Genomic DNA, 52,471 nt, shown 5'->3' with positions numbered 1-52,471 from the left:
GTAAGCCGTAAGCCGTAAGCCGTAAGCCGTAAGCCGTAAGCCGTAAGCCGTAAGCCGTAAGCCGTAAGCCGTAAGCCAGGATAATACCGCCGACCGCTCAAGTGACGATGGTTTTTCTTACAGCTTACAGCTCTTAACTTACAGCTCCGGGCGCAGCCCGGCCGGTTTTTCTTAAAGCTTGCAGCTTATAGCTTACGGCTACCGGCGAAGCCGGGTAAGGCGAAGCCCGGGCGAGGGTTTAAAGCCGCCCCACAATTGTCGATAATATGCGACCAATTGCCCAAAGACGGGCGAGCGCCAGAATGGCACTGCCTGCAACGCCTACCACGGGCGATGCATTCCGTGCCCCGCTGACTGCCCGCGCCACAGGACATCGAAGACTTTCCATGAAAGACACCATCATTTCGCTTCTGGAGCGCGCCCTGGAAGACCTCCAGCGCCAGGCGGTACTGCCCGCCGAGCTCGCCCCGACCATCAAGGTCGACCCCGCCAAGGACAAGGCCCACGGCGACTACGCCACCAACCTGGCGTTGATGCTGGCCAAGCCGACCGGCTTGAAGCCCCGCGAACTGGCCGAGAAGCTGGTGGCGGCGCTGCCCGCCAGCGAGGCCGTCAGCAAGGTCGAGATCGCCGGCCCCGGCTTCATCAATTTCTTCGCCGCTACCGATGCCGCCGCCCAGGTGGTGCGGGAGGTCCTCGATGGCGGCGATGCCTTCGGGCGTAGCCTGGTGGGCCAGGGGCAGAAGGTCCAGGTGGAATTCGTCTCCGCCAACCCCACGGGACCGCTGCACGTCGGTCACGGTCGCGGCGCCGCGATCGGCGACTGCCTGAGCCGGCTGCTGGAAGCCTCGGGCTTCGATGTGACTCGCGAGTTCTACTACAACGACGCCGGCGCTCAGATAAGCAACCTGGCCCTCTCCGTTCAGGCCCGGGCCAAGGGCGTCACGCCCGAGGACGATGCCTGGCCTGCCGACGGCTACCGGGGCGGCTACATCACCGACGTGGCCAATGCCTACCTGGCCGGCGAAACCGTTCATGCCGATGACCGCCACGTCACCGCCGAGGGCGACCTGGACGATCTGGACGCCATCCGCGACTTCGCCGTGGCCTACCTGCGCCGCGAGCAGGACCTGGACCTGCGCGCCTTCGGCGTCGAGTTCGATGTCTACTTCCTCGAATCCTCGCTGTACCGCGATGGCAAGGTCGCGGCCGCTGCCGAGCGCCTGGCCGAAAAGGGTCACACCTACGAGCACGAAGGCGCCACCTGGCTGCGCACCACCGATTTCGGTGATGACAAGGACCGGGTGATGCGCAAGCGTGACGGCGACTACACCTATTTCCTGCCCGACGTCGCCTACCACCTGGACAAGTGGCAACGTGGTTTCACCACCGTGATCAACGAGCAGGGCGCCGATCATCACTCCACGGTGACCCGGGTGCGTGCCGGCCTGCAGGCGCTGGAGGCCGACATCCCCGAAGGCTGGCCCGACTATGTGCTGCACCAGATGGTGCTGGTCACCCGTTCCGGCGTCGAGGTGAAGCTCTCCAAGCGTGCTGGCAGCTACGTCACCCTGCGTGACCTGATCGATGAAGTGGGGCGCGATGCCACGCGTTTCTTCCTGGCCGCACGCCGTGCCGACTCTCAGTTGACCTTCGACATCGACCTGGCACGCTCCCAGTCCAACGACAACCCCGTCTATTACGTCCAGTACGCTCACGCACGCGTCTGCAGCATGCTGCGTAAGGCCCGGGCCGATGAACGCCCCTTCGACCACGACCTGGCCCTGGACAACCTGGCCCTGCTCGATGCCGAACAGGAAAAGACCCTGCTCAACCGCCTGGCACGCTATCCCGAGGTCGTCGAACGTGCCGCCCTCGCCCGCGAACCCCAGCAGATCGCCCAGTACCTGCAGGATCTCGCCGCCGAGTTCCACACCTGCTATAACGCCGTGAAGGTGATGGTCGAGGACGACGCTCAACGCAATGCCCGCCTGGCGCTGGGCCTGGCGGCCCGGCAGGTGCTGCGCAACGGCCTCGACTTGCTGGGTGTCGGTGCCCCGGAGGAGATGTAACGCATGGCGACCCGCAAGAAGGCCCCACCCCGCAAGCGCGGCGCCACCAGTCAGCGTCGCTCCTCCAGGAGCCAGACGCCACGCCGTGGCCTGCCGGGGTGGCTATGGGGGCTGGCCGGCCTGGTGGCCGGCTTCCTGATTTCTCAGCATCAGCATGGTACCGCGCCCTGGCAGGAGGCACCGGAGGCGCCCCTGGCCACGGTAGAGTCTCCGTCGTCCGACGCGCCGTCGCAGAATGACGCGTCCGCCGAACAGGAAACGGAGCCGGACGCGTCACCCATGCCGACCTTCGAGTTCTATACTCTGCTGCCGGAATCCGAGGTCGTCGCTCCCGGCGGCCAGATGCCCGACTCGACGGCCTCGCCGCCGTCACGCCCGGAACGGGAAGCCTCGGCGTCGCAGGACGATGAGACCTCCGATTCCCAGGCACCGGTGGATGACCCCATTGCCCAGGTCATCGCCGCCAACACCACCCAGGCCTCGGAGGCATCGGCCGACGAGCCGGAGGTCGAGGCGGATGGACGTTACATGCTGCAGGCCGCCTCCTTCCGTTCGACCGCCGACGCAGAACAACTCGCCGGGCGTCTCGAGGACTTCGGCCTGCTGGCCAATATCACCGAGGTCAAGACCGGGGACGGCGCGACCTGGCATCGCGTCCAGGCCGGCCCCTATACGGACCGCAACGAACTATCCAGGGCCCAGGACCTGATGGTCACCCAGGGTATCGAGCCCTTGCTGATCCAGTTGCAGAACTGAGTGGCGGCGGCCTCGCCGCCCATCCCAGGCGGTTGAATTTCCTCCCCCCCGCCCGCACCTAACCGAACAACGCATTCTCACGGCGCCAGCTAGGCGGCGCCGCAAAAGGGATCGCTGCACGAGCCGGCGAGCGGAAGGGACGGCGGCCATTGCGTTACGACGCCCCCCGCGCAGCATTCGTGGAGCCTTTCCAAAGTCATCGGGAGCCCCGCTCCCTCAAGGAGTCCCCTCCATGACCACGATCGTTTCCGTGCGTCGCGGCGACCAGGTGGCCCTGGCCGGCGATGGCCAGGTATCTCTGGGCAATACCGTGATGAAGGGCAACGCCAGCAAGGTGCGTCGCCTCTACCGTGGCCAGGTCCTGGCCGGCTTCGCCGGTGGTACCGCCGATGCCTTTACGCTGTTCGAACGCTTCGAGGCTCAACTCGAGAAGTATCAGGGCAACCTGGTCAAGTCCGCCGTCGAGCTGGCCAAGGACTGGCGAACCGACCGCGCCCTGCGCCGCCTCGAGGCACTGCTGGCGGTGGCCGACCAGCACGCCTCGTTGATCATTACCGGCAATGGCGATGTGGTCGAGCCCGAACGCGGCATCATCGCCATCGGTTCGGGCGGCAACTACGCTCTCGCCTCGGCTCGCGCCTTGCTCGACAACACCGATCTCCCGGCCCGCGAGATCACCGAGAAGTCGCTGGAGATCGCCGGCGACATCTGCGTGTTCACCAATCACCACGTCACGCTGGAAGAGCTCTGATCATGACCCGGATGACACCCCGCGAAATCGTCCACGCCCTGGACCAGTACATCATCGGCCAGCAGGACGCCAAGCGTGCCGTGGCCAGTGCCCTGCGCAACCGCTGGCGTCGCATGCAGCTCGATGAAGAGCTCCGTCAGGAGGTCACGCCCAAGAACATCCTGATGATCGGCCCCACCGGGGTGGGCAAGACCGAGATCGCCCGCCGACTGGCCAAGCTCTCCGGAGCGCCCTTCATCAAGATCGAGGCGACCAAGTTTACCGAGGTGGGTTATGTGGGTCGCGACGTTGAATCGATCATTCGCGACCTCACCGAAGCCGCCATCAAGCTGGTCCGCGAGCAGGCCAAGGACGAAGTGCGCCACCGGGCCGAGGATGCCGCCGAAGATCGCATCCTCGATGCTCTGCTGCCGCCACCGCGCGGCCAGGAAGATCAGCCGCGCACCGACAACGCGACCCGTCAGACCTTCCGCAAGAAACTCCGCGAAGGCCAGCTCGACGACAAGGAAATCGATATCGAGGTCACGCCCCAGGGCCAGGGGGTCGATATCATGACGCCGCCGGGCATGGAAGAGATGACCAGCCAGCTGCAGAGCCTGTTCTCCAACATGGGCAAGCAGAAGACAGAGACCCGCCGGGTAGCGGTCAAGGATGCCTTCTCGCTGCTGCGTGACGAAGAGGCCGCCAAGCTGGTCAACGAAGACGACATCAAGCAACGCGCCATCGACGCAGTGGAACAGCACGGCATCGTCTTCCTCGACGAGCTCGACAAGGTTGCCAAGGGCAGCGGCCAGTCCAGCGGCGGCGAGGTCTCCCGCGAGGGCGTGCAGCGCGACCTGCTGCCGCTGATCGAAGGCTCCAGCGTGTCCACCAAGCACGGCATGGTGAAGACCGACCATATCCTGTTCATCGCCTCCGGCGCCTTCCACCTCTCGCGCCCCTCGGACCTGATTCCCGAACTCCAGGGCCGGCTGCCGATCCGCGTCGAGCTCAACGCCCTGACGCCGAACGACTTCAAGCGCATCCTGACCGAGCCCTCGGCGGCCCTGACCCGCCAGTACGAAGCCCTGCTCGCCACCGAGGATCTCAAGGTGGAATTCACCGACGACGGCATCGAGCGCATCGCCGAGATCGCCTGGAAGGTCAACGAAGGCACCGAGAACATCGGCGCCCGCCGCCTTCACACGGTGATGGAGCGACTCCTCGAGGACGCCTCTTTCAAGGGCTCCGACCTCGGTGAGACACTGACCATCGACGCCGCCTACGTCGACTCCCAGCTCGGCGAACTCGCCGTCGACGAAGACCTGTCGCGTTACATCCTGTAAACGAGCTATAAGCTGTAAGCTTGAAGCTGGAAGAACACCGCTTCGCGGCGAAAGTTGGAAGACTCGGACTCACTTTGGGGTTCACTTCCAGCTTATAGCTTCAGGCTTACAGCTCACCGAAGGTGCCCCCATGTCCGCTCCGATTCCCACCAAGGTGCACTACCACAAGCAGGCCCGCGAGCTGGAGCTGACCTATGAAGATGACGTCAGTTTCCGGTTGTCGGTGGAGTACCTGCGAGTCTTCTCGCCTTCCGCCGAGGTGCGAGGCCATGGCGGCCCCGAGTCCGCCACCCTGCAGGTCGGCAAGAAGGACGTCGGTCTGGCCAACATCTCGCCGGTCGGGCGCTACGCGATCAAGCTGCACTTCGACGACGGCCACGACAGCGGGCTCTACAGCTGGGACTACCTGTACGAGCTGATACAGCACCGCGAGGCCAACTGGGCCGATTACCTGAAGCGCCTGGAGGAGGCCGGTGCGTCGCGGGAAGCGTTGAGCATCGAGATCAAGCAACTCTAGGAAAGCCGATGATTTCCTGTTGCGCTCGGCAGGCCGGTCGTCGGCGGTACTCGGCATCCTCATTTACTGGCGTGTAAACTCCGGTCCCTACGTTCCGGCGACGACCGACCCGCCTTCGCTCACGACGAAAATCATCGGCTTACCCTGCGGAACAAGCATAGCTGCCGTCAAGACAAGCGCCCCCGGGGGGCGCTACAATGCGCCCCATCGAGCGAGGCCCGGCCTCGCCTCCTTTGGTGCAGCTGACTCGGGAGCCCCTCGCATGACCAGCGACAAGCACACCACGCATTTCGGCTACCAGGAAGTTCCGGTCACGGAGAAGGCCTCCCGCGTGGCGGATGTCTTTCACTCGGTGGCCTCCCGCTACGATGTCATGAACGATCTGATGTCCTTCGGCATCCATCGAGTCTGGAAGCGCCTGACCATCGAACGTGCCGGCGTACGCCCAGGCCACAGCGTGCTCGACATCGCCGGCGGCACCGGTGATCTGACCTTCAAGTTCTCGCGACTGGTCGGCCCACGCGGCCGCGTGGTACTGGCCGACATCAACGAATCCATGCTGCGGGTCGGTCGCGACAAGCTGCTCGATCGTGGCGTGGGCGGCAATATCGAGTACGTTCAGGCCAACGCCGAGACCCTGCCTTTTCCCGACAACAGCTTCGATTGCATCACCATCGCCTTCGGCCTGCGCAACGTCACCGACCAGGACGCCGCCTTGCGTTCCATGGCACGCGTGCTCAAACCCGGCGGCCGCCTGCTGGTCCTCGAGTTTTCCAAGCCTCGCAGCGCCCTGCTCAACCGCGCCTACGACGAGTACTCTTTCCGACTGCTGCCCCGCATGGGCGAATGCGTCGCCGGCGACGCCGACAGTTACCGCTATCTGGCCGAATCGATTCGCATGCATCCCGATCAGGAAACCCTCAAGGGCATGATGGAAACCGCCGGCCTGGAGCGCGTCGAGTACACCAACCTCACCGGCGGCATCGTCGCCCTGCATCGCGGCATCAAACTGTGAGGCCGAGATGACATCGACCCTGTTGCTGGCCGGCCTCGAACGCACCCTCAATGCCTTGCTCGCCCGCGATCCCGCCGCACCGTCACGCCTCTCGCGCCTGGCCGGGAAGCGCATCCTGCTGCGCCTGGAACACCCCTCCCTGGCACTGAGCGCCCACTTCCATCCCGGCGGCATCGATCTGCTGCGCCCGGACGATCTCGATGAAGCGTCCTTCGACGCCACTGTCGAGCTCGATACCGAGACCCTCGGCGAATTGCTGGGCGGCGCCGCCATCGAGCGCCTGATGTTCCAGGGCAGGCTGGCCGTCAGGGGGCGCGTCCATCTGCTGGAGGACGTCCGCGACCTGCTGCTGGACCTCGACCTGGACTGGGAAGGCGAACTGGCACGCTGGCTCGGCGACGTGCCCGCCCATAGCCTGGCCGAGGGCATGCGCAGCGTCGGTCGCTGGGGCCTTCGCACCCAACGCGAGCTACGCGCCGACGTGGCCGAGTATGTCTTCGAGGAAGCCCGACTGCTGCCGGGGCAACATCAATTCGAGATGATGCGCGACCACCTCACCGACCTCGAGCTCGCCACCGATCGCCTGGAGGCGCGTCTCGAACGGTTGCGTCGACGGCTGACCGCGCCGGAGGCTTCGGCATGATCCCGCGCCTGCTGCGCATCACCTGGGTCATCAGCCGCTATCGGCTGGATACCCTGTTGCCGTTGACGCGCATGCCCTGGTGGCTCAGGGCGCTCTTCCTGCTGTCACCGCTACGCCTGATTCCCACCGGCCCGCGCTGCCGCGGCGAGCGGTTGCGCCTGGCTCTGGAGACTCTCGGGCCGATCTTCGTCAAGTTCGGCCAGGTACTGTCGACGCGACGCGATCTCTTGCCACCGGATATCGCCGATGAGCTTCGGCGTCTTCAGGACCAGGTCCCTCCCTTCCCCGGCGAACAAGCTCGCTCGCTGGTGGAAGAGGAACTCGACATGTCGATCGACGAGGCCTTTGCCCGCTTCGCCGCAGAGCCGCTGGCATCGGCCTCCATCGCCCAGGTTCACGCCGCTACCCTGCACGGTGGCGAGGACGTGGTCGTCAAGATCATCCGCCCCGGCATCGAACGGGTCATGCGGCAGGACATGGCGCTGCTTTACCGACTCGCCGCGATCCTGGCGCGGGTTCCCGAGGCTCGCCGCCTGCGGCCGGTGGAAGTGGTACGCGACTACGAATCGACGCTGTTCGACGAGCTCGACCTGACCAAGGAAGCCGCCAACACCTCCCAGCTCAAGCGCAACTTCCATCTCTCGCCGCTGCTGTACGTGCCGTCAACCTACTGGGACCTGACTCGCCACCGGGTCATGGTCCAGGAGCGCATCCACGGCGTCCCGGTGGCCGATACCGCCGCCCTCGAGGCCCAGGGCACCGATCTGAAGAAACTCGCCGAGCGCGGGGTGGAAATCTTCTTCACCCAGGTCTTCCGCGACAACTTCTTTCATGCCGACATGCACCCGGGCAACATCTTCGTGGCTCGCGAGACGCCCGCTGACCCGCAATACATCGCCATCGACTGCGGCATCGTCGGCAGCCTGACCCGCGAGGATCAGGACTACCTGGCCCGCAACCTGCTGGCCTTCTTCCACCAGGACTACTACGAGGTCGCCGCCCTGCACATCGAATCCGGCTGGGTCGGCGAGGATACTCGCGCCAACGAATTCGCCGCCGCGGTCCGCACGGTCTGCGAGCCGATCCTCGAAAAGCCTCTCAAGGACATCTCCTTCGGTCAGGTATTGCTGGGCCTGTTCCAGACCGCACGTCGCTTCAACATGGAAGTTCAACCGCAACTGGTGCTGTTGCAGAAGACGCTGCTCAATATCGAGGGCCTCGGACGCCAGCTCTATCCGGACCTGGATCTGTGGGCCACGGCCAAACCCTTCCTGGAACAGTGGATGCGCGAACGCGCCGGCGCCCGCGGACTCTGGGAATCCCTCAAGCGCCAAGCCCCGGAGCTCTCCCGCCAGTTGCCGGAACTTCCCGTGCTGGCTCATCAAGCGCTGTCGAGAGCCGAACACGGTCACCAGTATCAACGTCGCCAGGCCCGGGCAGTGGATGATATCCGGCGCCGCCTCGACCGCCAGACTCGACGCCATCGGCGGTTACGCCTGGGCGTGCTGCTGGTGGCCGTGGCCCTGGCCTGGCAGCCGCTGGCCGAGTGGGCCGACGGACAACCCTGGCCGGTGCTCGGTGCCGCCCTGGTGGGTGCCCTGCTATTGGCGTGGAACTGACAACTCTGCAATGGAACCTTAACCCATGAGCGATATCCTCGAACGCCTTCACGACGTGCTCGAACAGCGTCGTCACGCGGATCCGGAAGACTCCTACGTGGCTGCCTTGCATCACAAGGGCTTGAACAAGATACTCGAGAAAGTCGGCGAGGAAGCTACCGAGACCCTGCTGGCGGCCAAGGACGCCGAAGGCGGCGGGGACGACCAGCGCCAGGCGCTGGTCGCCGAGACCGCCGACCTGTGGTTTCATAGTCTGGTGATGCTGTCGCACCTGGATCTGGATCACCGCCAGGTGCTCGACGAGCTGGCCCGACGCCTCGGCGTCTCCGGACACGACGAGAAGGCCGCACGATAGCGCCAGCGGGTGCCATCGTGCTCGATTCGCACCTTCGCTTCGGCTCACCCCGAAGCCAAAACCTGAGGAAGTCTCCATGTTAGGTGGTATCAGTATCTGGCAACTGCTGATCGTGCTCGGCATCATCATCCTGATCTTCGGCACCAAGAAGCTGCGCAATGTCGGCGGCGACCTGGGCGGAGCCGTGAAGGGTTTCAAGAAGGCCATGGACGAGGACGAGAAAGGCGACGACAAGGCCAAGGACGATCCTCAGGCGCAAGTCCGCCATGACGACGAGGGCACGACCTACGACGTCAAGGCCGAGCGCAAGGCCGAGGAACCGGATGAGCGCAAGTAAGCCGCCATGTTCGACATCGGCTTTCTCGAACTCCTGATCCTCGGCGTCGTCGGCCTGCTGGTGCTGGGGCCCGAGCGCCTGCCCAGGGCAGCTCGCACCGCCGGACTATGGATCGGGCGCGTCAAGCGCACCGTGTCCGACATGCAGCGGGAGATCAACAGCCAGCTCGAGGCGGAGGAGCTTCGCCGCAAGCTCGACGAGCAACAGAAAAGGCTCGATGAGGGCGTCGATCGCGTCAAACGCGATGTCGAGGGTCTCGCCGAGACAGAGACTCGTGCCAGCGATGATGCCTCGACCGCCCACCGCGAGCCTTCGACCGGCGCGCCATCATCGGAACGCGCCGATACCCAGCCCCACCCCGTCGAGTCACCCCCTCAAGACGCCGACAAGGACGCCACTTCCCGATGAACCAACAGGAGCCCAAGCAAGCCCCGCTGATCGAACATCTGATCGAGCTGCGCTCGCGGCTGATGCGCGCCGTGGTCGTCATCCTGGTGATCTTCCTCGGGCTTTATGCCTTCGCCAACGACATCTACACCTTCGTTGCCGATCCCCTGATGGCTCTGCTGCCGGAAGGCTCGCAGATGATCGCCACCGAAGTGGCGTCTCCCTTCCTGGCCCCCTTCAAGCTGACCCTGATGGTGTCAGTGTTCATTGCCGTCCCTTTCGTGCTCCACCAGGCCTGGGCCTTCATCGCGCCCGGCCTGTACGACAACGAAAAGAAACTGGCATTTCCCCTGCTGGCCTCGAGCATCGCGCTTTTCTATGCCGGCGCCGCCTTTGCCTACTACGTGGTCTTCCCGCTGCTGTTCCAGTTCTTCACCCAGGCCGGGCCCGAGAACGTGGCAGTGATGACCGACATCCAGCAGTACCTCAACTTCGTTCTCAAGCTGTTCTTCGCCTTCGGCGTGGCCTTCGAGATTCCCATCGCCACCTTCCTGCTGATCCTCTCCGGCGCCACCACCGTGGAAAGCCTGTCCCGCAAGCGACCCTACGTCGTGCTCGGCTGCTTCGTCATCGGCATGCTGCTGACCCCGCCCGACGTCGTCTCCCAGAGCCTGCTGGCGGTACCCATGTACCTGCTCTACGAAGTCGGGCTGCTGTTCGGACGGCTGGTCAAGCGGAAGCGCGACGCGGATGCGGCCGACGAGCCGTAGGCTCGAAGCTCGAAGCTCGAAGCTCGAAGCTCGAAGCTCGAAGCTCGAAGCTCGAAGCTCGAAGCTCGAAGGCAACATGCCCCCCGATGGCATGGGGTCAAGGTTTATTCTTCCAACTTCAAGCTGCCAGGCGCGAAGCGCCGCTCTTCCAGCTTAAAGATCCATCAGCTCGTCGACACGATCGACCAGCTTGAAGATGCCGGTGGCGGCTTCGCCGATGCGCGTCGCCAGCATGTAGGCCGGTGTGGTGACGACGCGGTTCTCGAAGTCCACGACGATATCCTCGACACCGCAGCTGCGATGCAGACCGCCCATGGCACTGATCGCGCCGGCGACGCTCGGGTCATGACCGATGGTCACGGCGATGCCCGGCCCCAGGAGTCGCGGCACCATCACCGGCGCGATGCACATCAGGCCGATCGGCTTGCGGTCCTCGTAGAAGTCCGCCAGCGCTTCCTGCAGTCCGGCCTGGATGACCAGGTCGGCACCATCCTCGGCAAAGGTGGAGAGGTTCTTGGCCACTCCGAAGCCCCCCGGCAGGATCACGGCATCGAACTCGTCGGCCTCGAGCTCCTCGAGGGGCAGGCCATCCCCCCGGGCCAGACGCGCCGACTCGACGAGCACGTTGCGACGCTCCTCGCCCCGTGCCTCTCCATTGCGATGGTCGATCACATCATGCTGATCGATGTCCGGGGCGAAGCAGCGATAGCCGATGCCCAGTTGGTCCAGGCGCAACAGGGTCAGGGTGGTCTCGTAGATTTCCGAACCGTCCTGTACCCCGCACCCCGACAGAATCACCGCTACCTGCTTGCTCATGCTCGTCTCCTTGAACGCGTGCTCCCACCGGCCTCGCCGGACGGGGTCGGTCAATATGAACCCTTCACTGTAGAGAGTCGCCAGGGGTGCGACAAGGCGCATCTTTCGACACCGTGCCACGCTGATATACTCGAGGCACTGTCATCACAATGTCATCTCGGACCGCCAGACTTTGTCCTGGCGGCCAAGGTCACCAGTCGGAGAAGAAACCTTGAGTCTCATGACCTCACGCCAGTTTCCCGCCACGCGCATGCGACGCATGCGCCGTGACGATTTCTCGCGCCGCATGATGCGCGAGAACACCCTGACACCGGCCGACCTGATCTGGCCGGTGTTCGTGCTCGACGGCGAAGGCCAGCGTGAGGCGGTGCCTTCCATGCCAGACGTGGAGCGACTTTCCCTGGATCTGCTGATCGAGGAGGCGCGGGAGGCTCGCGACCTGGGGATCCCCGTACTGGCACTCTTCCCGGTGGTGGAGCCATCGCTGAAGAGCGAGCTGGCCGAGGAATCGTACAGCGCCGGTGGGCTGATCCAGCGTAGCGTACGCGAACTCAAGCGAGCCGTCCCGGAACTCGGCATCATGACCGACGTGGCCCTGGATCCCTACACCAGTCACGGACAGGACGGCATCCTCGACGCCGACGGCTACGTGCTCAACGACCGTACCGTGGAGACCCTGCTCAAGCAGGCCTTGTCCCACGCCGAGGCGGGCGCCGACATCATCGCCCCATCCGACATGATGGACGGACGTATCGGCACCATCCGCCAGGTGCTGGAGAAGGAGCGACTGCACAACACCCGGATCATGGCCTACAGCGCCAAATATGCATCGAGTTACTACGGTCCCTTCCGCGACGCCGTGGGTTCGGCAAGCAACCTGGGGCGCGCCGACAAGGCCACCTACCAGATGGACTCCGCCAACGGCGACGAGGCCCTCCACGAGGTGGCTCTGGACCTCGCCGAGGGCGCCGACATGGTGATGGTCAAGCCCGGCATGCCCTACCTGGACGTGGTCCGCCGCGTGAAGGACGAATTCCGGGTGCCGACCTTCGCTTATCAGGTCAGCGGCGAGTACGCCATGCACATGGCCGCCTTCGACAATGGCTGGCTGGACGTCGACGCGGTCATGCTGGAATCGCTGATGTGTTTCAAGCGTGCCGGTGCCGACGGCGTCCTGACGTATTTCGCCAAGCGAGCGGCTCGCCTGCTCGCCGGCGGGTCCGACGAAACCTGAGCGCCGGATGGGAGCCCCTCCCGACGGCCGACGACAGCAGGGAACTCCCATGGAAGAATCGCACAGCCCCAATGCCAAGCCCGATCTGGACATCACCTCGAGCGGCGAGGCACCGGTGCCTCGACTCAACCAGACACGCACCGGCATCAAGCCCAAGGCGATGCCCGATCCGGAGGCGGATCTCACCGACCCGGGCCTGTACTTCAACCGTGAGCTGTCCCATCTGCAGTTCAACGTGCGAGTCCTCGAGCAGGCGCTGGACGAAGCGCATCCGCTCCTCAATCGGCTGATGTTCCTGCTGATCTTCTCGTCCAACATGGACGAGTTCTTCGAGATCCGGGTGGCGGGACTCAAGAACCAGGTGGCACTGGGCGACGAGACGACCGGCGCCGATGGTCGCTCGCCACGTTCGGTGCTGACCGAGATCGCCCAGATCGCCCACGAGCAGGTCGAGCGCCAGTACCGAATCCTCAACGAGCGGCTGATTCCGGCCCTGGAACAGCAGGGCCTGCGATTCCGGCGCCGTGGCGACTGGAGCGACGCACAACGCGGCTGGGTGCGTGACTACTTCGAATCCGAAATCATGCCGGTGATCAGTCCCATCGGGCTGGATCCCTCGCATCCCTTCCCTCGACTGGTCAACAAGAGCCTGAACTTCATCGTCGAACTGGAGGGCAAGGATGCCTTCGGTCGCGAGGGAGGCATGGCGATCCTCCCGGCGCCGCGTTCACTGCCCCGGGTGATCGCCTTGCCGAACGAGCTTTGCGAGGATGGTTTCACCGAATATGTCTTCTTGTCGTCGATGATTCACGCCCATGCCGAAGAGGTCTTCCCCGGCATGTCGGTGCGCGGCTGTTACCAGTTCCGGCTGACCCGCAATGCCGATCTCTCGGTAGATCCGGAGGATGTCTCCGACCTGGCCTCGGCGCTGCGCGGCGAGTTGCTTTCACGTCGTTACGGCAGCGGCGTGCGACTCGAGGTGGCCGACAACTGCCCCGACGAGCTCGTCGACTTCCTCCTCAAACAGTTCGAACTGGACGAGGCGGACCTCTACCGGGTCAACGGCCCGGTGAACCTGACCCGCATGATGTCGGTGCTCGGCGATGTGGATCGCCCCGAGCTGCTCTATCGCACCTTCATTCCCGGGCAGACCAAGGCGCTCAACAAGCGCGACAGCGTGCTCCATGCCATGGCCGAGGGCGATATCCTGTTGCACCACCCCTTCCAGTCCTTCGCTCCCGTCGAGGAGTTGCTGCGCGAGGCGGCACGGGACCAGGATGTGCTGGCCATCAAGCAGACCCTCTACCGCACCGGCGCCGACTCGCCGATCGTCAACGCCCTGGTGGAGGCCGCCGGCAACGGCAAGGAAGTGACCGTGGTGATCGAGCTGAGGGCGCGCTTCGACGAGGCCGACAACCTGGCCCTCGCCTCGCGGCTGCAGGAAGCCGGGGCCATCGTCATCTACGGCGTGATGGCCTACAAGACCCACGCCAAGATGATGCACATCGTGCGCCGCGAACGGGGCCAGCTACGACACTATGCGCATCTCGGCACCGGTAACTACCACTCCAAGACCGCCAAGCTGTACACCGATTACAGTCTGCTCACCGCCAATCCCGTGTTGTGCGCCGATGTTCACAAGGTCTTCCAGCAACTCTCCGGCATGGGCCGGGCGCGCAAGATCGAGAAGCTCCTGCATGCGCCCTTCACTCTGCACGAACGACTCGTGGAGATGATCGACCGTGAAGCCGCACACGCCCGCAAGGGCAAGCGTGCCCACCTGATCATCAAGTGCAATTCACTCACCGAACCCAAGCTGATCCAGGCCCTCTACCGCGCCTCCCAGGCCGGTGTGGAGTGCGACCTGATCATCCGCGGCATGTGCTGCCTGCGCCCCGGCCTGCCCGGCATCTCCGAATCCATCCGGGTACGCTCGATCATCGGCCGTTTCCTGGAACACACCCGGGTCTTTCATTTCCACAACGACGGCAAGCCGGAAACCTGGGGCTCGAGCGCCGACTTCATGGCACGCAACATGTTTCACCGCGTGGAAACCTGCTTCCCGCTGCTCGACAAGAAACTGGCGGCACGGGTTCGCAAGGATCTCGAGACCTACCTCGTGGACAACTGCCAGAGCTGGCTGCTGCAGGGTGACGGCACCTACGTCAAGCAGACGCCCGGCGACGCCGCCCCGATCAGCGCACAGGAAACGCTGCTCTACGCCTACGCCGCCCGGGCCTAGGCTCGAAGCTCGAAGCTCGAAGCTCGAAGCTCGAAGCTCGAAGCTCGAAGCTCGAAGCTCGAAGGCAGTATCCTGCCCCACTGCTCTAAAACGTCAAACCCTCCGAGGCATCACCTCGGAGGGTTTTTCTTACCACTTGAAGCTTACAGCTTATAGCTCCCGGCGCAGGCGCTCCGCCGCTGTCAGCAGCAGGTGCTCGGTCGTCTCCCAGCCGATACAGGCGTCGGTCACCGAAACGCCGTAGCGCAGTGGACCCGGCTCGAGAGACTGCTTGCCTTCGTGGATGTGGCTTTCGAGCATCAGGCCGATCAAGGCATCGTCGCCTGCCAGTCGCTGCCCCAGTACATCGAGCATCACTTCGCTCTGGCGCCGATGGTCCTTGCGGGCATTGGCGTGGCTGCAATCCACCATCAGACGCGGCAGGAACCCCGCATCCGCCAGGGCCCGGCGACTCGCCGCCACCCGGGGCGCCCGGTAATTGGGCTCGCCGTGTCCACCGCGCAATACCACATGGGTATGGGAGTTGCCGGCCGTCTCGCGCACCACCGGACTCCCGTCCGGCGCCATGGCGAAATGTTGATGGGGATGCCGCGCGGCGTGCATGGCATCCAGGGCAACCCCGAGATCCCCATTGGTGGCGTTCTTGAAGCCGACCACCGCCTCCAGACCACTGGCCAGTTCACGATGCAGCTGGGATTCCGTGGTCCGGGCCCCGATGGCGACCCAGGACAGCAGGTCGTCCAGGTAGGCGGCCAGCATCGGCTGCAGCAGTTCGGTGGCCACCGGCAGTCCCAGTTCGGCGATGTCGCGCATCAGCCGACGCGACATGGCCAGGCCCCTGGCCATGTCGCCGCGACCATCCAGGTCGGGGTCATAGGCCAATCCCTTCCAGCCCACGGTAGTGCGGGGCTTCTCCACATAGACGCGCATCACCGGCAGGATACGGTCGTCGATGCGCGGCGCCAGTTCCGCCAGGCGACGGGCATAGTCGAGGGCCGCGTCGGGATCATGAATCGAGCAGGGGCCAACGACCACCAGCAACCGATCGTCCCGGCCGGCGAGGATGTCGCGAATGGCCTGGCGCTGTTGCCGAATACGGCCGGCGAGCGGCGAGGCGAGCGAGACGTCGTGACGAAGCGCTTCAGGGGTGGGCAGAGCAGCCTCGTCGGTTCGATCCTGCAGGGCTGCGCGCTGGGAAAGCGAGGAAACGGGGGCATTCATGGGTTTCAACTCCGTGAGCGTGAACATCGATTGGCTGTCGTCGTGCCGCCGGAAAGCTCACGGTCGGAGGCAGCGTCCAGGCCCGACCGCGCAACGCTAAATCGCCAGCCATAACCGTAATAGTCCCGTCCCGGGGTACGGCGATCGGCGTAAAAGCGATGGTTGACGGTCATGGTCGTTCTCCTCGATGAATGCAAGGGGACAAAACGCGAAACCCCCGGGCGGGGTTGCCGTCCGGGGGTTTCGCTGATGGAGGCAACCCTTGGTGGGGCGTGCCTCGCGGTGATGTCCTTCGCTGAAAGTGGCGTCAGGACACGACCGCCGGCACGCCGTCGCTAAACCAATAGCGGTAACCGGGCCAACGGCCCTCGAATCCTTGCCCACGACCGAACGCCGCCTGCAGGGCGGTGCTTGAGTCTTGGGGGCAACGGTTCGCGTGCATGGTCGTCTCCTGAAATCTCCCCATCATCCTGCCGTGTCGTGGCACCGATGACAAGCACTCGATGGGCCAGGCGCCAACGATGGCCTCCGCTAGGGCAACCGCATGAGGCGCGCGGGCGTTCATGCAGCGTTGCCCTAGCGCAGGTGTCGGCCACCATCCACCGGCAGTGTTATTCCGGTCACATAGCGGTTGTCGAGCAGGTAGCGCAGGCTTTCGTAGATCACCCCGGGGCCGGGGATCGTGCCCAGCGCCGACTTGGCCCTGGCCTTCTCGGCATAGGCCTCGTCGTCGTTCTCGCCCAGCATGATCATGGCCGGCGCGATGGCGTTGACCTGGATCGAGGGGGCGTAACGGGCGGCGAAGGACAATGTCAGGTTATCCAGGCCCGCCTTGGAGGCCGCATAGGCGATATGCTTGCGCGACCCTCGAGTCGCCACGTAGTCGGTCATGTGCACGATGTCGCGCAACGGCTCGCCACAGGCCTCGAGGAGATCCTGCGCCTCGAGGTTGATCAGATAGGGCGCCAGCATGTGCACCCGGAACAGGTGCTCGAAGTTGGCGCCGGCCTCGTCGCCTTCGACGTCGGGTAGCCAGTCGCTGGCATTGTGGACGACGGCCCGCAGCGACGAGGTGGTCTCCCTGAGCCGCGCGATGAAATCGCGAATTCCCGCCTCGTCGCCGAAATCGGCCTGCAGGGTCTCGATGCCACGCTCGCGCAGGGCGTCCAGCGCCGGGCGTTCGCGGCGATAGCTGACGATCACCGGATGCCCGTCATCGCACAACCGTTCGGCACAATGCCGACCGAGACGCTGTGCGCCCCCGGTAATCAGGATCGGCGCCGCACTCATGCCCGCGTCTCTCGAACCAGGCTGCCCACGGTCGGCACCAGCGGGTCCCGAGGCGCATAGGCGAAGACATCGGAGAACACTCGGGACGGCACCAGCCCGAACGAGGCCAGGACATCGACACAGGCATAGACCATGCCCGGCGAGCCGGACAGGTAGACATCATGGGCGGAGACATCGGAGAGCTCGCGGGCCAGCACCTCGTCCACGCGACCATGGTGCCCGTTCACACGCTCGGCCTCGAAATCCTCTGCCACACCGGCTTCGCTGACGCCGTGAAAGTGGACGTTGGGATGCCGACCGGCCCACTCTCGGGGCAAGCGCTCCAGGTAGAAATCGCGTCGCTCCTTGGCGGCCCACCACAGCTCGACATGGCGCTCGGCGTCCTCGGCCAGGGCCGCTTCCACGATGGCCTTCATCTGCGCGAAGCCGGTGCCGGCGGCCACCAGCAGCAGCGGGCGCCGACTGTCGGGGTCGAGCACACAATCGCCGCCAGGCAGGCGCAGCGTCAGTTGCTGCGCCTCCACCAGCAGTTCACGCAGCTTGGCGGAGTTGCTGCGCTCCGGCCAGTGCTGGATGTGCAGTTCGATGCGACCATCGCCGCCATGGGCGTTGGCAATGGAGAAAGGCACCCACTCCCCGTCGCCGATATCGAGCTCGAGATACTGTCCGGCCGCGTGGGCCACGGCCTCGGCGCGGCCTTCCAGGTAAACGCGAAAGACGTCGGGGGTGAGGTCTTCGACCTCGATCACCCGGCAGGTCAGGGTCCTGGCTGTCATGCATGCCTCTTGTCGGTGTCGGGGAATTCGATGCCAAGTTCCGCCCAGCGCTCGCTGACCCTGGCCTTCACGGCCTCGTCCATGACGATGGGTCTGCCCCACTCGCGCTCGGTTTCGCCCGGCCACTTGCTGGTGGCGTCCAGCCCCATCTTGGAACCAAGCCCCGCCACCGGGGAGGCGAAATCCAGATAGTCGATGGGCGTGTTCTCGACCATCACGGTATCCCGCGCCGGATCCATGCGCGTGGTGATGGCCCAGATGACGTCCCGCCAGTCGCGAGCATCCACATCGTCGTCCAGCACGACCACGAACTTGGTATACATGAACTGGCGCAGGAAGCTCCATACGCCCATCATCACCCGCTTGGCATGGCCCGGATACTGTTTCTTCATGGTCACCACCGCCATGCGGTAGGAGCAACCCTCGGGCGGCAGATAGAAGTCGACGATCTCGGGAAACTGCTTGCGCAGGATGGGCACGAACACCTCGTTGAGGGCCAGCCCGAGTACCGCCGGCTCGTCGGGGGGACGCCCGGTATAGGTGGAGTGGTAGATAGCGTTGCGCCGCATGGTCATGCGCGTCACGGTGAAGACCGGGAACTCCTCCACCTCGTTGTAGTAGCCGGTATGGTCGCCGTAGGGACCTTCCGGTGCCGTGTCGTCGGGGTAGATGACGCCTTCGAGGATGATCTCCGCCGAGGCGGGCACCTCGAGATCGGAATGACCACACTTGACCAGCTCGGTGCGCGACCCGCGCAGCAGGCCGGCGAAGGCATACTCGGACAGGGTATCGGGCACCGGCGTCACGGCACCGAGGATGGTCGCCGGATCGGCACCCAGCGCCACCGCCACCGGAAAGGGCTCATCAGGATGCGCCTCGCGCCACTCCTGGTAGTCCAGGGCACCGCCTCGATGGGACAGCCAGCGCATGATCAGGCGGTTGCGCGAGAGCTTCTGCTGCCGATAGATCCCCAGGTTCTGACGGGACTTGTTCGGCCCGCGGGTCACCACCAACGGCCAGGTGATCAGCGGCGCGGCGTCGCCCGGCCAGCAATGCTGGATGGGAAGACGGTCGAGATCGACCTCGTCGCCTTCATGGACCACCTCCTGCACCGGCGCCTTGCGCACCGTCCTGGGCCCCATGCTCATGACCTGCTTGAAGACCGGAAGCTTGTCCAGGGCATCGCGGAACCCCTTGGGCGGTTCGGGCTCCTTGAGGAAGGCCAGCAACTCGCCCACCTCCCCGAGCGCCGCCACCGACTCCTGCCCCATGCCCATGGCGACCCGCTTCGGCGTACCGAAGAGGTTGCCGAGCAGCGGCATGTCGTGGCCCTTGACGTTCTCGAACAGCAATGCCGGGCCCCCGGCCCGCAGAGTGCGATCACAGATCTCGGTAACCTCGAGATAGGGATCCACCTCGGCGGTGACCCGCGTGAGCTCCCCCTGAGCCTCCAGCGCCGCGATGAACTCGCGCAGATCCTTGTACTTCATGCGACCTTCCCGTTTCCCGAACGACACACAGCAAAAGGGGCAGCATATCATGCCGCCCCTTCGCGATGCTGCGCCTGGCAACCCAGCATCGGCGCATCGGATTGCCGACGACAGGCCTAGGAGGAAGCATGCTCCTTACCCCTGGCGCAGGACCTCCTCTGCGACCTGCCCCCGGCGCCACTTGCCTTGATCTAGCCGCCGAAGCGTCGAGAACTGGGCATCAGGAGCGTCATGAGCGCAGCGGAGACAAGGCGAATCCGAGCGAGGCCGCGGAGTGTACGAGTCGTACATGAGCAGGCCGAGTGAGGATTCAACGCGGTATACGCAAGCGCAATAGCTCCTATCAGCGCCGCTTCATGGCCTCGAAGAATTCCAGGTTAGTCTTGGTATCCTTCAAGCGGTCGATCAGGAACTCGGTGGCCGCCACGTCTTCCATGGGATTGAGCAGCTTGCGGAGGATCCACATGCGCTGCATCTCCTCCTCGGAGGCGATGAGGTCCTCGCGGCGCGTACCGGAGCGGCGGATATTGAGCGCCGGGTAGACGCGCTTCTCGGCCAGCTTGCGGTCCAGGTGGGCTTCCATGTTGCCGGTGCCCTTGAACTCCTCGAAGATCACCTCGTCCATCTTGGAGCCGGTATCGACCAGCGCCGTGGCGATGATGGTCAGGCTGCCGCCCTCCTCGATGTTGCGCGCCGCACCGAAGAAGCGCTTGGGCTTCTCCAGGGCATGGGCGTCGACACCACCGGTCAGCACCTTGCCCGAGGACGGCACCACGGTGTTGTAGGCCCGAGCCAGACGCGTGATGGAATCGAGCAGGACCACCACATCGCGTTTGTGCTCGACCAGCCGCTTGGCCTTCTCGATGACCATCTCGGCGACCTGGACGTGGCGTGCCGGCGGCTCGTCGAAGGTCGAGGCCACCACCTCGCCACGCACCGTGCGCGACATCTCGGTGACCTCCTCGGGCCGCTCGTCAATCAGCAGCACGATCAGGTGGCACTCGGGGTTGTTGCGGGTGATGGACGTGGCAATGTTCTGCAGCATCAGGGTCTTGCCCGCCTTGGGCGGGGACACCAGCAAGCCACGTTGCCCCTTGCCGATGGGCGCGGTCAGGTCGATCACGCGCGCCGTCAGATCCTCGGTGGAGCCGTTGCCGATCTCCATGTGCAGCCGCTCCTGAGGAAACAGCGGCGTGAGGTTCTCGAAGAGGATCTTGTGCTTGGCATTCTCCGGCTTGTCGAAGTTGATCTGGCTGACCTTCAACAGCGCGAAGTAACGCTCCCCTTCCTTGGGCGGACGAATCTTGCCGGAAATGGAGTCGCCCTTGCGCAGATTGAAACGCCGAATCTGGGAAGGCGATACGTAGATGTCATCGGGGCCGGCCAGATAGGAACTGTCGGCACTACGCAGGAAGCCGAACCCGTCCTGCAGGATTTCCAGCACACCATCCCCGTAGATGGCCTCGCCACTCTTGGCGTGCTTCTTGAGAATGGCAAAGATGATGTCCTGCTTACGGGAGCGCGCCAGATTGTCGATGCCCATTTCGCGGGCAATCTCCAGGAGTTCCGGCACGGGCTTTTGCTTGAGTTCGGTAAGATTCATCGGTGTGTTCAGACGTTGCTCTTGAAAGCCGGGCGGTATGCGCCGTGATGGACAGGAGGCGAGACGTAAACGCCATAATTGGGTGCGTTCAGAACCCGGACAGGCTGCTCTCGTTTGCGTGAACCCTATGGCCATGGAGGGACAACCGCCGCGTATGGGGATGTCTGCCATGAACGTGATATCGAGGGAGCAGGTTAGTTTCGCCTGAATCAGCGGATCTGGGCTGAAAGCCAGAATCACGGACTGATGCAGTGGGCTATCTGACGACTTGGAGTTTGACCGCGGCGCAGTCGCCATTGAGCGGTCGGGAAGCATTCGGAACAGGCGAACGCCCCGATACTAGTCAACGCCGAGACGAAACGCAAGCCCCGTGCGTTTGACGATTGACAAGCTCCGAAGGGGCCCGCAACCTTTGGCCAGTCACCCTGAAGGACCCGTCATGACAGCGCTCAAGGACAGCCCGGACGCCGCCCCCGGCGGCGCAGCAACGCCCACGCAGGACGAGCCGCGACGCCTCGCCGCCATCGACCTCGGCTCCAACAGCTTTCACCTGCTGGTGGCCAACTATCAGCACGACCGGCTACAGGTGGTCGCCCGCAAGGGGGAAAAAGTCCAGCTGGCCGATGGCGTCGGCGACGACGGCCTGCTCGACGAAGACGCCATGACCCGGGCCCTGGACTGCCTGGCACGCTTCGCCCCCTTCCTGGAAGACATCACGCCACGCAGCCTGCGCGTGGTCGGTACCAACGCCCTGCGCAGCGCCGACAACAGTCAGGATTTCATCGACCGGGCCGAAGCCCTGCTGGGCACCCGCATCGAAATCATCGCCGGCCGCGAGGAAGCGCGCCTCATCTACCTGGGTGCGGCGCATGCCCTGGCCGAGGATGGTCGACGCCTGATCGTCGATATCGGAGGAGGGTCCACCGAGCTCATCATCGGCGAGCACTTCGAGCCACTGGCCCTGGAAAGCCTCAGCATGGGCTGCGTGACCTTCACCCGGCGCTTCTTCACCAACGGCGAACTCAGCGAGAAACGCATGCGCCGCGCCGAACTGGCCGCGCTTTCGGAGCTCGCCAACATCCGTCGTCCCTACCAGAAGATCGGCTGGCTGGACCCGGTCGGTTCCAGCGGCACCATCAAGGCCGCCGCCGCCGTGATTGCCGCTACCGGCAAGTCACCGGAAGGCGTGATCACCCGCCAGGGGCTGCTCGATCTGCGCAAGCGATTGATCAAGACCAAGCGCCTGGACAAGGTCTCCCTGAATGGACTCAAGGCCGACCGCGCACGCGTCTTCCCCGCCGGGGTCGCGATTCTCGTGGCCATCTTCGAAGCCTTCGACCTGGAAGAGATGCGCTACGCCGATGGCGCCCTGCGCGAAGGCGTGCTCTACGACCTCGTCGGCCGCAACAGCCCGGAGGATCCACGCCTCAAGACCCTGGATGCCCTGACGCATCGTTATGACGTCGACATCCGGCAGGCCGACAACGTCGCCGCCACCGCCCTGGGATTGCTGGAACAGGTTCGCGAGGCCTGGGCGCTGGACGACGACCAGGCACGTTTCCTGGAGTGGGCGAGCCGACTGCATGAGATCGGTCTGGCTATCTCGCACAGCCAGTTCCATCGCCACGGCGCCTACCTGCTGGAGCACTCCGACCTGTCGGGATTCTCGCGTCCCGAACAGCGCCTGCTCGCCTTCCTCGTCCGCGCCCACCGACGCAAGTTCCCGATCAAGGAGTGGCAGGCCCTGCCCGCCTCCGAACAGGCCCCTCACGGTCGCCTGGCGCGTCTGCTGCGCCTGGCGGTGCTGCTCAACCACTCGCGTCCCGAACAGCCGCCCGCCCGACCCGAGCTGCGCGTTTCGGGCGAGGCGCTGGCACTGCACTGCGACGAAAGCGAAGACCCCAACCTGCTGCTGGCCGACCTGGAGCAGGAAGTCGCCTACCAGAACGCGGCCGGGATGACGCTGACGCTGACCTGAAGCGCTCAGGGCGCTCGCCATCCCTCGGCGAGTGCCAGCCATCCCTCGGGGCTACCCACCGCCACCACATGGTCGCCATGCCAGACCACCCATGACCGATCACGCTCCCAGGGGGGCAGGCCCAGTTCCTGCAACAGGCGCTTGAGATCGCGCCGACCCCGCCCCGGCAGTGGCAGGCGCTCACCGCCCAGGCGAGGCGCCAGCGTCAGGCAAACGGCGGCACCATCCTCGCGCACGAGGCCCATGCGAAACTCGCCCAAGGGCGTCGCCAGTGGCGACCGACCATCCCACTCGGTCCGCCAGGCAAGTGGCAGCGGCGCGGGGGTCGCCAGCAAGTACAGCATCTTGCGCCAGACCCGCGCCTCGGTTTCTTCCCAGGCGACCCGAACCTCGGCATCGTGTCGAGCATCGAGCTGGTCGAGCAGGCTGGTCAGACGCCTGGCCGGCGGCGGCGACAACCCCAGGCGACGCAGGCAATGTCGAATCAGCAGGCGGCAACGCGGCGCCGAGAGCTCCCTCAGGGGCGCGATGGCCAGACAGCCGGGATCGCCCCCCATCCGAGCCAGGTCCTCGGCGGCGAACTCCTCGAGCAGGCCATCGGTCTCGCCGACCAGCCCGGCACTGCATGCCAAGGATGCCCCGGCGTCGGGCCAGCGCTGCTCCAGCAACGGCATCACGCGATGACGCAGAAAGTTACGGTCGTGCAGGACCTCGGCGTTGCTCGGATCCTCGACCCAGGCGAGTTCCCGACGCGTCGCCTCGGCCTCCAGAGCCGCGCGCGACACCCCGAGCCAGGGCCTTGCCAACCGCCCCCCGGCCTGCTCACGCTCGACGGGCATGGCTGCCAGTCCTCGCGGGCCGGCACCACGCAACGCCGCCAGCAGGAAAGTCTCGGCCTGATCGTCACGGTGCTGGGCCAACCAGAGCGTCTCGCCCACCCCAACCCGGTTTCGAAAGGCCGCATAACGGGCTCGCCGTGCCGCACCTTCCACCCCTTCGCCACTCGACACATCGACATTGACCCGCTCGACGTAAAGCGGCACGCCAAGGCGTGAGCACAAGGCTCGACAATGGTGCTCGAAGTCATCGGCCGCCACCTGCAGACCATGATGAACATGCAAGGCACGCAGCGGCCGCGGATGACGACGGCTCGCCTCCGCCGCCAGCGTCAACAGAAGGGAAGAATCGAGCCCCCCGGACAGCGCCACCCAGACAGCACGCCCCGGCGGCGTCGCCGCCAGGGCCTCATCGAGCAAGGTCTGCAGGGAGGAGGACTCGAGACTCATGGGCAGGGATACCGCTCGGGCTCTCTGATGGAAACGTCATCGCTGTTCCAGCCAACGCATTTCCCACAGCCCTGTGGGCCACAAGGCAAAAACCGGCGAGAAAGCAGAGTTTACATGTGGGTAAATGAGCATTTCGACCGGGCTGGCGCACCAGCCGGTTTTTAACGCCGCATGGCCGAGAACAGAAAGGACCTTACACCGGGGCGCCGATGCTCATCAGTTTCTCGTAACGCCGCTCCAGCAGCGCGTCGGTGTCCATGGCCTCGAGACGGTCCAGGCTCTCCAGCAGGGAGGTCTTGATCCGCTCGGCGGTGACCGACGGCTGGCGATGGGCGCCGCCCAGGGGTTCGGGGATCAGGGTATCGACGAACCCCAGCTCCTTGAGGCGCTCGGCGGTAATGCCCATGGCCTGGGCCGCCTCGGAGGCCTTGTCGGCGCTCTTCCACAGGATGGAGGCGCAGCCTTCCGGCGAGATCACCGAATAGGTCGAATACTGCAACATGGCCAGCTCGTCGCACACCCCGATGGCCAGGGCGCCGCCGGAGCCGCCCTCGCCCACCACGGTGGCGATGATCGGGGTCTTGAGGCGCGACATCACGCCCAGGTTATAGGCAATGGCTTCGCTTTGTCCGCGCTCCTCGGCGTCGATGCCGGGATAGGCGCCGGGCGTGTCGATGAAGGTCAGTACCGGCATGCGGAAACGCTCGGCCATCTCCATCAGGCGACATGCCTTGCGGTATCCCTCGGGGCGCGGCATGCCGAAGTTGCGGCGGACCTTCTCATGCACGTCGCGGCCCTTCTGGTGACCGATGACCATGACCGGTTTGTCATCCAGGCGCGCCACGCCGCCGACGATGGCAGCGTCGTCGGCGAAGCGGCGATCGCCGTGAAGCTCATCGAAGTCGGTGAAGACGTGTTCCAGGTAATCCAGGGTATAGGGGCGTTGCGGATGCCGGGACAACTGAGAGACCTGCCAGGCACTCAGGTCCTTGAAGATCGACTCGGTGAGCTTGCGGCTCTTGTCCTCGAGCCGACCGATCTCGTCATTCAGATTGACCTGGCTGTCGTTGCCGACCATGCGCAGTTCTTCGATCTTGGCCTGGAGCTCGGCGATGGGCTGTTCAAAATCTAGGTAGTTAGGATTCATGGGCTAGCCTTGTCTCGTCGGCCGCGGGATGACCGGGGAAAAATCGTCGAATGCCGGGCATTATCGCACCCTGACAATCCCACGCAAGGCGAGTCCCGTACACGACACGCAGACCCGCCGCCCGATTATCGATACTTGAGGCGCACACCATCCTGCCCCTGCACGTCGCGCAGGGCGATCAACAACTCATCGGTGGGCTGGACCCGCCATTGCTCGGCCAGTTCCAGCCATCCGGAGGCCTCGGCATTGCGATAGCGCAACCGCACCGGAAGCCCGCCGTCATCGCGATACGGCGCAAGGCTGTCGCGCAGGCTGTCCACCAGGCGACCGTTGACCCCGCCCCCATCGAGCGACAACTCCACGGCCTGGCCATAACGGGTCCGGGCATCGACCATCGGGGTGACGTCCTTGCCACGCAGCCGGAGTCCGCCGGAATAGTCATCGGTGGAGACCTCGCCCTCGATGATCAGCACCTGGTCGGTATCGATGCGACCGCGCAGGGAATCGAACAATTCACCGAACAGGGAGGCCTCGATGCGACTGGTGCGATCATCCAGCGTCACGAACGCCATGGTGTCGCCGCGCTTGGATTTCATGGTACGCACGTTCACCACCAGCCCGGCCACACGCTGCGGCTCCCGGGATGGTTTCAGGTCGACGATCCGGGTCGAGACGAAACGCGCCAGCTCATGCTCGTACTCGTCGATCGGGTGCCCGGTGAGGTAGAGCCCGAGGGTATCCTTTTCGCCGGCCAGACGCTCCTTGTCGGACCAGTCGCGGACACGGCGGTAATCCGCGTAGGCATCAGCACCGTCATCGCCCGATTCGTCGGCAAAGGCTTCACCGAACATATCCATCATGCCGAGGTTCTGGTTGGCCTGATTCTGGGCGGCGGCCTTGAGGGCATCATCCAGCGACGCGGCGAGCACCGCGCGGCTGGGCCCCAGATTGTCCAGCGCGCCCGCGCGAATCAACGCCTCGAGGGTACGCTTGTTCATGCGCTGGGGATCGACGCGTCGACAGAAATCGAACAGATCGCGAAAGCTGCCTTCCGAGTCTCGCGCTTCGACGATGGCCCCGATGGGGCCCTCGCCCACGCCACGGATCGCCCCCAGGCCGTAGATCACGCGCCCCTCGGCATCGACGGTGAACTTGTAGCCGCCGACATTGACGTCAGGAGGGGTCACGGTGAGCCCAAGATGCCGGCATTCCTCGATCAGCGGCACCACCTTGTCGAGGTTGTCCATCTCAGTGGACAGTACCGCCGCCATGAAGGGGCCGGGATAATGCGCCTTCAACCAGGCGGTCTGGTAGGACACCAGCGCATAGGCCGCCGAGTGCGACTTGTTGAAGCCGTAGCCGGCGAACTTCTCCACCAGGTCGAACAGGTTGCCGGCCAGGTCCGGATCGATGCCGTTGGCCTCGCACCCCTCAAGGAAGCCGGTGCGTTGCTTGGCCATCTCCTCGGGCTTCTTCTTGCCCATGGCACGGCGCAGCAAATCCGCCTGGCCCAGGCTGTAGCCGGCCATCACCTGGGCGATCTGCATCACCTGCTCCTGATAGAGGATGATGCCATAGGTCGGGCCGAGCACCGGCTCGAGCAGCTCATGCTGGTAATCGGGATGGGGGTAGGCGACCTCGGCCCGGCCGTGCTTGCGGTTGATGAAGTCGTCGACCATGCCCGACTGCAGGGGGCCGGGACGGAACAAGGCGACCAGCGCGATCATGTCCTCCAGCGAGTCGGGCAGCAGGCGCTTGATCAACTCCTTCATGCCCCGGGACTCGAGCTGGAAGACCGCCGTGGTCTCGGCCTTCTTGAGCATGTCGAAGGTCGGCACGTCATCGAGCGGGATAGCGTCGATGTTCAGCGGGCCTTCTCCCCCGGCGGCGCGTACCTTGTCGACCATCTCCAGTGCCCAATCGATGATGGTCAGGGTACGCAGGCCCAGGAAGTCGAACTTGACCAGACCGGCATCCTCGATGTCGTTCTTGTCGTACTGGACCCGGAGGCCGCTGCCATCCTCGTCGCACAGCAACGGCGAGAAATCGGTCAACTTGGTCGGCGCGATCACCACGCCGCCGGCGTGCTTGCCGGTACCCCGGGTGATGCCTTCGAGCTTGAGCGCCATGTCCCAGATTTCCTGGGCTTCCTCGTCGGCCTCGAGGAATTCCTGCAGCTGAGGCTCGTCCCCGATGGCCTTCTCGAGTGTCATGCCGACCTCGAAGGGAATCAGCTTGGAAAGCTTGTCGCCCAGCGAGTAGGGCTTGCCCTGGGCCCTGGCCACATCGCGCACTACCGCCTTGGCAGCCATGGTGCCGAAGGTCACGATCTGCGAGACCGCGTTGCGCCCATATCGCTCGGCCACGTACTCGATCACCCGGTCGCGCTTCTCCATGCAGAAGTCGACATCGAAGTCGGGCATCGAGACACGCTCCGGGTTGAGGAAGCGCTCGAACAGCAGATCGTACTCGAGCGGGTCCAGATCGGTGATCTTCTGCGCATAGGCCACCAGCGAGCCGGCACCGGAGCCCCGTCCGGGCCCGACCGGGACGTCGTTGTCCTTGGCCCATTGGATGAAGTCCATCACGATCAGGAAGTAGCCGGGAAACCCCATCTGCAGGATGATGTTGAGCTCGAAATCGAGTCGCTCACGATAGCGGGCATCGATCTCGGCATACTCGGCGCCATCCCGGGGGTAACGTTCGGCCGGATAGAGGAAGTTCAGGCGCTCGGTGAGGCCATCATGAGAGACCTTGCGGAAGAATTCCTCCTGGGTCATGCCCTCGGGAATCCCGTATTCGGGCAGGAATATCTCGCCCAGGCGCACATCGACGTTGCAGCGTGCCGCGATCATCACGCTGTTCTCGAGTGCCTCGGGGATGTCGGAGAACAGCTCGGCCATCTCTTCGGGCGTCTTGAGATATTGCTCCTCGGTGTAATGGCGCTCGCGCCTCGCGTCGTCCAGCGCCTTGCCTTCACCGATCGCCACTCGCGTCTCGTGAGCCCAGAAATCCTCGCGCTCGAGGAAACGCACGTCATTGGTAGCCACCACCGGCGTCTCCGTCTCGACGGCGAGATCCACCGAGAGGTGCACGCATTCCTCTTCCAGGGCGCGGCCGGTACGCGTCAACTCAAGGTAATAGCGCCCCGGGAAGGCCGCGTTCCATTCATCGAGCAGGGCGCGTGCCTCGGCATGATGATCGGAAAGCAGGTGGCGGCCGATATCCCCCTCCCGGCCACCGGACAGCGCGATCAGCCCCTCGCTCTGAGCCATCACCCAGGAACGTTCGAGCAGTGCCCTGCCCTGCCGTTGGCCTTCCACCCAACCGCGCGAAATCAGCTCGGTGAGGTTTCGGTAACCGGTCTGGTTCATCGCCAGCAGCGTCAGGCGATACGGATGTTCCTCGTCATGCGGGTTGACCAGCCACAGATCGCTGCCGATGAGCGGCTTGAGACCGGCGCCCTGGGCGCCGGTGTAGTACTTGACCAGGGCGAAGAGGTTGGCTTCATCGGTCAGCGCCAACGCCGGCGTCCCTTGATCCACCGCCGCCTTGATCAGCGGCTTGAGGCGTATCAGGCCGTCGACCAGGGAGAATTCACTGTGCACGCGCAGATGAACGAAGGGTGTGGTCATGGTGAACTCGGGGCTTGGTGGATCAGGATAGCGCCAGCTGACGTTTCACCGGCGCGAAAGAGCGCCGATGCTCGGGCAGTGGCCCCAGGCGCTCCAGGGCGGCCAGATGCTCGCGAGTCGGGTAGCCCTTGTGTCGGGCAAAACCATAATCGGGGTGTCGGGCATCCAGGGTCTGCATGCCGGCATCACGCGCCACCTTGGCCAGGATCGAGGCGGCGGCAATCGATGCATGACGCGCATCGCCCTTGACCACCGCTTGTCCCGGCACATGATGCCCGGGCAGGCGATTACCGTCCACCAGCAGATACTCGGCGGCGGGACTCAAGGCATCGATGGCCCGCCGCATGGCCAGGTGTGTGGCGTGGTAGATGTTCAGCGTATCGATTTCATCGGCCGACGCCTCGGCCACCGACCAGGCCAGCGCCCGCTCGCGGATCTCGGCATCGAGCGCCTCGCGCCGCCTGGCGGTCAGCTTCTTGGAGTCGGTGAGCCCTGCGATGGGATCGGTCGGCTCGAGAATCACCGCCGCCGCCACCACCGGGCCCACCAGCGGGCCACGCCCCACCTCATCGACACCGGCCAGCCGCTCGCCTCGGTAATCGATGATCAGGGGTGGCAATGCCTTGGCGTCGTTCATGAGCCGATTTCCTCTCTCTGGCCGTTCTCGGGCGCCACCGAGGCCGGCAGAGCCTGTCCTTCCACCAGCGCCTCGATGGCATCGCAGGCGCGCCGACTGGCATCCCGGCGCAGCTCGGCATGCATGCCGGCAAAGCGTGTTTCCAGGGCCGTGCGCCCTGCATCATCGTCGAGAAACCCTGCCAGCCGCGAGGCAATGCCATCGACGCTGGCCGCGTCCTGGATCAACTCGGGCACCAATGTCTCGCGAGCGATCAGGTTGGGCAGCGAGATCCACTCGGTCTTGACCAGGCGCTTGGCCAGGAAATGCGTCATGGGCGCCATGCGATAGGCAACCAGCATGGCGCGATGGCAGAGCATCGCCTCCAGCGCCGCGGTGCCCGAGGTCAGCAGCACCAGGTCGCTGGCGACCATGGCCTCCCGCGCACGTCCCTCGACCAGGGTCACTCGCCCGTGCAGGGCGTCACGCTCCGCCAGGAGGCTTTCCAGCTCCTCCCGGCGCGCCGCCGTGGCAGCGGGAATGACGACGTTCAAGTCGGGGCGATCGGCGCATAGCCGTTCGGCGGCATCCAGGAAGGTCGCGCCCAGAAAGCGCACCTCATTGGACCGCGACCCCGGCAGTACCGCCAGGATCGAGCCGCGGGACGGAAGCCCCAGCGACTCGCGAGCGGCGGCCCTATCGTTGGTCAATGGCAACTCATCGGCCAGGGGATGGCCGACATAGGCCACCGGCACCCGGTGGTGGACATAGAACGCCGCCTCGAAGGGCAGGAAGGTCAGCATGGCGTCCACGGCACGCGCGATGCCCTTGACCCGCCCCTGGCGCCAGGCCCAGACGGAGGGACTGACATAATGGGCGGTGATCAGACCGGCATCGCGCAATTGTCGCTCCAGTCCCAGATTGAAGTCGGGCGCATCGATGCCAATCATGATGTCCGGCTGCCAGTCGAGCGCATCCCGACGCAGGGCTCGGCGAACCCCCAGGAGCCTCGGCAGATGCTTGATCACCTCGACCAGCCCCATCACCGACAGCGTCTCCAGCGGGAAGCGGCTGTCGAGACCCTCGGCGATCATCCGCGGCCCACCGATGCCACGAAACTGCGCTTCGGGGTGGCGCGTCTTGAGTTCGCGTACCAGTCCGGCACCGAGGATGTCGCCGGAGAGCTCTCCGGCCACCACATAGATGCGTTGCATGCCCATGGCACCGCCTCGCTCAGCGAATGATGCCCCGGGACGATACCTCGATGGAGGCCGCAAAGGTCTCGGTCTCCGGCAGGGAGTAGCGAGAACGAATGCTGGTCAGCGCCTGCTCGACGGTCAGCCCCTGGCGGTAGACCAGGCGATAGGCGTCTCCCAGGGCCTTGAGCGACTCGTTGCTGAAGCCACGGCGCCGCATCCCGATCAGATTGAGCCCATGCACCTGGGCGGGATTGCCATTGATCATCACATAGGCCGGGGTGTCCTTGGTGATGATCGAGCCACCTCCCGCCATGGCATGTTCGCCGAAATGGCAGAACTGATGCACGGCCGACAGGCCGCCGAGAATCGAGAAATTGCCCAGTGTCACATGGCCGGCCAGGGTCACCTGGTTGGCCAGGATGCAGTCGTCACCGATCACGCAATCGTGCCCGACATGGGCATAGGCCATGAACAGGTTGCGCGAGCCGATGGTCGTCTCGCCACGGTCCTGAATGGTACCGCGATGCAGGGTCGCGCCTTCACGCACCACGTTGTCATCGCCCATCACCAGGCGAGTCGGTTCTCCCGCATACTTCTTGTCCTGGCAGTCCTCGCCAACCGAGGCGAATTGAAAGATACGTGTGCGCTCGCCGAGTCGCGTGGGACCCTTGACCACGACATGGGGACCGATACGGGAACCGGCACCGATCTCGACATCCGGGCCGATCACCGAGAAGGGACCGACCTCGACGTCATCGGCCAGACATGCTCCGGGATCGACGATGGCAGTGGGATGAATCAAGCGACCTTCCTCTCGGCACAGATGATCTCGGCCTCGCAGGCCACGTCGTCGTCCACGGTGGCCTTGCAGGCAAACTTCCAGATACCCCGCTTCTCGCGCACCACCAGCGCTTCCAGGCGCAACTGATCGCCGGGCATCACCGGGCGCTTGAAACGGACATTGTCGCTGCCGACCAGGTAATAGACATAGCCATCGGCGGGCAGTTTGTTCACGGTCTTGAACCCGAGGATACCGCACGCCTGGGCCAGTGCCTCGATCACCAGCACACCCGGCATGATCGGATGATGCGGGAAATGACCATTGAAGAACGGTTCATTGATACTGACATTCTTGTAGGCAACGATGGATTCGCCAAGGGCAAGTTCCGTCACCCTGTCCACCAGCAGAAAGGGGTAGCGGTGGGGCAGATATTCACGAATTTCATTGATGTCCATTACCATCGTAGCGACCTCTGACATGACAGGGGGCCCGCCCCACGCGACGGGCATGACCGTCGGCTCCAGGCCGACGGGCGGGCGGGGATTATACCGCCCGGCGACGCTACCTCAAGCGTCGCGCCCGGCTTTTTCCAGACGGCTGAGGCGACGCGCGATCTCGTCCAGCTGCTTGAAGCGCACCGCGTTGCGTCGCCACTGGGCGTTGTCCATGGCACCGGTTCCCGAGGAGTAGATGCCCGGCTCATGAATGGAGTTGGTGACCAGGCTCATGCCGGTGACCTGGACGCCGTCGCAGATCGTCAGATGGCCCGAGAGCCCCACACCACCGCCCAGCATGCAGTGGCGCCCGACCCGTGTAGAACCGGCGATCCCGACACAGCCGGCCAGGGCACTGTGCTCGCCAATCTGCACGTTGTGCGCGATCTGCACCTGGCTGTCGATCTTGACGTCATCGCCGATCAGCGTGTCACCGAGCGCACCGCGATCGATGCTCGAACAGCTGCCGACCTCGACGTCATCGCCAAGCACCACGCCCCCCAGCTGGGCGATCTTGTGCCACTCCCGGCCATCGTGGGCGAAACCGAAGCCATCGCCACCGATCACGCAACCACTGTGCAGAATGGCCCTGGCCCCGATGATCACCCCATGGTAGATCGTGACATTGGCGTGCAACCGGGAGTTGTCGCCGACCCGGGTGTCGGCGCCGACCACGCAACCGGGTCCGACAATCACGCCCTCGCCCAGGGTCGCTCCAGACTCGATGACTGCCTGGGGACCGACGCTCACCCCTTCGCCCAACCGAGCGTCTGCGGCGACTACCGCCGAGGGATGTACGCCGCCCGATTCACGGTTGGCCAGCGGGTCGAACAAGCGCGACAGTTCGGCATAGCCCAGATAGGGATTATCCAGCGTCAGGCTGGTCACCGGACAGGTCGCGGCGTGGCTGGGATGCAACAGCACAGCGGCGGCGCGGGTATCTGCCAGGTCCTTGAGATAGGCCCGATTGGCCAGGAAGGTGATGTGCTCCGGCCCGGCATCGCGTAGCGTCGCCAGGCCACTCACTCGCTGCGCGCCGTCGCCCCGGAGCTCGGCTCCCAGGCGAGTGGCGATCTCGGTGAGTGTCAGGGAGTGGGCGTCTTGGTTCATGGAATTCCGGTTCTGGAAGGCTGAGCCCGGTCAGTTGAGCGAGTTGAGAATCTCGGTCACCTCACCGGTCAGGTCGGGGAGGTCACCCTCGGCATGCACCACCCCCTGTGGAGCCACCAGCACTTGGACGTCATGACGATCGATGACCCGCTGCACGGCCTGATCGAGCCTGGGCTTGGCGTCCTCCAGGAAGCGTTGCTCCGCCTCCTGGCGTGCCTGCAGGATCTCCTGGCGCAATTGTTCGAAACGCTGTCGCTTGGCACGAAAGTCCTGTTGCTCTGCCTGGCTCGGCTGCCCGCCATTCTGAAACCGCTGCTGCGTCGCCTGCAGAGACTGCCCCAGTGACTCGGCCTCCTGCTGCTTGGCATGGGTGCGGTTGCGAAACTGGTTCATCGAACGCTGGGCGACGTCGGTATCCAGCAACGCCTTCTGCCAGTCGAGCATGGCGACATCGGCCGCCTGGGCGTGAAGGGGCCAGGCAAAGGCCCCCATCAGGCCGAGGCACAGAACGGCGGTCAACTTGCGCATGTCATCGACTCCTTGTGCTGTGCCTCGGGGTCAGAAGGTCTGTCCCAGCGAGAACTGGAAAAACTGGGTATCGTCGTTGCTCTTGGCATTGATCGGTTCGGCAAAGCTGAAGGTCAGCGGCCCCACCGGGGTCAGCCAGGAAAAACCGACGCCGACGCTGTAGCGCAGCTCGCCCAGATCGACACCGGATTCGCACTGAGAGCTGTCCCCTTCCAGTACCGGATAGCACTCGGTGAGGAAGGTATTGCCGGCGTCGACGAAGACCGAGGGCTGCACAGAGCGCTTGTCATCGACGAAGGGCATGGGGAAGATGAGCTCGGCACTCCCCTCGACCAGGACGTTCCCGCCGAGTGTACGGTCCTCGCCGCGGTTACGCGGTGTGGTGGCCGTCCCCAGCGTGTTGGTCGTGAAACCGCGTACCGATCCCAGGCCACCGGACAGATAGTTCTCGTAGAAGGGGTAGGGATCGTTGCCCCCCAGGGTGTCGGCGTAACCGACTTCGCCACGGAACTTGAGTGACCAGGTCTGCTCCTCGTTGAACGGGAAGAAATGACGAGCCTGGGCACGCGCCTTGTAGTACTCGGCGTCACTGCCCGGCGCCGACGTTTCCAGAGACAGACGCTGATAGTTGCCTGCCGTGGGCATGATGCCCCGATTGAGCTCGTTGCGTGTCCAATTCGCGGTGAGCTTCAGCGTCTGCGCATGGTCACCCTCGTCCTGGACATAACGCTCGATCTCGGACGGCGTGTCCCGGTAGGTCTTGACCGTGAGGTCCTCGACGGTGGCCCCGAAGTTGAGGCGGCTCAGTTCATTGATCGGATAGCCGAAGTTGATGCCGGCACCCAGGGCATCCGTCGAATAGGTCGAGATATCGGAGTCTTCGTAATCGGTCTTGCGATAGTACAGGTTGTAGCCACGCGAGATACCGTCGAGCGTCCAGTAGGGATCGGTGTAGCCGAAATCGATATTGGTGTAGGTATCACTCTTCTGGGCACCGATATTCACGCGGTTGCCGGTCCCCAGAAAGTTGTTCTGCGACAGGGAGGCGCCGTAGATCACCCCGGCACTCTGGGAGAAACCGAGACTCGCGGAGACCGAGCCGGACGGTTGTTCCTCGACATTGTAGGTGACATCCAGCTGGTCATTGGCCCCGGGCACCGGCTCGGTCTCCACCTCGACCTGCTTGAAGAAGCCAAGGCGTTCCAGACGCTGGCGGGACTGGCTGATCGACTCGGTGGACGCCGGCGCGCCCTCCATCTGGATCATTTCCCGGCGCAGCACCTCATCCTGGGTGGTGGTGTTGCCGACGAACTCGATGCGCCGCACATAGGCACGGCGTCCCGGCTCCACCTGGAAGGTCAGGTTCAGTGTCTCGCCATCGTTGCGCACTTCGGGGATACCGTCGACCTCGGCGAAGGCAAAGCCCTCGGCGCCCAGTCGCGAGCGAATCGCCTCGGAGGAGGCAATGACGTCACTGCGGGAGAAGATCTCGCCTTCCTGGATCTCGAGAAGCTCGCGCGCCTCATCCTCCGATATACGCAGATCGCCAGCGAAACGGATGTCGCCCAGGCGGTAGCGTTCACCCTCGTTGACGTTGATGGTGATGAAGATCCGCGACTTGTCCGGCGCCACGGACACCTGGGTGGAGTCGATGTCGAAGTTGACGTAGCCACGGTCCATGTAGAAGGAACGCAGACGCTCCAGGTCGCCGGCCAAGGCCTCGCGGGAATAGGAGTCGTTGGTGAACCAGCCGAAGAACCAGCCGGGCCGGTCCTCGAGCTCGAAAACATCGCGCAGCGTCTCGTCGTCGAAGGCTTCATTGCCGACGATGTTGATCTGGCGGATCTTGGTCACCTGACCTTCATCGATGTCGATATTGACCTGCACCTGCCCCGCGCCGACCTGCTCGACCTCGGCATCGATGGTCGCGTTGTAGCGACCCTGGGACTGGTAGAGTCCGGCCAGTTCCCGCTGGATTTCCTCGAGTGTGGAAAGCTGCAGCACCTGCCCTTCGACCAGTCCGGCCTGGCTCAAGCCATTCCGCAGATCCTCGTCCTGGATCTGCTGGTTGCCTTCGATGTTGAGGCGAGAGATCGTCGGTCGTTCCTCCACCTGGACGATCAGCACATCGCCTTCGCGCGCCAGCTGGATGTCGTCGAAGAGCCCCGTCGCGAACAGGTCGCGCGCCGCCGCCGCCAATTCACGGTCATCGACCCGCTCCTGAGTACTGACAGGAAAGGCATTGAACACCGAAGCGGCCGAGACCCGCTGCAGGCCTTCCACTCGGATGTCGGAAACTTCGAAGGATTCGGCCTGTGCCGTATTGGCACCGGCAAGCAGCAGCGCCGCCATTCCGATGGTCTTGATCTTCATGCAGTCATTCGCTCGCGTTGATCTGCCTACCTGTCCAGACAGGCACCTTATACATTTGTACGGGCAACTGACAAGCCGCAGCGCGGTTTTACCAGAGCCGCATCAGGTCGAAATACAGCGCCATCAACATCAAGGTCCCGACCAGAGCCAGTCCGATCCGCAGACCGAAGGCCTGGGCACGTTCGGATACCGGTCGGCCACGTACCACCTCGACGACGTAATAAAGCAGATGCCCACCGTCGAGCACCGGAATGGGCAGCAGGTTGAGCACCCCCAAGCTGATCGACAGATAGGCCAGGAAACTGACGAAACTCTCCAATCCGGAACGCGCCGAGTCGCCGGCGATACGTGCGATGGTGATGGGGCCGGAAAGATTGGAAGGAGAAATGAGCCCCACCAGCATCTTGCGAATGGCGTCGAAGGTCAACAGCGTCATGTCGCCGGTGCGGTTCACGGCCTGCCCCAATGCCGCCAGAGGACCGTAGCGGATCTCGCGACGATATTCCTCGGGCCAGGACACCGGCGCCACGCCGGCACCGATATACCCGACACGGGCCCCATCCTCGCGCTCCCGGGCACGCGGTGTCAGCGACAGCACCAATGTCTCGCCATCGCGGGTCACCTCGACATCGAGGCGTTCACCGGGACGGGCCTGTACCTGCTCGACGAAATGCGACCAGGACGCTACCGGTTGGCCATCAACCGACAGTATCTCGTCGCCGCTCGTCAGACCGGCCTCCGCAGCCGGCTCGCCATCGGCAACGCGATCGATCACCGCCGCCACCTCGGGGCGCCAGGGCATGACCCCCAGGGTCGCCAGCGGACGAGGCGGATCCTGGCGTACCAGCCAGTCCTCCACGGGCAGGCGATGCTCGCGCGCGACACTGTCACCTTCATCACGAGCGGCGATGGTCAACTCACCACTGACGCCGATGACGGAGACCAGCTCGAGATTGATCTCCTCCCAGGAACGCACCGCCTGGCCCTCGATCGCCGTAATCTCCTGACCATTCGCGAGGCCGCCCTCTGCGGCCGGTGAGCCGGGCGCTACCTCGCCGACCACCGGCACCACGGTCGTGGTGCCGGCGACGAACAGAGCCCAGTAGGCGACCAGCGCCAGCAGGAAATTGGCCAAGGGGCCGGCCGCCACGATGGCGATACGCTGCCAGACCGTCTTGTGATTGAAGGCGAGGTGCCGCTCCTCGGGTGGTACCGACACCTCGCGTTCGTCGAGCATCTTGACGTAGCCGCCCAGGGGAATCGCCGCCAGGACGAACTCGGTGCCATGACGGTCACGACGCGACCACAACGGCTTGCCGAACCCCACCGAGAAGCGCAGTACCTTGACACCACAGCGGCGCGCGACCCAGAAATGGCCGAACTCATGGAAGGTGATCAACAGGCCGAGCACCACGATCACGGCCAGCACGTTCTGGATCAGGCCCACGGCAATCTCCTGTCAACCAAGCCACCCAGAAGATCATCCCGATCTCCTGGCGTGTCACCGGCAGCACGCCCTGGTACCGCGACCGACCCGGCATCGAGGCAGGCCGGGGCACGCATCGAGTGACCAAGCGAAATCAACGACATTCGAGCCTCATCCGCGCTTCGCGACGAGCCCTTTCGTCGGCTTCGAGGATTCCCCCCAGGTCATTGGCCGACTCCACCGGGCAGGCATCTCGCACCCGCGCCACCAGCTCACCGATCCCGGCGAACCCCAGCCGTCCCTCGAGAAAGGCCTCGACGGCCATTTCATTGGCGGCATTGAGCACTGCCGGCGCCGTCCCGCCGGCGGCGATGGCCTCCCGAGCCAGACGCAGGCAGGGGAAGGCCGTTTCATCGGGCGGCTCGAAGTCGAGGCGAGCCACCTCGAACAGGTCCAGCGCCTGCACCCCGGACTCGATACGATCCGGCCAGGCCAGCCCGTGAGCGATCGGCGTACGCATGTCGGGGTTGCCCAACTGGGCAATCACCGAGCCGTCGTTGTAGGCGGCCATGGAATGAATCACGCTCTGCGGGTGCACCACCACCTGAATCTGGTCGGGCCTGGCATCGAACAACCAGCACGCCTCGATCAGCTCGAGCCCCTTGTTCATCAGGGTGGCGCTGTCGACCGAAATCTTGCGCCCCATCGACCAGTTGGGATGGGCGCAGGCCTGCTCCGGCGTCACCTCCGCCAGCCGCGCCGCCTTCCAGCCACGGAAAGGGCCACCCGATGCCGTCAGCAGCAGTTGCGTGACGCCATGTTGCGCCAGCCCACCGCGGTGCTCGGTGGGTAGACACTGATAAATGGCATTATGTTCGGAATCGATGGGCAACAGGGTGGCGCCGGAGCAAGTCACCGCCTCCATGAACAGCCCCCCCGACATCACCAGGGCTTCCTTGTTGGCCAGCAGGACCCGCTTGCCGGCCCGCACCGCGGCCAGGGTCGGCAGCAGGCCGGCGGCCCCGACGATGGCGGCCATCACCACATCGACCTCGCTCGCCTCGCCGATCTCGATCAACGCCTCGGCCCCGGCTCGAACCTCGGTATCCAGTCCCGCTTCGGTGAGTTGCTCGCGCAACCAGGCGGCATCCTCCTCGCGCTCCAGCACGGCCAGCCTCGGTCGGTGGGTCCTGCACTGGGCCAGCAACCGGCGCCGGGCACGGTTCGCCGAGAGGGCATGCACCCGATAACGGGCCGGGTGACGCGCGATGACATCGAGCGTGCTGGTCCCGATGGAACCGGTGGCCCCGAGCACGGTCACGGCAAGCGGCGAGGTGGTGGACATGGTCAAGAGACTCCCAGGTGCAGCAGGGCAAACAAGGGGACAGCCGCGGTCAGGCTATCGATGCGATCCAGGACACCACCATGACCGGGGAGCAGTTGACTGGAATCCTTCAGGCCCCGATGGCGCTTGAGCATGCTCTCCAGCAAGTCGCCCAGCACCGACGCCAGGGTCACGATGACCGTCACGACGAACAGGCTCAGACCACCGACCACCCCCAGCCCCTGCCAGACGGCAAACAGCACCGCCAGCAGCGAACTGATCAGCACGCCGCCCGCCACGCCTTCCCAGGATTTCCCGGGACTGACACTCGGTGCCAGCTTCCGGCGCCCCAAGGCTCGCCCGACGAAATAGGCACCGATATCGGCGCCCCAGACCAGGAGCAGCACGAACAATAGCCAGACCGCCCCGCTCTCGCGCAGCACATTGAAACCTGTCCAGGTCGGCAGAAGCACCCAGGCGCCCATGGCCAATCGCACCCCGGTGGAACGCCACTGCGCCAGGCGGGCCGGATAGCGGGTGACCCAATAGAAATTGAGCAGCCACCCCAGGGCCCCGAGCCACAAGGGCCAGACAGCCTGCGTGGCGCCTAGCAGCCCGAGCAGCAACATGGCGCCTCCCAGGCCGGCAACCGCCACGCCACGGCAACGGGCGCTTTCAAGGCCGGCCAGGCGGGTCCACTCCCAACCGGCCAGCAGCACCACGAACGCCGTGAACAGCGCAAAGGCGATGCCGTCGAGGCCGAACAGTCCGGCCAGGGTCAGCGGTGCCAGCCAGGCAGCGGTGATGACGCGCTGCCTAAGCACCTTGCGCCTCGAGCTGCTCGTCGGTCATGCCGAAGCGTCGTTGCCGACCGGCAAAATCAGCCAAGGCGTCATCGAAGGCGTCGGCACCGAAATCCGGCCAGAGCACCGGCGTGAAATAGAGTTCCGCGTAGGCCATCTGCCACAGCAGGAAGTTGGAGATACGGCACTCACCACTGGTGCGAATGCACAGATCCACCGGCGGGGTATCGCCGAGGCACAGCTCGGTTTCCATGGTTCGTTCATCGATACTGGCCGGATCCAGCTCTCCCGCGCCGACACGCTCGCCGAGCCGGCGGGCGGCCCGGGCGATATCCCAGCGACCGCCATAGTTGGCGGCGACCACCAGATGCAGGCCGGTATTGTCGGCGGTCAGGGTTTCCGCCGCTTCGATATGCTTCTGGATCGCCGACGAGAACCCCTCGCGAGCGCCAACGACCGACAACCGGATGTCATGCTCGTGAAGCTTCTTGACCTCACGCTTGAGCGCCATGAGGAACAGCTCCATCAAGGCCTGGACCTCGGCAGCCGGCCGTTTCCAGTTCTCGCTGGAGAAAGCGAAGAGCGTCAGGGTGCCGACACCGCGTTCGGCGGCCCGGCGAATGACCGCGCGCACGGCCTCGACGCCAGCGTGATGCCCTCGCACTCCGGACAGCCCATGGGCCTTGGCCCAACGGTTATTGCCGTCCATGATGATGGCCACGTGACGCGGACGGGGGGTATCCCCGGAAGGCGGGAAGTGAAGGGACTGCGGTGACGTCATGATGTCTCGCATGGCGAATGGAACACAAGCGTGTCGGTGTCGGCAACGCCCCGGGCGCTGTCCGAGAAGTCGACGAGCGCGGACACTTCCCGGACGATGCCTGGCGGCAGAACTGCCCCGACCTCAGACCTGCATCAGATCGTGCTCCTTGGACTCCAGCGCCTTGTCGATCTCGCCGACGATCTTGTCGGTGATCTTCTGAATGTCGTCCTCACCCTGACGCTGATCGTCCTCGGTGATCTCCTTGTCCTTGAGCAGTGCCTTGATCTCGTGGTTGGCATCGCGACGCACGTTGCGTACCGCCACCCGCGTATTCTCGGCTTCCTGGCGCGCCTGCTTGATATACCCCTTGCGCGTCTCCTCGGTGAGCATCGGCATCGGCACCCGGATGACAGCACCGGCGCTGGCCGGATTGAGGCCCAGTTCGGCCGTCATGATGGCCTTCTCCACCTTCGGCACCATGCTCTGCTCCCAGGGCACCACGGTCAGGGTCCGGGCATCCTCGACGTTGACCGAAGCGACCTGGTTGAGCGGCATCTGACTGCCGTAGTACTCCACGGTCACCGCATCCAGTATGCTCGGGTGCGCCCGGCCGGTGCGGATCTTGTTGAAGTTGCTGTGAAGTGCCTCGAGGCTCTTCTTCATGCGGGTTTCCGCATCCTTCTTGATGTCGTCAATCACGATTTCACCCTCTGTCAATCAGCGTGCCTTCCCTGCCGCCCACTACCAGGTTCAGCAGCGCCCCGGACTTGTTCATGTTGAACACGCGAACCGGCATGTCATGGTCCCGCACCAGGCAGATGGCGGTCAAATCCATGACCCCGAGCTTCTGATCGAGCGCGTCGTCGTAGGAGAGTTGCTCGTACTTGACCGCATCAGCGTGCTGGACCGGATCCTTGTCATAGACGCCATCCACCTTGGTGGCCTTGACCACGACATCGGCATCGATCTCGATACCACGCAGGCAGGCGGCGGAATCGGTAGTAAAGAAAGGGTTGCCGGTGCCCGCCGAGAATATCACCACATCGCCGGATGTCAGGTAGCGGATGGCGGTGCGTCGATCATAGTGCTCCACGACCCCGCTCATGGGAATCGCCGACATCACCCGCGAACGAATATTGGAACGCTCAAGGGCATCCCTCATGGCCAGGGCGTTCATGACCGTAGCCAGCATGCCCATGTGATCACCGGTCACGCGCTCCATGCCCGCCTCGTGCAAGGCGGCGCCACGGAAAAGGTTACCGCCGCCGACGACGATACCGACCTGCACACCGATACCGACCAACTGGCCGATCTCCAGAGCCATGCGATCCAGTACCTTGGGATCGATGCCGAACTCGGCATCGCCGGTCAGGGCTTCACCGGACAGCTTGAGCAGGATGCGCTTGTACTTCGAGACATCGGCGCGGGGCTTTTCGGACTTGGCTGGAGCGGCTTGCTCGGCACTGCTCATGCGTGGATCTCCCGGAACTCGGCGAATGGACGTGAGTGGCCGGAATACACCGACCGGATACGCGATGGCGTGCGCCATTGCGCACGCCATCGCCATGCTGGAACCTATGACCTCAGCTACGCTTGGCCTGTTCCATCACTTCCTGGGCAAAATCGACTTCTTCCTTCTCGATGCCCTCGCCCACCTCGAAACGGGTGAAGCCGACCACTTCGCCACCGGCAGCCTTGACGTACTCGGCGACGCTCTGGTTCGGATCCTTGACGAAGGCCTGCTCGGTCAGGCTGTTCTCGGCCAGATACTTCTTCAGGCGGCCCTGGACCATCTTCTCGGCGATCTGCTCCGGCTTGCCGGCCATGTCCGGCTGAGCCAGGATGATCGCCTTTTCGGCGTCCAGCTTTTCCTGGGGCATGTTCTCGGGAAGCGCGACGGCCGGGTTGAGCGCGGCGACGTGCATGGCGACGTCCTTGGCGGCCTCGTCGTTGCCACCGTTCAGCACGGTCAGCACGCCGATACGACCGCCATGGACATAGGCGCCGACCAGGCTGCCGCCCTGAGAGGCGGCCTCGACGACCACACTGCGGCGCACGCCGATGTTCTCGCCGATCTTCTGCACCAGCTGCTCGCGACCGGCTTCCAGCTCGCCTTCCATGATGGCGGCAACGTCTTCGCTCTTGGCCGCGAAGAAGGCATCGGCCACCTTGTTGGCGAATGCGACAAAGTTGTCGTCACGCGCCACGAAATCGGTCTCGGAGTTGATCTCGACCATCACGCCGTAGCTGCCATCTTCCGCGACGCGGGTGACGATGGCGCCTTCGGCGGCGGTACGGCCGGCCTTCTTGGCGGCCTTGAGACCGGAGTTCTTGCGCAGATTCTCGATGGCGGTGTCGATGTCGCCACCGGCTTCGGTGAGTGCCTTCTTGCACTCCATCATGCCGAGCCCGGTACGCTCGCGCAGTTCCTTGACCTGAGAGGCGCTGATAGCTGCCATGGTAGTGTCCTCTGAATGGTTCGACCTGGAAGATGGGGGCCGGGCAAACCCGGCGGAACCCGTTTCCGCCCCGGGGCGCAAGCAAGGGGGCCGGAGCCCCCTTGTGCCGTCACGGCGACGGATCGCCGACAAGCGGCGCGATATTCACGGCCCTGCCGGGCGCTCGATCACTCGGCAGCGGTGGCGGCGTCGTCGTCGCCAGCGCTTTCCTCGGTGACCTCGACGAATTCGTCGGGACGGCCTTCCTTCGCACGGGCGCAGGCATCGGCGACGGCCTTGACGTAGATCTGAATGGCGCGGATGGAGTCATCGTTGCCCGGGATCACGTAGTCGACGCCATCCGGATCGGAGTTGGTATCCACCACACCGATGACCGGAATGCCCAACTTGTTCGCCTCGTTGATGGCGATCCGCTCATGATCGACGTCGACCACGAACAGCGCATCGGGCAGGCCACCCATGTTCTTGATACCACCGATGGAACGCTCGAGCTTGTCCTGCTCGCGAGTCGCCATCAGCACTTCCTTCTTGGTCAGCTTCTCGAAAGTGCCGTCCTCGTGCATGGTCTCGAGTTCGCGCAGGCGCTTGATGGACTGACGAATCGTCTTGAAGTTGGTCAGCATGCCGCCCAGCCAGCGATGGTTGACGAACGACTGGCCGACGCGGTTGGCTTCTTCCTTGACGATCTTGCTGGCGCTGCGCTTGGTGCCCACGAACAGGATCTTGTTGTTCGCGGCCGCCATTTTCTCGACCACATCGATAGCCTCGTTCAGAGCCGGAAGCGTATGCTCGAGGTTGATGATGTGAATCTTGTTACGTGCGCCGAAGATGTACTTGCCCATCTTCGGGTTCCAGTAACGGGTCTGGTGACCGAAGTGAGCGCCTGCCTTCAGCAGGTCACGCATGTTGACATGTGCCATGGATGACTCCTGGAAAATCGGGTTAGGCCTCCATGCACCCCATGGATCCGACCGCCGGTCGCGCCGACGGCACCCGGGACCATGTGCCGGTGCATGTGTGTTTTCAAGGCGTTGCGTGTGTATTGACGCCCTCCGACCGTATGGCCACTCGACACCTTGGGGACGAGCAGGATCGGCGATTGCAGGAAGGCGCGCAGCTTTATACCATGGATTACCTTCGAGATGAAGTCGCCCGACGTCCCTCCACCGTGACCGGCACGTTGTTGGCGGCGATGCCACCCCTGAATCCGAGCTTCCATGAACGTACCCATCAAGACGCCCGACGAGATCGAGAAGATGCGCGAGGCGGGCCGACAGGCCGCCAGTGTGCTGGAAATGATCACTCCCCATGTGCAGGCCGGCGTCAGCACCGGTGAGCTCGACCGGCGCTGCCACGACTATATCGTCGACGAGCTGGGCTCCACCCCCGCCCCGCTGAACTACCACGGCTTTCCCAAGTCGATCTGCACCTCGATCAATCACGTGGTCTGCCACGGCATCCCCGATGACGCCAAGAAGCTGAAGAAAGGCGACATCATGAACATCGACATCACGGTGAAGACCGCCGCCGGCTATCACGGCGACTCCAGCATGATGTTCATCGTCGGCGAGACCATCCAGGGCGAGCGACTGTGCCGTGTCACCCAGGAGTGCCTATACCATAGCATCGCCGCAGTGCGGCCTGGGGTGCGGCTCTCCGACCTGGCCCGCGTCATCCAGCAGCATGCCGAGACCAACGGCTACTCGGTGGTACGCGACTTCTGTGGACACGGCATCGGCGCCGGCTTCCACGAGGACCCGCAGATCCTGCACTACGATGGCTATGCCCCCGAGGCAGACATCACCCTCGCCGAAGGCATGTGCTTCACCATCGAGCCGATGATCAACGTCGGCGACCACCGCACCAAGGTGCTCCGGGATGGCTGGACCGCCGTGACCAAGGACAAGGGGCTCACCGCCCAGTGGGAGCATACCCTGCTGGTCACCGCCACCGGCGTGGAGGTCCTCACCGCGCGTCGCGACGAAGACCTCTCGTTCCTCGACCGCTGAGTCGGCCCATCATGCTGCTCCACCACTACCGTTTCGAGCCCGACGAGTCGCTGTTCGACATCGAGAAATTCCGTACCGAGCTCGGCGGCAGTCGCTCGCCCATCGCCCCCTTCAAGGCCGCGCTGGACGAGATCCAGGCAAGGCTCGACGAACGCTTCCGCGCCGGCGCCGACATCCGCGACCTGGTACATGGCCGCGCCCGCTGCCTGGATCACCTGCTGGCGATCGCCTGGGAGCAGCATGACTGGCCCGACGATGGCATCGCCCTGCTCGCCGTGGGTGGCTATGGTCGGGGCGAACTGCATCCGCATTCGGACATCGACCTGCTGCTGCTGCTCGAAGAAGACGATGACTCAGCCTACCGGGAACCATTGACGGCCTTCATCACCTTCCTCTGGGACATTGGCCTGGAGATCGGTCATAGCGTGCGCTCGCTCTCGGATTGCTCCCGCGAAGCGGCCGCCGACGTCACGGTGATCACCAATCTGATCGAGACCCGCACCCTGGCCGGCCCGGAACGGCTGCGCGAGGCCATGCAGCAACGGTTGTCGCCGGACCGGCTATGGCCGGCGGACCACTTCTTCGAGGCCAAGTGGCAGGAGCAGATCAGCCGCCACTATCGCTTCAACAATTCCGAGTACCACCTGGAGCCCAACATCAAGAGCTCGCCGGGCGGGCTGCGCGATATCCAGATGATCGGCTGGGTGGCCAAGCGACACTTCTCCACCCAGCGCTACGAAGATCTGGTCGCCCATGGCTTCATGAACGACGCCGAGCTGCACATCCTCAGCCAGGGCCAGGCCTTCCTGTGGCAGGTGCGCTATGCGTTGCACATGCTCAGCGGACGCGCCGAGGACCGTCTGCTGTTCGATCACCAGCGCACCATCGCCGAACTGTTCGGCTATCACGACACGCCGGAACGCCTGGCCGTCGAACAGTTCATGAAACGCTACTACCGACACGTCACCGCGCTCGCCAGGCTCAACGACATGCTGCTGCAGCACTTCGACGAAGCCATCCTGCACGGGGGGGAGTCGTTCGAGACCATCCCTCTCAACGATCGCTTCGAGATCAAGGGCGGCTATATCCAGGCGCGTTACCGGGCATTGTTCCAGGAGTCGCCCTCGGCACTGCTGGAACTCTTTCTGCTGATGGCCGAGCACCCCGAGATCGAGGGCGTGCGCGCCGATACCATTCGCCTGATTCGCGACCATCGCCATCTGATCGACGATCGTTATCGCGCCGACCCTCATCACCAACGCCTGTTCATGGCGCTGTTGCGTTCCAGCGGCAATGTCGCCCGCCAGCTCCGGCGCATGAACCGCTACGGTGTGCTCGGCAAGTACCTGCCGGTCTTTGGCCAGGCGGTGGGCCTGATGCAGCACGACCTCTTCCATATCTACACCGTGGATGCTCATACCCTGCGACTGCTGAAATGCATCCATGGCTTCCGCAAGCCCAATGCCCGCGAGAGCTTCCCCGTGGCGGCCGAGCTGGTGCAGCAACTGCCCCGGCTGGACCTGTTGTGGATCGCCGGTCTGTTTCACGACATCGGCAAGGGACGCGGCGGCGACCACTCCCTGATCGGCGCCCGGGATGTCGAGACCTTCGCCCGGGAGCATGATCTGCCGGAGCGCGATACCCGTCTGGTGAGCTGGCTGGTCGAACATCACCTGCTGATGTCCATGGTGGCCCAGAAGCGTGACATCACCGACCCCGAGGTGATCAGCGACTTCGCCCGCAGCGTCGGCGACGAGACCCATCTCGATTACCTCTATGTGCTGACGGTGGCCGACATCAACGCCACCAATCCGACGCTGTGGAACGGCTGGCGAGCCTCCCTGCTGCGCCAGCTCCACGGCGAGACCAAGCGCGCCCTGCGTCGTGGCCTGGAGAACCCCATGGAGCGCGACGACTCGGTCCGCGAGACACGGGACGAGGCTCACTCCCTGCTGAGCACGGTCGGTGCCGACATGACGCGCGTCGATCGACTCTGGGCATCGCTGGGCGAGGACTACTTCCTGCAGTACGCCCCCAGCGAGATCGCCTGGCAGACCCAGGGCATCCTCGCCCACGACGGCAGCGACCTGCCGCTGATCCTGGTCAGCGCCCCTACCGCCGACATGGCCGAAGGCGGCACCAAGGTATTCATCCATACCCGTTCGGTGGACGATCTTTTCGCCGCCACCTCGGCGGCCATGGAGCAATTGGGGCTGTCGATCCACGACGCCCGCATCGCCACCTCGAGCAACGACTGGACCCTCAATACCTTCATCGTCCTCGACGACCATGGCCACGCCATTCGCGAGCCCGGTCGACTGGAGGAAATCCGCCGCCACCTGGTCGAAGAGCTCGACGATCCCGACGACTACCCACAGATCGTCACGCGGCACACGCCGAGACAGCTCAAGCATTTTCGTGTGCCCACCGAGGTCATCATCCGCCAGGACCCGGCCAACGAGCGCACCCTGCTCGAGCTTACCGCGCCGGACCGCCCGGGGCTGCTGGCGCGCGTCGGTCGCATCTTCATGGAGCAGGACATCGCCCTCTCGGCGGCCAAGATCGCCACCCTGGGCGAACGTGTCGAAGACGTCTTCTTCATCACCGACAAGGCTGGTCGGCCGCTCACCGACGCCGAACGTCAGCGCCGACTGCGCGAGCGGCTGATCGAGGTGCTCAGCGTCAGCGGCTGAGCAGGACCATCGCAGTGGATACGGAGAGGGACGCCACAGGGCGTCGGCTGGAGGCACCGCGCCGCCTCGAAGGCCTGTCGACGGGGCAGCCCCGAGCGGCAAGACGAGCGCGATAGCTCGGCCCGGCTGAGTGCCTCGTTTGAGGCGTCCCCGGGGCTTCCCTATAATCGGCGTCCTGCCCGCGCGACGCGACACGACATAACACAACGCCGATCACGGCCCGACTGGACACCCATGAACCCCGACCTCGACGCGCTCCAACCCTATCCGTTCGAGCGACTCGCCGCCCTCAAGGCAGGCCTCACACCGCCCGAGTCGCTGGCCCATATCCCGCTGACCATCGGCGAACCCCGTCACGCGCCCTTCGATGGCGCGCTGCAGGCCCTCGCCGATCAGCGTCACGAAATGGCCTTCTACCCGGCCACCGGCGGGCTCGCCGAGCTGCGCGACGCCATCGCCGACTGGACGGTCCGACGCTTCGGTCTCCAGGCCCTCGATGCCGATCACCAGGTACTGCCGGTCAACGGTACGCGGGAAGCGATCTTCGCCTTCGTCCAGGCCGCCCTGGATCGGACCCGCCCCGCGCGGGTGGCCGTGCCCAACCCCTTCTATCAGATCTACGAGGGGGCGACCCTGCTGGCCGGCGGCACGACGCTCACCCTGGACTGCCGAGCCGAGCACGACTTCCGGCCCGACCTGGAGGCCGTGTCGGCCGAGACCTGGCGCGAGGTACAGATCGTCTTCGTCTGTTCGCCGGGCAACCCCACCGGCGCGGTGACCCCGCTCGAGGATCTCGAGCGCCTGATTCGACTGGCGGACGAGCATGATTTCATCGTTGCCGCCGACGAATGCTATTCGGAGCTCTATCTGGACGAGTCCGCCCCACCGCCTGGATTGCTGGAAGCCTGTGCGAGACTCGGTCGCCAGGACTACCGACGCTGCCTGGTCTTCCATTCGCTGTCCAAGCGCTCCAACCTGCCGGGACTACGCTCGGGCTTCGTGGCCGGCGATGCCGACCTGATCTCGGCCTTTCGCCGCTATCGCACCTATCATGGTTGCGCCATGTCGCTTCCCCTGCAACGCGCCTCCATCGTTGCCTGGCGCGACGAGGCGCACGTTCGCGCCAACCGCGACGCCTATCGGGAGAAGTTCGCGGCGGTGACCGATATCCTCGCCCCGGTGATGGATTTCCCCACCCCCGAGGCCAGTTTCTATCTCTGGCCCGCGGTGCCGGGCGGCGATGACGAGGCCTTCACCCGAGCGCTGTACGCCGAGCAGCACGTCAGCGTACTGCCGGGAAGCTACATGGGTCGGCCCGGCACCGGCGGTGACAACCCCGGCGCCGGCCGGATACGCCTGGCCCTGGTCGACGACCTGGACGCCACCACTCAAGCGGCGATGCGAATGCGCCACCTGATCGAGCAAACCGTCAGCCGGGAGACGACACCATGATGACGCTGATGATGATCAAGAACTGCGACACCTGCCGTCGCGCCCGCAAGGCACTGGAAGGCAAGGGCATTCCCTTTCAGACTCATGACCTGCGCGAAGACGGCCTTTCCGCGGCATTGCTCGAACACATTCTCGAGCACGTCCCGGTCATGACCCTGCTCAACCGGCGCAGCACCACCTGGCGACAGCTCGACGATGCCGACAAGGACGATATCGACGCCAACAAGGCGCGCGAGTTGATGCTGGCCAATCCCACCCTGCTCAAGCGCCCACTGCTGGACACTGGCGACGACATCCTCGTCGGCTTCCGCGATGGCGACTACGACAACCTGTGAGGCGCCCCGGCGCCTCTTCACTCGAGAGGATCCCACATGCTCAGCTTTGCACTCGGAATCGGCACCCAGAACACCCAGGGCGACTGGCTGGAAATCTACTATCCGGCGCCTCTGCTGAACCCCGAGGCCAGCCTGGTCGAGGCCGCCGCCAAGGTACTGGATGCTCCCGCCGGCAACGCCGCCGTCAGCTTCCTGCCGGAGCACTGCGCCAAGCTCGCCGAAGCGCTCAAGGCCGCCGGCCATGATGCCCAGGCCGAGCTCGCCGAGTCCCTGGCCGCGAGCCAGCGGCCCCTGGTCGCCACCTTCATCGCCGAAGACGACGCGCCCCAGAGCGCTCCCGAGGTCTACCTCAAGCTTCACCTGCTCTCCCACCGCCTGGTCAAGCCTCACGGCACCGACCTGACCGGCATGTTCGGGCTGCTGCGCAACACCGCCTGGACCAACGAGGGCGCCATCGACATCGAAGAGCTGCCGGCACGGCGACTCAAGGCCCGCCTCGAGGGTCGAACTCTCTCGGTGGACTGCGTCGACAAGTTCCCCAAGATGACCGACTACGTGGTGCCCGCCGGCGTGCGGATCGGCGATACCGCCCGGGTACGCCTCGGCGCCTACCTCGGCGAAGGCACCACGGTGATGCACGAAGGCTTTGTCAACTTCAACGCCGGCGCCGAGGGCCCGGGCATGATCGAGGGCCGGATCTCCGCCGGCGTGCTGGTGGGCAAGGGTTCCGACCTCGGTGGCGGCTGCTCCACCATGGGCACCCTGTCCGGCGGCGGCAACATCGTCATCAAGGTCGGCGAAGGCTGCCTGATCGGTGCCAATGCCGGCATCGGCATTCCGCTGGGGGATCGCTGCACCGTCGAGGCCGGTCTCTACATCACGGCCGGCGCCAAGGTCACCCTGCTCGACGATCAGGGCAAGGAAGTTCGCTCCGTGGCCGCGCGTGAACTGGCCGGCCAGGACGATCTACTGTTGCGTCGCAATTCCCTGAATGGCCGCATCGAGTGCCTGACCAACAAGAGCGCCATCGCCCTGAACGAAGCGCTGCACGCCCACAACTGAGTCGTTCCCGGGCGCTTCGGCGCCCGGGGCCGGCCTGCCGGAATCCCGCATGACCTCACCCGAGACCGCCAACACCTTGTCCCCTACGCTCGAGCTCGCCATGGAGCTCATGCGACGCCCCTCCGTCACACCCGACGATCAGGGCTGTCAGGAACTGATGATCGAGCGCCTCGCCCGACTCGGCTTCCAGATCGAGCGACTACCGTTCGGCGACGTCGAAAACTTCTGGGCCGTGCATGGGCATCACGGCCCGGTACTGGCATTCGCCGGCCACACCGACGTGGTGCCCAGCGGCCCCGAGGTTCACTGGCAATATCCGCCCTTCGAGCCACGCATCGACGATGACGGCATGCTGTGCGGACGCGGCGCGGCGGACATGAAGGGCAGCCTGGCCGCCATGCTCACCGCCGTGGAACGCTTCGTCACCGAACACCCGGACCATCCCGGCCGCATCGCCTTCCTGATCACCTCCGACGAAGAAGGGCCGGCGGTGGATGGCACCCGTGCGGTGGTCGAGCACCTGCGCGAATCGCACGACCGCCTGGATTACTGCATCGTCGGCGAGCCCTCCTCCACCGACCGGCTCGGCGACGTCATCAAGAACGGACGCCGTGGTTCGCTTGGCGGCGTCCTGCATGTCCGCGGCATCCAGGGCCACGTGGCCTATCCCCACCTGGCACGCAATCCCATCCACCAGGCCGCACCGGCACTGGACGCCCTGGTCCACGAGCACTGGGACGGCGGCAACGCCTTCTTCCCGGCCACCAGTTTCCAGATCTCCAACCTGCGTGCCGGCACCGGGGCCACCAACGTGATTCCCGGTGACGTGGAGGCGACCTTCAACTTTCGCTACTCCACCGAAGTCACCCACGAGGCACTACGGCAGCGCACCGAGGCCATCCTCGCGGCACACGACCTGGACTTCCACATCGACTGGACCCTCAACGGCGAGCCCTTCCTGACCGCCGAGGGCGAGCTGGTGGACGCCGCCCTGGCCAGCGTCGAGGACGTCCTGGCGCGACGCCCCGCACTATCCACCTCCGGCGGCACTTCGGACGGTCGTTTCATCGCCAGCCTCGGCAGCCAGGTGGTCGAACTGGGGCCTCTCAACGCCACCATCCACAAGGTCGACGAACGCGTCCTGGCCGCCGACCTCGATGATCTGAGCCGGATCTATGAGGCCGTTCTCGCCCGCCTGTTCATCAACGGTGCATCACGGCCCTGAGCCGAAACGAGCCGGAGAGAGTCATGGAAGCTTATCCCGACATCGAGATATACCTGGCCAAGGCCAAACTCGAGGCGCTGAACGCCTGGCTGGGCGAGACCCTCGACACCCCGCCACTGGCTTCGGCCGGCAAGCATCGTTGGCGCACGCAAGGCCAGCGCAACGGTCATGCCATCGCCATTCTGCTGGTGGCCAAGGCCGCCGACGGCTTCGCCAGCCTGTGGTTCGACAGCCCCGACACCCCCTGGACGACGGATACTGATTGCGCTCGCGAAGCCGCCAACCGGCTCGACTGCGAAGTCCGTTGCTCTCTTGGAGGCTGGCAGCCCGGCGACGACCCGGACGCCTTCCTGCAGGTTCTGCCGGACGGCAGCGAGGCAACCATCGACTGGCCGGATTCAGGGCAGTAAGGAAAGCTGGAAGCTGGAAGCTGGAAGCTGGAAGCTGGAAGCTGGAAGGCAGCATGAACCCCGACAGTGAACTGACCCCCAATCGTTGGACGGTTCATTCAGCCGGCGCTCAAGGCCTGAGTCCTGTACTTTACGGGGCTCAGG

General features: G+C 64.7%; 46 protein-coding genes. 22 read left to right on the top strand and 24 right to left on the bottom strand.

Annotation, left to right across the window (positions count from 1 at the left end; genetic code table 11):
* Window positions 1-386: 386 nt before the first annotated feature.
* The 12 genes from argS to tatC all read left to right on the top strand — a co-directional run bounded on the left by argS (window position 387) and on the right by tatC (window position 10,547).
* A complete protein-coding gene (gene argS, locus LU493_RS15675) occupies window positions 387-2,072 on the top strand; it encodes an arginine--tRNA ligase (protein WP_275288736.1) in 1,686 nt (561 codons plus the stop codon).
* A gap of 3 nt (window positions 2,073-2,075) precedes the next feature.
* Entirely contained in the window at window positions 2,076-2,828 is a 753-nt protein-coding gene (locus LU493_RS15670) for an SPOR domain-containing protein (RefSeq protein ID WP_275288735.1), read from the top strand.
* A 232-nt stretch (window positions 2,829-3,060) separates the two neighbouring features.
* On the top strand, window positions 3,061-3,579 hold the full coding sequence (gene hslV / locus LU493_RS15665) for an ATP-dependent protease subunit HslV (protein WP_275288734.1): 519 nt from the start codon (window positions 3,061-3,063) through the stop codon (window positions 3,577-3,579).
* 2 nt (window positions 3,580-3,581) lie between these two features.
* The gene (gene hslU, locus LU493_RS15660; protein ID WP_275288733.1) at window positions 3,582-4,904 is read left to right on the top strand and encodes an ATP-dependent protease ATPase subunit HslU; all 1,323 of its coding nucleotides are present in this window, start codon (window positions 3,582-3,584) and stop codon (window positions 4,902-4,904) included.
* A gap of 130 nt (window positions 4,905-5,034) precedes the next feature.
* Window positions 5,035-5,421, top strand: a complete 387-nt coding sequence (locus LU493_RS15655; protein ID WP_275288732.1) for a DUF971 domain-containing protein — start codon at window positions 5,035-5,037, stop codon at window positions 5,419-5,421.
* Window positions 5,422-5,683: 262 nt separating this feature from the next.
* Window positions 5,684-6,436: a bifunctional demethylmenaquinone methyltransferase/2-methoxy-6-polyprenyl-1,4-benzoquinol methylase UbiE gene (ubiE, locus tag LU493_RS15650; protein ID WP_275288731.1), complete on the top strand. Its 753-nt coding sequence runs from the start codon at window positions 5,684-5,686 to the stop codon at window positions 6,434-6,436.
* 7 nt (window positions 6,437-6,443) lie between these two features.
* Window positions 6,444-7,079 carry a ubiquinone biosynthesis accessory factor UbiJ gene (locus LU493_RS15645; RefSeq protein WP_275288730.1) on the top strand — a complete coding sequence of 212 codons (636 nt, stop codon included), beginning with the start codon at window positions 6,444-6,446 and terminating at the stop codon, window positions 7,077-7,079.
* Window positions 7,076-8,698 (top strand): ubiquinone biosynthesis regulatory protein kinase UbiB, encoded by a 1,623-nt coding sequence (ubiB, locus tag LU493_RS15640; RefSeq protein ID WP_275288729.1) that lies wholly within the window; start codon window positions 7,076-7,078, stop codon window positions 8,696-8,698. Before LU493_RS15645 ends, ubiB begins: the two co-directional genes overlap by 4 nt.
* A gap of 25 nt (window positions 8,699-8,723) precedes the next feature.
* On the top strand, window positions 8,724-9,053 hold the full coding sequence (locus LU493_RS15635) for a phosphoribosyl-ATP diphosphatase (RefSeq protein WP_064699626.1): 330 nt from the start codon (window positions 8,724-8,726) through the stop codon (window positions 9,051-9,053).
* Between the two features lie 76 nt (window positions 9,054-9,129).
* Window positions 9,130-9,390 (top strand): Sec-independent protein translocase subunit TatA, encoded by a 261-nt coding sequence (gene tatA / locus LU493_RS15630; protein ID WP_275288728.1) that lies wholly within the window; start codon window positions 9,130-9,132, stop codon window positions 9,388-9,390.
* A 6-nt stretch (window positions 9,391-9,396) separates the two neighbouring features.
* Window positions 9,397-9,798: a Sec-independent protein translocase protein TatB gene (gene tatB / locus LU493_RS15625; protein ID WP_275288727.1), complete on the top strand. Its 402-nt coding sequence runs from the start codon at window positions 9,397-9,399 to the stop codon at window positions 9,796-9,798.
* Window positions 9,795-10,547 (top strand): twin-arginine translocase subunit TatC, encoded by a 753-nt coding sequence (gene tatC, locus LU493_RS15620; RefSeq protein ID WP_275288725.1) that lies wholly within the window; start codon window positions 9,795-9,797, stop codon window positions 10,545-10,547. Before tatB ends, tatC begins: the two co-directional genes overlap by 4 nt.
* 153 nt (window positions 10,548-10,700) lie before the next feature.
* Here the strand turns inward: tatC and elbB are convergent, their stop codons facing one another.
* Window positions 10,701-11,363, bottom strand: coding sequence for an isoprenoid biosynthesis glyoxalase ElbB (gene elbB / locus LU493_RS15615; RefSeq protein WP_275288724.1), 663 nt, complete (start codon window positions 11,361-11,363; stop codon window positions 10,701-10,703).
* A gap of 220 nt (window positions 11,364-11,583) precedes the next feature.
* On the opposite strand from elbB, the gene hemB reads away from it, so the two are divergent.
* Together hemB and ppk1 are read left to right on the top strand one after the other, a co-directional pair.
* Window positions 11,584-12,597, top strand: coding sequence for a porphobilinogen synthase (hemB, locus tag LU493_RS15610; protein ID WP_428994572.1), 1,014 nt, complete (start codon window positions 11,584-11,586; stop codon window positions 12,595-12,597).
* Between the two features lie 49 nt (window positions 12,598-12,646).
* Window positions 12,647-14,839, top strand: a complete 2,193-nt coding sequence (gene ppk1, locus LU493_RS15605; protein WP_275288722.1) for a polyphosphate kinase 1 — start codon at window positions 12,647-12,649, stop codon at window positions 14,837-14,839.
* A 150-nt stretch (window positions 14,840-14,989) separates the two neighbouring features.
* Here the strand turns inward: ppk1 and LU493_RS15600 are convergent, their stop codons facing one another.
* From LU493_RS15600 to rho, 5 genes are all read right to left on the bottom strand, one after another.
* Window positions 14,990-16,060, bottom strand: coding sequence for a 3-deoxy-7-phosphoheptulonate synthase (locus LU493_RS15600; RefSeq protein WP_275288721.1), 1,071 nt, complete (start codon window positions 16,058-16,060; stop codon window positions 14,990-14,992).
* A 576-nt stretch (window positions 16,061-16,636) separates the two neighbouring features.
* A complete protein-coding gene (gene folM, locus LU493_RS15595; RefSeq protein ID WP_275288720.1) occupies window positions 16,637-17,350 on the bottom strand; it encodes a dihydromonapterin reductase in 714 nt (237 codons plus the stop codon).
* The gene (locus LU493_RS15590; protein WP_275288719.1) at window positions 17,347-18,126 is read right to left on the bottom strand and encodes an NAD(P)H-flavin reductase; all 780 of its coding nucleotides are present in this window, start codon (window positions 18,124-18,126) and stop codon (window positions 17,347-17,349) included. The genes folM and LU493_RS15590 overlap by 4 nt, the downstream gene beginning before the upstream one ends.
* Window positions 18,123-19,616, bottom strand: a complete 1,494-nt coding sequence (gene ubiD / locus LU493_RS15585) for a 4-hydroxy-3-polyprenylbenzoate decarboxylase (RefSeq protein ID WP_275288718.1) — start codon at window positions 19,614-19,616, stop codon at window positions 18,123-18,125. Before ubiD ends, LU493_RS15590 begins: the two co-directional genes overlap by 4 nt.
* A gap of 343 nt (window positions 19,617-19,959) precedes the next feature.
* The gene (gene rho, locus LU493_RS15580; protein ID WP_275288717.1) at window positions 19,960-21,219 is read right to left on the bottom strand and encodes a transcription termination factor Rho; all 1,260 of its coding nucleotides are present in this window, start codon (window positions 21,217-21,219) and stop codon (window positions 19,960-19,962) included.
* A 439-nt stretch (window positions 21,220-21,658) separates the two neighbouring features.
* Between rho and ppx the strand changes: the two genes are divergently transcribed.
* Complete coding sequence (ppx, locus tag LU493_RS15575) at window positions 21,659-23,197, top strand: exopolyphosphatase (RefSeq protein WP_275288716.1); 1,539 nt, start codon at window positions 21,659-21,661, stop codon at window positions 23,195-23,197.
* A 5-nt stretch (window positions 23,198-23,202) separates the two neighbouring features.
* On the opposite strand, the gene tilS is transcribed toward ppx, so the two are convergent.
* The 18 genes from tilS to rpsB form a co-directional block, all read right to left on the bottom strand.
* Window positions 23,203-24,483: a tRNA lysidine(34) synthetase TilS gene (tilS, locus tag LU493_RS15570; RefSeq protein WP_275288715.1), complete on the bottom strand. Its 1,281-nt coding sequence runs from the start codon at window positions 24,481-24,483 to the stop codon at window positions 23,203-23,205.
* Between the two features lie 193 nt (window positions 24,484-24,676).
* Window positions 24,677-25,630, bottom strand: coding sequence for an acetyl-CoA carboxylase carboxyl transferase subunit alpha (locus LU493_RS15565; protein WP_275288714.1), 954 nt, complete (start codon window positions 25,628-25,630; stop codon window positions 24,677-24,679).
* A 125-nt stretch (window positions 25,631-25,755) separates the two neighbouring features.
* Entirely contained in the window at window positions 25,756-29,265 is a 3,510-nt protein-coding gene (dnaE, locus tag LU493_RS15560) for a DNA polymerase III subunit alpha (protein WP_275288713.1), read from the bottom strand.
* A gap of 22 nt (window positions 29,266-29,287) precedes the next feature.
* Complete coding sequence (rnhB, locus tag LU493_RS15555) at window positions 29,288-29,902, bottom strand: ribonuclease HII (RefSeq protein ID WP_275288712.1); 615 nt, start codon at window positions 29,900-29,902, stop codon at window positions 29,288-29,290.
* Window positions 29,899-31,101 carry a lipid-A-disaccharide synthase gene (gene lpxB / locus LU493_RS15550; protein ID WP_275288711.1) on the bottom strand — a complete coding sequence of 401 codons (1,203 nt, stop codon included), beginning with the start codon at window positions 31,099-31,101 and terminating at the stop codon, window positions 29,899-29,901. Before lpxB ends, rnhB begins: the two co-directional genes overlap by 4 nt.
* 13 nt (window positions 31,102-31,114) lie before the next feature.
* Complete coding sequence (lpxA, locus tag LU493_RS15545) at window positions 31,115-31,882, bottom strand: acyl-ACP--UDP-N-acetylglucosamine O-acyltransferase (RefSeq protein WP_275288710.1); 768 nt, start codon at window positions 31,880-31,882, stop codon at window positions 31,115-31,117.
* A complete protein-coding gene (gene fabZ, locus LU493_RS15540) occupies window positions 31,879-32,322 on the bottom strand; it encodes a 3-hydroxyacyl-ACP dehydratase FabZ (RefSeq protein ID WP_275288709.1) in 444 nt (147 codons plus the stop codon). Before fabZ ends, lpxA begins: the two co-directional genes overlap by 4 nt.
* A gap of 105 nt (window positions 32,323-32,427) precedes the next feature.
* Window positions 32,428-33,465: a UDP-3-O-(3-hydroxymyristoyl)glucosamine N-acyltransferase gene (lpxD, locus tag LU493_RS15535; protein WP_275288708.1), complete on the bottom strand. Its 1,038-nt coding sequence runs from the start codon at window positions 33,463-33,465 to the stop codon at window positions 32,428-32,430.
* Between the two features lie 30 nt (window positions 33,466-33,495).
* Window positions 33,496-33,993, bottom strand: a complete 498-nt coding sequence (locus LU493_RS15530) for an OmpH family outer membrane protein (protein WP_275288707.1) — start codon at window positions 33,991-33,993, stop codon at window positions 33,496-33,498.
* Window positions 33,994-34,023: 30 nt separating this feature from the next.
* Window positions 34,024-36,366 (bottom strand): outer membrane protein assembly factor BamA, encoded by a 2,343-nt coding sequence (gene bamA / locus LU493_RS15525; RefSeq protein ID WP_428994571.1) that lies wholly within the window; start codon window positions 36,364-36,366, stop codon window positions 34,024-34,026.
* 88 nt (window positions 36,367-36,454) lie between these two features.
* Window positions 36,455-37,813 (bottom strand): sigma E protease regulator RseP, encoded by a 1,359-nt coding sequence (gene rseP, locus LU493_RS15520; RefSeq protein ID WP_275288706.1) that lies wholly within the window; start codon window positions 37,811-37,813, stop codon window positions 36,455-36,457.
* A 133-nt stretch (window positions 37,814-37,946) separates the two neighbouring features.
* Complete coding sequence (gene ispC / locus LU493_RS15515) at window positions 37,947-39,137, bottom strand: 1-deoxy-D-xylulose-5-phosphate reductoisomerase (protein ID WP_275288705.1); 1,191 nt, start codon at window positions 39,135-39,137, stop codon at window positions 37,947-37,949.
* 2 nt (window positions 39,138-39,139) lie between these two features.
* Entirely contained in the window at window positions 39,140-39,940 is an 801-nt protein-coding gene (locus tag LU493_RS15510) for a phosphatidate cytidylyltransferase (protein WP_275288704.1), read from the bottom strand.
* A complete protein-coding gene (gene uppS, locus LU493_RS15505; protein WP_275288703.1) occupies window positions 39,933-40,700 on the bottom strand; it encodes a polyprenyl diphosphate synthase in 768 nt (255 codons plus the stop codon). The genes LU493_RS15510 and uppS overlap by 8 nt, the downstream gene beginning before the upstream one ends.
* A gap of 123 nt (window positions 40,701-40,823) precedes the next feature.
* Window positions 40,824-41,381, bottom strand: coding sequence for a ribosome recycling factor (gene frr, locus LU493_RS15500; RefSeq protein ID WP_275288702.1), 558 nt, complete (start codon window positions 41,379-41,381; stop codon window positions 40,824-40,826).
* Between the two features lie 4 nt (window positions 41,382-41,385).
* Window positions 41,386-42,153: a UMP kinase gene (gene pyrH, locus LU493_RS15495; RefSeq protein WP_275288701.1), complete on the bottom strand. Its 768-nt coding sequence runs from the start codon at window positions 42,151-42,153 to the stop codon at window positions 41,386-41,388.
* Window positions 42,154-42,265: 112 nt separating this feature from the next.
* Complete coding sequence (gene tsf / locus LU493_RS15490; RefSeq protein ID WP_275288700.1) at window positions 42,266-43,141, bottom strand: translation elongation factor Ts; 876 nt, start codon at window positions 43,139-43,141, stop codon at window positions 42,266-42,268.
* A 167-nt stretch (window positions 43,142-43,308) separates the two neighbouring features.
* Window positions 43,309-44,061, bottom strand: a complete 753-nt coding sequence (gene rpsB, locus LU493_RS15485; protein WP_275288699.1) for a 30S ribosomal protein S2 — start codon at window positions 44,059-44,061, stop codon at window positions 43,309-43,311.
* Between the two features lie 297 nt (window positions 44,062-44,358).
* Between rpsB and map the strand changes: the two genes are divergently transcribed.
* From map to LU493_RS15450, 7 genes are all read left to right on the top strand, one after another.
* Window positions 44,359-45,150 carry a type I methionyl aminopeptidase gene (gene map / locus LU493_RS15480; RefSeq protein ID WP_275288698.1) on the top strand — a complete coding sequence of 264 codons (792 nt, stop codon included), beginning with the start codon at window positions 44,359-44,361 and terminating at the stop codon, window positions 45,148-45,150.
* A gap of 11 nt (window positions 45,151-45,161) precedes the next feature.
* Window positions 45,162-47,843, top strand: a complete 2,682-nt coding sequence (locus tag LU493_RS15475) for a [protein-PII] uridylyltransferase (protein WP_275288697.1) — start codon at window positions 45,162-45,164, stop codon at window positions 47,841-47,843.
* Window positions 47,844-48,077: 234 nt separating this feature from the next.
* Window positions 48,078-49,295: a succinyldiaminopimelate transaminase gene (gene dapC / locus LU493_RS15470; protein WP_275288696.1), complete on the top strand. Its 1,218-nt coding sequence runs from the start codon at window positions 48,078-48,080 to the stop codon at window positions 49,293-49,295.
* Window positions 49,292-49,630 carry a Spx/MgsR family RNA polymerase-binding regulatory protein gene (locus LU493_RS15465; RefSeq protein WP_275288695.1) on the top strand — a complete coding sequence of 113 codons (339 nt, stop codon included), beginning with the start codon at window positions 49,292-49,294 and terminating at the stop codon, window positions 49,628-49,630. Before dapC ends, LU493_RS15465 begins: the two co-directional genes overlap by 4 nt.
* Window positions 49,631-49,666: 36 nt before the next feature.
* The gene (dapD, locus tag LU493_RS15460; RefSeq protein WP_275288694.1) at window positions 49,667-50,692 is read left to right on the top strand and encodes a 2,3,4,5-tetrahydropyridine-2,6-dicarboxylate N-succinyltransferase; all 1,026 of its coding nucleotides are present in this window, start codon (window positions 49,667-49,669) and stop codon (window positions 50,690-50,692) included.
* Window positions 50,693-50,741: 49 nt separating this feature from the next.
* Window positions 50,742-51,917, top strand: coding sequence for a succinyl-diaminopimelate desuccinylase (gene dapE, locus LU493_RS15455; RefSeq protein ID WP_275288693.1), 1,176 nt, complete (start codon window positions 50,742-50,744; stop codon window positions 51,915-51,917).
* A 23-nt stretch (window positions 51,918-51,940) separates the two neighbouring features.
* Window positions 51,941-52,327, top strand: a complete 387-nt coding sequence (locus LU493_RS15450) for a hypothetical protein (protein ID WP_275288692.1) — start codon at window positions 51,941-51,943, stop codon at window positions 52,325-52,327.
* Window positions 52,328-52,471 lie beyond the last annotated feature (144 nt).

The organism is Halomonas elongata, assembly GCF_029081005.1.
In the GTDB taxonomy this organism is placed as follows: domain Bacteria; phylum Pseudomonadota; class Gammaproteobacteria; order Pseudomonadales; family Halomonadaceae; genus Halomonas; species Halomonas elongata_B.
The sequence above is the reverse complement of the archived record's forward strand: the minus strand, read 5'-3'. Positions and strand labels throughout refer to the sequence as shown.

Bases quoted from the DNA above. Each gene is read 5' to 3' on its own strand.
- hslU (WP_275288733.1), top strand. From the start codon at position 3,582: ATGACCCGGATGACACCCCGCGAAATCGTCCACGCCCTGGACCAGTAC.
- ppk1 (WP_275288722.1), top strand. From the start codon at position 12,647: ATGGAAGAATCGCACAGCCCCAATGCCAAGCCCGATCTGGACATCACC.
- dnaE (WP_275288713.1), bottom strand. From the start codon at position 29,265: ATGACCACACCCTTCGTTCATCTGCGCGTGCACAGTGAATTCTCCCTG.
- lpxB (WP_275288711.1), bottom strand. From the start codon at position 31,101: ATGGGCATGCAACGCATCTATGTGGTGGCCGGAGAGCTCTCCGGCGAC.
- fabZ (WP_275288709.1), bottom strand. From the start codon at position 32,322: ATGGTAATGGACATCAATGAAATTCGTGAATATCTGCCCCACCGCTAC.
- LU493_RS15670 (WP_275288735.1), top strand. From the start codon at position 2,076: ATGGCGACCCGCAAGAAGGCCCCACCCCGCAAGCGCGGCGCCACCAGT.
- rho (WP_275288717.1), bottom strand. From the start codon at position 21,219: ATGAATCTTACCGAACTCAAGCAAAAGCCCGTGCCGGAACTCCTGGAG.
- hslV (WP_275288734.1), top strand. From the start codon at position 3,061: ATGACCACGATCGTTTCCGTGCGTCGCGGCGACCAGGTGGCCCTGGCC.
- tatA (WP_275288728.1), top strand. From the start codon at position 9,130: ATGTTAGGTGGTATCAGTATCTGGCAACTGCTGATCGTGCTCGGCATC.
- ppx (WP_275288716.1), top strand. From the start codon at position 21,659: ATGACAGCGCTCAAGGACAGCCCGGACGCCGCCCCCGGCGGCGCAGCA.
- rpsB (WP_275288699.1), bottom strand. From the start codon at position 44,061: ATGGCACATGTCAACATGCGTGACCTGCTGAAGGCAGGCGCTCACTTC.
- folM (WP_275288720.1), bottom strand. From the start codon at position 17,350: ATGAGTGCGGCGCCGATCCTGATTACCGGGGGCGCACAGCGTCTCGGT.
- tatB (WP_275288727.1), top strand. From the start codon at position 9,397: ATGTTCGACATCGGCTTTCTCGAACTCCTGATCCTCGGCGTCGTCGGC.
- ispC (WP_275288705.1), bottom strand. From the start codon at position 39,137: ATGTCCACCACCTCGCCGCTTGCCGTGACCGTGCTCGGGGCCACCGGT.
- pyrH (WP_275288701.1), bottom strand. From the start codon at position 42,153: ATGAGCAGTGCCGAGCAAGCCGCTCCAGCCAAGTCCGAAAAGCCCCGC.
- ubiD (WP_275288718.1), bottom strand. From the start codon at position 19,616: ATGAAGTACAAGGATCTGCGCGAGTTCATCGCGGCGCTGGAGGCTCAG.
- LU493_RS15465 (WP_275288695.1), top strand. From the start codon at position 49,292: ATGATGACGCTGATGATGATCAAGAACTGCGACACCTGCCGTCGCGCC.
- tatC (WP_275288725.1), top strand. From the start codon at position 9,795: ATGAACCAACAGGAGCCCAAGCAAGCCCCGCTGATCGAACATCTGATC.
- tilS (WP_275288715.1), bottom strand. From the start codon at position 24,483: ATGAGTCTCGAGTCCTCCTCCCTGCAGACCTTGCTCGATGAGGCCCTG.
- dapD (WP_275288694.1), top strand. From the start codon at position 49,667: ATGCTCAGCTTTGCACTCGGAATCGGCACCCAGAACACCCAGGGCGAC.
- LU493_RS15530 (WP_275288707.1), bottom strand. From the start codon at position 33,993: ATGCGCAAGTTGACCGCCGTTCTGTGCCTCGGCCTGATGGGGGCCTTT.
- LU493_RS15600 (WP_275288721.1), bottom strand. From the start codon at position 16,060: ATGAATGCCCCCGTTTCCTCGCTTTCCCAGCGCGCAGCCCTGCAGGAT.
- map (WP_275288698.1), top strand. From the start codon at position 44,359: ATGAACGTACCCATCAAGACGCCCGACGAGATCGAGAAGATGCGCGAG.
- argS (WP_275288736.1), top strand. From the start codon at position 387: ATGAAAGACACCATCATTTCGCTTCTGGAGCGCGCCCTGGAAGACCTC.
- ubiE (WP_275288731.1), top strand. From the start codon at position 5,684: ATGACCAGCGACAAGCACACCACGCATTTCGGCTACCAGGAAGTTCCG.
- bamA (WP_428994571.1), bottom strand. From the start codon at position 36,366: ATGAAGATCAAGACCATCGGAATGGCGGCGCTGCTGCTTGCCGGTGCC.
- hemB (WP_428994572.1), top strand. From the start codon at position 11,584: ATGACCTCACGCCAGTTTCCCGCCACGCGCATGCGACGCATGCGCCGT.
- LU493_RS15645 (WP_275288730.1), top strand. From the start codon at position 6,444: ATGACATCGACCCTGTTGCTGGCCGGCCTCGAACGCACCCTCAATGCC.
- LU493_RS15655 (WP_275288732.1), top strand. From the start codon at position 5,035: ATGTCCGCTCCGATTCCCACCAAGGTGCACTACCACAAGCAGGCCCGC.
- LU493_RS15635 (WP_064699626.1), top strand. From the start codon at position 8,724: ATGAGCGATATCCTCGAACGCCTTCACGACGTGCTCGAACAGCGTCGT.
- dapC (WP_275288696.1), top strand. From the start codon at position 48,078: ATGAACCCCGACCTCGACGCGCTCCAACCCTATCCGTTCGAGCGACTC.
- elbB (WP_275288724.1), bottom strand. From the start codon at position 11,363: ATGAGCAAGCAGGTAGCGGTGATTCTGTCGGGGTGCGGGGTACAGGAC.
- LU493_RS15450 (WP_275288692.1), top strand. From the start codon at position 51,941: ATGGAAGCTTATCCCGACATCGAGATATACCTGGCCAAGGCCAAACTC.
- LU493_RS15475 (WP_275288697.1), top strand. From the start codon at position 45,162: ATGCTGCTCCACCACTACCGTTTCGAGCCCGACGAGTCGCTGTTCGAC.
- LU493_RS15565 (WP_275288714.1), bottom strand. From the start codon at position 25,630: ATGAATCCTAACTACCTAGATTTTGAACAGCCCATCGCCGAGCTCCAG.
- LU493_RS15590 (WP_275288719.1), bottom strand. From the start codon at position 18,126: ATGACAGCCAGGACCCTGACCTGCCGGGTGATCGAGGTCGAAGACCTC.
- ubiB (WP_275288729.1), top strand. From the start codon at position 7,076: ATGATCCCGCGCCTGCTGCGCATCACCTGGGTCATCAGCCGCTATCGG.
- uppS (WP_275288703.1), bottom strand. From the start codon at position 40,700: ATGACGTCACCGCAGTCCCTTCACTTCCCGCCTTCCGGGGATACCCCC.
- tsf (WP_275288700.1), bottom strand. From the start codon at position 43,141: ATGGCAGCTATCAGCGCCTCTCAGGTCAAGGAACTGCGCGAGCGTACC.
- dapE (WP_275288693.1), top strand. From the start codon at position 50,742: ATGACCTCACCCGAGACCGCCAACACCTTGTCCCCTACGCTCGAGCTC.
- rnhB (WP_275288712.1), bottom strand. From the start codon at position 29,902: ATGAACGACGCCAAGGCATTGCCACCCCTGATCATCGATTACCGAGGC.
- lpxD (WP_275288708.1), bottom strand. From the start codon at position 33,465: ATGAACCAAGACGCCCACTCCCTGACACTCACCGAGATCGCCACTCGC.